This is a genomic window from Micromonospora sp. NPDC005172, from assembly GCF_040608555.1.
Taxonomy (GTDB): Bacteria; Actinomycetota; Actinomycetes; order Mycobacteriales; family Micromonosporaceae; genus Micromonospora.
Map to the genome: position 1 here is coordinate 1 of NZ_JBEXIL010000014.1, position 55,217 is coordinate 55,217.

Genomic DNA, 55,217 nt, shown 5'->3' on the forward strand with positions numbered 1-55,217 from the left:
TTCGGATCTCCGGTACGGTGTAGCCGATCATCATGTCGTCGTCGGTGCTGGTTCCCCTTTTGCGGTAAGGGATCGGGCGACGGACAGCCAGGCGTGGGCGGCCATGGACAGGGTGATGTGGGCGTACCAGGCTCGCCAGTCTCGGACCTGGTATTCGTCGAGGCCGGCTTCGTTCTTGGCCTGCTGGAAGCACTCCTCGATCGCCCACCGTGCCCCCGCGATACGGGCCAGGTCGAGCAGGCGGGTGCGGCGGGGTCCGTAGCAGACGTAGTACGCGATCTCCCCGGTGCTCATGCTGCGCCGGGCCAGCAGCCAGTGCCCGCGACCGGGTTGCCAGCAGATCCGCACCGGCACCCGCGCCCACCAGTACTCACGCGGCCCGTGCGCACCGGCGCCGGCGGACAGCCGACACCACGCCCGAGCAGGCAGATTCGCGATGAGCTGGTCGGCGCGGGCAGTTCCCATCGTCGTGGTGATCATGTCGTCGTTGCGGCGAGTCGCGACCACATAACCCACATCCCGCTGCTCCAACCAGACCCGCAAGGCTTTCGACTGCCCGTAGGCCTCGTCCATCGTTACCCAACCCACCGGCACCCCAGCGTCCAACGCGCGGCCCAGCATCTCCCGGGCCATCTGCACCTTCGTGGCGAACTGCACCTCGTCCGGGATCCCCGCCGCCCGGCACCGGTCCCGGTCATCGGTCCACGACGTCGGGAGGTAGAGCTGCCGGTCGATCAGCGCGTGGCCCTTCGCAGACCGATAGGCCAGGAAGGTCCCGACCTGGCAATTCTCTGTCCGCCCGGCGGTGCCGGAGTACTGGCGCTGCACCCCCGCCGACCGGCTGCCCTTTTTCAGGAACCCGGTGTCGTCGACGATCAACACACCGCTCGGATCTCCGAGGTGCTCAACGACGTAGTCCCGCACGTCGTCGCGGACCGCGTCGACGTCCCAGTCCGCCCACCGCAACAACCTCTGCATGCCGTCCGGCGACACGTCCCCGGCCTGCTCAGCAAGGGTCCAGCCATTCTTGCGCCCCAAGCCCGAGACCAGCCCGCACAGGTACTGACGCACCCGCAGCCGTGGTTCCGACCGGCGAAACCGAGGCCCGATCCGGGCATGCAACCGGTCCAACTCGCCGTGCCACTGATCGACATCAACGTCCGTCACAGCCAGACCAACGAACGCGAGTCGAACTCGATTCGCCTACTGCCGTTGCAGTACTAAGGCCTCGTTATCGTGCCCCTCCGCGGCGAGCTCCCCGATCGAAGCGAGCTCGGATGAGGCCAGACGACTTCCTCGGCTTTTTCTGCATACCCGTGCAGCACGGACTGCTGGTCCTTGGGGACATCAACTCGGTGGACACCCACGACGGCTGGGACGCTACGCAGCGGAGACCTCTTCGGCGAGACCGAAGGGGTCGACGTTGGCTCCGCAGCGGAGGCGGTAGGACTTCCAGACAGGGCGAGCATTGTCGTCACCGTCAGGTGGATTCGGTTCGTATGGTGTGATCGCCTCCGTGATGACGTGGAACGCGGCAGCGTACGAGATCCTTGGCGGGTTCGAGGGGGACGCGGCGGCAGGTACCGAACTGGCCGCGCTCGAGAGATGGGTTAGAGGGCGGCTGCCGGAAGCAGTCCGTGAGTGGTATCTGTTCGGCGGTGACCGGCGCTTGGCCTCGATTAGTTCCAACCTGGTCACGCGGACGCAGGATTTCACCAACCAGACGGTTATCCGGTTCCTCGCGTCTGGATACCTGCTGTTGGAGACCGACAGCCAGCACTGTTGCAGGTGGGTCGTGGAGGCCTCTTCCGCTGACGACGACCCGCAGGTGTACCTCGTCGATCCGGACGACGACGCTTGTACATCGGGAAGCCGCTACGTCGGCACGTTCTCCGACTACGCCTTCACCGCTGCGTGGGATGCGGTGCTCTGGAAGGGCGAGGTGTGGGCCGATTTCGACCATCCACTGCCCGTCGGCGCGCTTGACGCGCTGAAGACCCGGCTTACCCCGCTTCCGACAACGAGCGGGTGGGCTATGAACCAGAGGTGCGACGCGGTTTACCGATTTGAAGGAGTGGCGAAAGTCGCCGTGGCCGTAGCGGGAGGTAGTGCGCTGTGGAGCGCGATTGCTGCTCCGTCCATCGCCACGCGGAGAGCGTTCGCAACGCTCGTCGGTGCCACTCCGGAAGGCGCCGATGATCGTTAAGGCTGTCGTGCGCACCATCGGCTTGCCTGTGTTGGTCACCCGACGCGCACCCTCCTCTGAGGAGCCTCGGAGTACCCCCACTCGGTTATTCAGATGGCGTCGCCGAGCCCGCCGCACAGGCTGAAGGGGGCAGTCTGGCCGATCGCCGCCAGGGTGGACACCGCCACGTAGTTTGCGGACCAGGAGGTTCGGCTGGGCGAGGGGTGGGCGTCACGAGTCAACGGTCCGTCGTTGTGTCGCCGGGCCAAGTCGATGTACGCGGCGCGTAGTTTGCGCCCGAGTGGCGCTTCCACCTCTCGCAGCTGGGAGCCGCGTCACCGATCGCCGGCCCGGCCGATGTACTGGGCCTACCTGCCGGGACCTGGAGCCTGCCTGAAACCATCAGAGCCGTGACGACGTTCCGCCTCCTGCGGCAGACGAATCGCTTTTCGCGATTCGCTCAGGTCACCGTCGAGGTCGCACCGTCGGGCCAGCCTGACGTGGAGGTGACCGCCGTCGTGGTCGACGAACACCGGCGGGAAGCGGCGCTCGGCGCTCGATGGGCTCTGCATGGACTCCCCGCCGCAGCGAGGGTAACCGTGACCGACATCGTCACCACAGAAGCCGACACCAGCGTGGGCGACGTTCACGAGGCCACCTCCCGAGCAGTGTGGCAGGCGCTGCGCGTAGAGCGCCCGATGCCGCACGTAGGCTTCGGCGATCCCGAGATGGTCGCGTCGTGGCTGAAGAGCATGGTGGGCCGACGGCTCGACGCCGTGACGGAGGCCCGGTACTGGTGTGAGGGACGGCGTGGTCCGGATGCCGAGAGCCTGCTGCACGCGTGGCTGTTTTTCGCAGACGCGATGCCGGTCGGTCTGCACGGTCGTGGGGACGAACTCCTGCTCGCGAAGGAATATCCGTACCGCTCCTACGACATGGACGAGTACGCAGAGACCAGGGTCGGCCCGGCGCGACACCCGGACCTGCTGTCCGGGTTCATCGGCGCCCGGCTCACCGACGGCGCTGTGATCGTCGGCCACGACGTTGACGCGGTCTGCGCGGGTCTGGTGCTGCGGTTCGAGGAGGGCGATCTCGTTATCGGCACCCTTGGGGACGAGTGGGTTCTCGCCGTCGACCCGGTGCCGACGGCGGCCGCTCATTACTGGGCTGTGCAGCCCTTCGTGCACGGCGGCTGCCGGTAGCGGCGACTTCGTCAACTCCTAGCGGATCAGGCTGCGCAGATCATGACCGTGTCATCGCAGGCGCCATCCGAGTGTGACAGCCGTTGGAGGTTGCGCTCGTGCCAGTCGGCTCACGCGGGGGAGTCGAAATAGCCGATTTTCGTGGTGCCCGACGCGACGCGGACGCGATACCCCCAGTGCCGTAGGACCTGGGTGATCTTTGCGGCACCGGCCGGGTTGGCGGAATGGACGTTGATGACGCCGACGTCAAAGGGGCGGTTGTCGAAGGCGGCCCGTTCGAGGATCTGCACGACAGGCCAGATCGTGTCGTCCCCGCCGAGGTCGTGGTCCAGCCACAGCTCGTCGAGGCGCCGGTACCGGTACCGACAGAGGAGGTCCACTCCCGCGGCACTGGTGCGGGCCACCTCGGCGCGTCGGCCGTCCGCGAACGAACGGAGGTCATCGATTAAAACGATCGTTCGGCGGGCATCCACGCGACGATGATGCCTGGCAACGTCAGGATCCGAAATCCGGATTCACCACCGACCGCGCGCGTCGGCACCAAGGTCATCCCTCGTGACTACCGGTGGACAGTAGGCGATCGTGGCGATGTCGCTGTCATGGATGTCGACGGGCAGGGCCCGGCTTGTCGGCCGGCCCGTGCGCTCATGCCAAGTTGAGTGCGCCCCCGTGGGAGCGGGCTGCACATTGTCGCTATGGTCGGTGTCGTGGAGACACTGGGCCGACTTGCCGGAGTCACGGTCGACTGCCGGGATCCGCAGCGACTGGCTGACTTCTGGTCTGTGGTGCTTGGAGGACGCGCAACGGAGTCTCTTCCCGGCTGGCGGCGCGTCACTGTTGCCGGGGGCGGTCCGGTGCTGACATTCCAGCCGGTCCCGGAGCCCAAGGCCGGCAAGACGCGACTACACCTCGACATCGCCGTTACCGACGTTGACGATGCGGTCGATCGGATCGAGATGTTGGGCGGGCGGTGGACAGGTGAACGGCATGACTACCAGGAGGGCGCAGTCCTCGTCATGACCGACCCGGAGGACAACGAGTTCTGCGTCGTGCAGTACTACCGGGAGTGATCTGGTCGGGCTTTCGACCGAGCATCCGAGACCTGCTGATGGCGTCGTACGCGCACCGTCGTCGTTGCACACTGATCACAGGCGGCCGCGAAAGCGTGCAGGCGTCGACACACTCCTCTGCAGCGACGCGCGCGATCGGCCAGGCTCTCGGACGTCCGACTCTGTCGAGTTGGGGGAGGCGTTCGTATGGTGAGTCACCGCAGTGCTGCCGCGAGTTCGGCGGCGTTGTCGAACGCGGATGCCGCTCTTTCGGATTCGTCTTCCGTGAGCGCGACGGACTGGGCGCGGGCCAGCATCTCGGCCGCAGTCTTCGGATCGTGCAGCACCATCGCGAGTTCGGCGCGATAGACCAGGACCTCTACCTGCTCGACCGGGTCATCGTCGGCTTGCGTGCGGGCCAACGCGCTGTCGAGGATCCGAACGGCCTGTTCGACGCTCCCCCTGGAATCGGCCTGCACGACGGCATTCGCCAGGGCCTTGGCCAGCCGCCCGGCAGGCGTGGCGGCCGGCATGGGCGCGGTGGCGGCGTCCCGAAAGACGCGGATCCAGTTGCCGCCCGGGTCGATGACGCTGAACCCGCCCAACCCGTCTGCGTTCTTTCGCGCCCTGGGCCGGGTCATCCGCGGCGTTCCGGACACCAGTACCTTGCCGTACGCGACGCGCATGCCGGCCGCGAATGCCCGGTGTAGTCCCTCGATGTCCGCGGTGAGTACGAGACAGGAGCCATAGGACTGCTCCGGGTCAAATTCGGCGATCTCGAAGAACTGCAGATGCAGGTCTTCCCGCTGAACCCCCACACACGCGTTGGGCTTGCGTTGCTTGTACGTGGTGCGGAAACCGAGAACTCCGTAGAAGGTTCCGATGTCGTCGATGGATGCGCACGGCAGGAGGGGAACGGTCCGCTCGTTGGTCATGCCTCCTTCCTAAGCGTCGCAGGGTGTCCGTCGCACATGGAAATAGCCGATCGTCGCCTTCGGTCATCCGATCGGCTGATGACCCAGAACGCAAAGCTTTCCAGCCGAACCATGAGCGGTGCGATCCTGCCTGCCATACGTCTCGCCAAGATCAGGCACCCGGATCTGCCGCGCCCCGCGCGACTGCGCTTGAACTGTCGTCCGACGTACCCGACGTTTGCCGGCACTGCAACCGCTGCCGGGCCTCGGGTATCGCCGCATGGGTCTTGCACGACCGCCCCTGACGGGTGCCCGGCGGCTTTCGGCATGATGGCGGTCATGGACGTCGAGGAACTGATCGCGCAGCATCCGCAGGTCTTCCACACGATGTCGGCGACCGCGTGGCCATCCGTACGACGACACGGCCTCCTATCCACACAGCGACTGATCCAACTATTCGACCTTGATCCGGCCGAGCGCGACCGACTCCTGAACGCCCCTCGCAAGCAGTCCACCGTTCTGCGCGCGCCCGGCCTGGCGCCTGCCGTAATTCGTGATCAGAAGCCCATGAAGTTCGTTACGGAGAAGATCGATCCAGACTCGTCGCTGGCCGAGTACCTCGCGGCCATCAACTCTCGGGTCTTCTTCTGGGCCAGCGGTGAGCGGCTGGATCGGCTGCGTCAAGCAAAGGAGTACCGCACCGAGGACCAGGTGGTCCTGCACGTCGACACCCGTGCCCTCGTCGAGCGACATGGCCCACGAATCGAACTCTGCCGGCTCAACTCCGGTGCCGTGATGCAGAAGAACCACCCCCTGCGGGGGCATCGATCCTGGCTGCCGATCGCCGACTACCCGTATGCCGAGTACCGCCGCCGCTACGGCCGCCATGGCGCCCTGGTCGAGGTCACCGTGTTGGACGCGGTCCCCGACATCCTCGAACTGACTGACAAGATCGAGGGCACCATCAACTGATACCCCACCGGGATGGTGAGAGGACTGCTCTGCGCTCGGGAGTGCGGCACTCGAGCACCTTTGCGCCAATCTGACCACGCCCGGCGTGTCAGGCTAGACCGGTAGCGCCGTTAGGTGTTGCTGCTCCCGGGATGACTGGCGCCGGCCAACGTCTCGGTGTGCCTGAGGAGACGTCTGTCGGATTGCTGCAGATCCTTGTGGAGCTCTGCAGGCGAACTTGCTGGAATCCGTTGGGTTTCTTAGTTCGAAACACCGATCCCACGGGCGGGCGTGACCAGGCCCTTCAGTCTGGAGAACTCTTCGGCCGATCCAAGGGCGTCAGCGTCGGCACCCCCGCGGAGCGGTAAGGCGGCGTTTGCACATGCGGATGCGGGTGTTCGGAGTCGATGTGGTTGCGTCACAATTCCCGGAGGGCGGGTATTTTCGGCGGTGTTCGTCTGCTGCGCAGGCACCCGTCAGTCGACGTCGGCAAGGCCTAGGAGGTCCCGCAGCGCTGCTTTTCCGTTCGGAGTGAGCCGCACCGCCCGACCGGATCCAATTCGGGCCACCCAATCGTTGGCGAGGAACGTCTCACACAGCTTCGCCCCGGCCAACCCGGCTAGGTGCTGCCGCCGTTCCGTCCAGTCGAGGCATCCGCGTGCGAGGGGTCGGTTGCCGGGCCGTAGGTCTTCGGGGCTCAGCCTGAGGGTGTCGGTGAGCCAGGCCAGGCCGGCCGCGGTCAGGGCGAAGCCGCCGGCCTGGTCCAGCAGTCCCGCGCGGGTCATCGCGTCGGTCACCGCCACGCCGAGCCGTCCGGCGAGGTGGTCGTAGCAGGTGCGGCCACGTCGCAGGGCCGAGTTCGCCGTCACCTCCCGCAGCCCTCGCGGCGAAGCCGGGCGGTGCTCGATCCGGGCCGACAGGTCCTCGAGAAGCTGCGCGACGGACGCGCCGGCGAGTTGTACGTATCGGTGACGACCCTGGCGTCGCTCGACGAGCAGCCCGCCGTCGATGAGGCGGTGCAGGTGCTGGGTCGCAGTGGAGGGTGCGATGCCCGCGTGCGCCGCCAACTCGCCCGCGGTCCACGCGCGCCCGTCGAGCAGCGCGAGGCACATTGCGGCCCGGCTCTCGTCAGCCAGCAGAGTCGCGAGCGACGCCAGGTCGGAGGCTGAGGTCACGCACCCAGCGTAGGTCGCTTCTTTTCGGCCGCCGCCGAACGATCCCGACCGTACCGTCGCCTCATGCAGCAGATCAACGGCCGCGACGCGGCCTTTGCCGTCCTGAACAACCCGGCCTTCGTGGTGCCCCCGGTCCCGTCCGGGCCCGCCGGAGTCGCCTGGCTACGCGCCACGGTCGGCCGCTTCAGTACCGGAGAGGCCCACGAGCACCGTCGCGCGCTCTGCATCGCGATCCTGGACGCGATCCCGCCGGAGTCCCTCCGCGGCTACGGCCCGATGCATCCGGTGGCGGTCCTCGCCGGCAAGATGGGCGTCGACGAGCCCGTCGAAGACCTCGTACGCGATGTCGCGCAGGCCTACCAGCCCGGCACCGGCGACGAATCCAGGGCGGACGCGGCGGTCGGCCGGTTGGTTGCGGCCTTCGGCGGCGTCTTTGACGAGCCGACCGCGGCCCGCATCGGGCTACTCGTGCAGGCTTGCGAGGCCACCGTGGCCATGACCGAACGGGCCCGACACCGCCCCGTTGACGAGGTGCTACGCGACGACCCGCCGGTCCCGGCGACCAAGCGGCAGGCGCTCGTCACAGCCATCGTCGGTGACGTCACGGTCGAAGCCGGCGAGGTGGTGCAGGTGCGGCTGGCAGGCGATCTGGCATTCGGGGCGGGGCCACGTCGCTGCCCCGGACACGCACATGCCCTCGCACTCGTCGAAGGAGCCCTCGTATGAGGGACTTCGCCGCCCTTCACCGCAGCGGCGACCCGCTTGTCCTGCCGAACGTGTGGGACGTCGCGTCAGCCCGGTGTCTGGTCGAGGCCGGCTTTCCCGCACTCGGCACCACCAGCCTTGGCGTCGCGGCCGCAGCGGGCCTCCCCGACGGCGCGGGCGCCGCCGACGCCGAGACGCTGCGCCTGACGCGCGCCCTGGCGAAACTGCCGGTACACCTCACCGTCGACATCGAGACCGGGTCGGTCGGCACCGCGGTCGCCGTGGCTGCGGCCGGCGCGGTCGGCGTCAACATGGAAGACAACATGGGACCCGCCGAAGCGCACGCGGCGTTGATCCGAGTGGTGAAGCGGGAGGTCCCCCAACTGTTCGTCAACGCCCGGACCGACACTCATTGGCAGCGCCCCGGCGACCTCGACGAGACCCTACGCCGGGTACGGCTCTACGCGGACGCCGGCGCCGACGGGGTATTCGTGCCCGGTCTGGCGGAGCCGGCCGATGTCGGCGCCGTCGTGGCGGCGGTCGACGTACCGGTCAACATCCTGTTCCTACCTGGCCGGCACACCGTCGCGGCCCTGGCAGAACTGGGCGTCCGACGCATCAGCACCGGCTCCCTGCTCTTCCGCGCCGCCCTGGCGGCGTCCCTGGACACCGCGGAAGCCGTCCGCGACGGCCTCGCCGTACGACCGAACCTGCCGCCCTACGCCCAGGTCAATATCTGGTCGACGGCACAGTGACGCCAACGAAACCATGGCTTGCACAGGCAAGATCAACCATTCGCTCCTGCACTTGTCACGCCGTCAAGGAGGACTCCAGGTCGCGACGGGTGAGAGCGGCGCGTAGCCGCAGCGCCTCGGCCGCGAGATTCTGTCGTCCACCCTGCTCGCGATCGATGGCGCAGATGACCGAGTCGACAACGGCGCCACTGGCCCTCAGTTGCCGGCACGACGCCAGCAACGCCCCGCCGGTGGTGACCACGTCCTCGATCACCACGACCCGCCGGCCGTCCACGGGGCCGCCCTCGGCTGCCCTGCCCGTGCCGTACTCCTTGGCCTGCTTCCGGACGAAGACGGTCGGCAGCCCGGTCAGCTGCGACATCACCGTAGCGATCGGTATGCCGCCCATCTCCATCCCAGCCAGCACATCGCACTCCGGCAGCAGGACGACCATCGCCTCGGCCACCTCACGCAACAGGCCGGGCTGCGCCTCGAACAGGTACTTGTCGAAGTATTCGTCGCTTACCTGCCCCGAGCGGAGGCGGAACGACCCGGTCAGATGGCACGCGTCGTAGACGCGACGCGCGAGCGGGGAAGTCACGCAATCAGCCTCGCATGACCCTGCCCGGTGTGGCCGCCCGAGCTTCCTCTCATGCCGCGATCCGCGCGTAGAGGGCGACCGCATCGCCGCAGCCACCGATTCGATCAAGGCGTCCTACCGCCGCATTGACGCGGGTCTCAGCTCGATCGACCTACTGGTGCGGAGCATCCGGTGACGGGTGCGTCATGGGATGACGCGCACCAGCCGTCGTAGCGCGTCCCGGTCGCCGGTTATCTCGAAAGCATCCAGTGTGGACGGGTCGGCGAGCAGGTCATTGAAGGCGCGCGGGCTGGTGCTGATCCCCGCGTCGGCGTGGGGCGGCCCGCCCGCCTCGACGTGAATGCGGCCGTCCCGGGTCCGCACGGTCCAGATCTCGACGCTTTCGTTTCTGCCGCCCGGTTTACCGTCGACGCTGCGCTCGCGGAACTCGATACGGTAGGTCGCAGGCGGGGCTCCGGCGTCAGGGTGCCCGGCAGTGCGTAGGTACAGCAGGACGGACGTGGCACTGAGCGCGAACGGCTCTGGCGGCCGCGGTACGTCGGCACCCCACTCGCCCAGCGCGAGGAGGACGGGTTCGAGTCGCCGCCCCCGCTGCGTCAGCTCGTAGACCCAGGAGCCCGCCGGCGGCGGTAGCTTGCGGCGGCGGATCACGTCGCGGCCCTCCAGCTCGCGCAGCCGGTCGGCGATCAGGTTGGAGCTGGCCCCGGGCAGGCCGCGCCGCACGTCGGAGAAGCGCCGCGGGCCGAGCAGCAACTCGCGCACGACCAGCAACGCCCACCGCTCCCCAACGACGTCCAGGCTGCGTCCGATCGGGCACGCGTCGCCGTAGCTGCGGGTGGTCGGCATGGTAGAAACTTACAACCTCGTGGTTGTTCTTCACAACTAGCAGACCTATGGTGAGGGCTGACGAGCGAGAGGAGTCGGCCATGGCACAGCCAGTGGTGCACTTCGAGATCATCGGTACGGATCCGACCAAGCTGCGCGGCTACTACGGACAGCTGTTCGGCTGGCGGTTTGACACGGGAGGCTCGGTGGCGCCGTCGATCTCCGCAGCCGGCGACTACGGGTTCGCCGAGCTCGACGGGGTTCCCGGCGGAATTGGCGGGGGCACGGGCTTCGACCCGCATGTCGTGTTCTACGTCGGGGTGCCCGACGTGGAGGCCGCGCTACAGCAGGCCGAGCGCCTCGGCGGGATCCGCCGGATGGGCCCGGATCGGGCGCCCGGCCGAGACCTCGTCGTCGGCCATTTCACCGACCCGGAAGGTAACCTGGTCGGCCTCGCCGGTCCGGCCTGGGCCGTGTGATCGCTGAGGGACTGGCCCGGTCTGAGCCCGATCCGAGCTATTGGTACTCCGTCCACGGCCTGCCCTACGGGTACGACATCCAAGCGGCGGGCGTCCATGTCAAGCGAGTACCACCCGCCGTCCCGCCTGAATCCACGGCAAGGCCGATGGGCCGGCCAAGCATGAGTACGCCTGCCCGTCCCTCGCCGGGCCTTCAGCGTCAGTAGGGGAGCTTGACCGGGTCCGATACCGGCTGGCCGGTCGCCTCGTCGAAGAAGTCGTCGACGCCGGTGGCCCCTTGCCGCGTCAGCAGGTCCTCGGCTTGGGAGTTCTGAGCGTCGTCCAGCGCATATACCCGGCCGTTCCGAGCGAATTTGGTGTTCGCGTTCGCCGGGATCGTCAGGTCGAATGACGTCGACCGTCCGGTCATCTTCCGCCGGGGGTAGTAGTCGATATTTCCGTCGCCATAGTTCACCTCGACGACGAACCAGTACGTCAGCCCCGACTCCGGCTCCCCGGATGCGGTGGCCGTGACCTTGACCGTGTGCGGGTCGCCGGGCGATGAGCTGAGCTGATAGCGCAGATCCTCGGGTGTCGGGCTCGACGTGGTCGGTACGACGCTCGGAGTTGGTGTGGAGGCGGTCCTCTCGCCATCGGGTTCTTCCGGTGCTGCGGCGACGGCGAGCTGGGCGACAGCGGCAAATCCGAAGAGGACCATCGCCACGAAGGAGATGATCGCCCATTTGTTGCTGTGTTTGCGCAGATAGAAGAACGCGGCCACCAGGATCACGGTGATGAGTCCGCTGATGGCGGCGGTGATGTAGAAAGCAGTGCTGCTCACGCGGCGAGTCTGCCGTATGGGGGCCAAGCCGCGCCCTGTCAGTATTGCGACAGGGCGCGGGAGCAGCGATTTTACTGGTCCGGATTGCGGATCGACGGATTCGGCGTTTCCGTGAATGCGGGGGCGGCCCGCTCACTTCAGGTGCGGACGTGCGAAACGGTCGGCCGATTCTGCCGGAGCGTCCGGCCATTCTCGACCATTGGTGCCGTCCAGTCAGCCGGCCAGTTGCCGGCGGCGAGCCGCCAGGTCCTCCAGCACCTGACCGCGCCGGTCGTGCCAGGCCAGGGAATCGACGATCCCGGTGGACAGGTCGCGCTGTGCCCGCCACCCCAGCACCTCCCAGGCCCGGCGGCTACGGGTGAAGGCGCCGGCCGTGTCTCCGGGGCGCCGTGGTGCCTCGCGGACCAGAACCGGACGGTCCACCACCGCGTTGAACGCCGCGACCAGTTCCAGCACCGTCGTGCCGGTGCCGCTGCCCAGGTTGAGGGCGGTGTGCGGAGCACCGCCGACGGCGAAGATGTCGTCGAACCGGTCCAGTGCCCGAAGGTGGGCGTCGGCCAGGTCCCAGACGTGGACGTAGTCACGCAGCCCCGAACCGTCGCGCGTCGGCCAGTCCAGACCGTTGACCGAGAACGGCACGCCGGTCTGGTGCGCCTGCATCAACCGGCCCAGGGCGTGCGAGGGCGTGGCGACCTGGAGCCCGGTGCGCAGCGCCGGATCCGCGCCGATGGGATTGAAGTAGCGCAGGGACAGCACCCTCAGTGGACTGCTTGCCGCGATGTCGGCGAGCATCCGTTCCACCACCAGCTTGGTCTGCGCGTAGGGGCTGGTGGCGTGCAGCGGCGAGACCTCGTCGACGCCGAGATCCGCGTCCGGCCGGTAGATGGCCGCGGACGAGCTGAAGATCAGCCGATGTACGCCGTGCGTGAGCAGTCGGTCGACGAACTCCAGGGTGGCGGAGACGTTTGCCCGGTAGTAGTCCACCGGCCGGGCGACCGAGTCCGGCACCGCGATCAGGGCCGCGCAGTGGATGACCGCGTCGATGTCCGGATGCCGCGTCAACAGCCGGTCCACCCCGTCCGCGTCCGCGATGTCGCCGACATGGAAGGACCGCCCCCGGCAGAATTCGCGGCGACCGGTGACCAGGCTGTCCAGCACCACTGGTGTGTGGCCCGTGTCGATCAGAGCGGACGCGATGGTACTTCCAATGAAGCCTGCCCCACCCGCGATCAGCACCTTCACGAGCAGACCTCCCCCGGCCGGCACCCGACAACGCGTCGCACTCTGCTGCATTCTTTGCACAGCGCAAGGCCGTTGACCTGGGAAATCGACCGATAGGTGCACCGCCGGGGCGTCGACGAATACCGATGACTGATCCGCGACTGGCCGGGTAGGCGGCGGCTCGGGTCGGACGTGCAGGTCGAATCAGGAGGCGGCATGACGGAGGAGCGCATCGGGGTCGCGGTGGTCGGACTGGGTGGAGCGGTCGCGACCACGGCGATAGCCGGGGTGGAGTTGCTGCGATTGGGCATGACGGACATGTCCGGACTGCCCCTGGCGCACCGCACTGATCTGGTGCCCTACGAGTCGATGGTCTTCGGGGGTTGGGACCTGGCTCCGGACGACCTGGCCAAGGCGGCGCACCTGCACCGAGTGGTGGAGCCAGCCCACCTGGACACCGTCGCGGGGCCACTGGGGCAGATCCAGCCCTGGCCGGCCGTGGCGGACCCGGCGTACTGCCGGAACGCCACCGGGGCGAACGTGGTGCCGATCGGGCCGCTGCGTGAACGGGTGTCACACCTGCGCGCCGACCTGGGCCGGTTCAGGTCGGCGCAGGACGGGCAACGGGTGGTGGTGGTCAACCTGGCCTCCACCGAGGCCCGACCGGATCCGGCGTCACCGGCGCTGCAGAGTGTCGACGGGTTCGAGGCCGGGCTGGACGCCGACGATCCGGTCATCACCCCCGGTCTGCTCTACGCCTACGCGGCGATCCGGGAGGGCTGCCCCTACGTCAACTTCACGCCCAGTCTGGGGGCCGACGTGCCCGCGCTGCTGGAGTTGGCCGAGCGGGAGGGCGTGCCGGTCGCCGGCAAGGACGGGAAGACCGGCCAGACACTTGTCAAGACGGTGCTCGCTCCGGCCTTCCGTTCCCGAGCGCTGACGGTGGAGGGCTGGTACTCGACGAACATCCTGGGCAACCGGGACGGGCAGATCCTCGACGACCCGTCGTCGCTGGCCAGCAAACTGGACACCAAGGGTTCGGTGCTCAACCAGATCCTCGGCTACGACGTGGACGACCACGTGGTCCGGATCGACTACTACCGGCCGCGCGGTGACGCCAAGGAAGCCTGGGACAACATCGACCTGATCGGTTTCCTCGGGCAGCGGATGCAGCTCAAGGTGGACTTCCTCTGCCGGGACTCGATCCTCGCCGCGCCACTGGTGCTGGACCTGGCACGGCTGATGGCGGAGGCCGCCCGCCGGGGTGAGAGCGGCGCGCAGGAGCAACTCGGCTACTTCTTCAAGGCCCCGATGACCCGGGACGGCCGGACACCCGAACACGCGCTGCACGCGCAGGAGCGGACACTGCTGGACTGGCTGGACGCGGCGGCATGACCACTGCGCTGGCGGCCCCGCCGGTCGACCGACTGGCCGCCGTGACACCCACGCTGCGCCAGATCGGCGACCTGAAACGGGTCCGGGTGGCCCACGCCGAGGGCTCGGTGGCCGAACGGGCGTTCTCCCGAGCGTGGGCGGCCATCGTCGCCGGTGCCGACCCGGCGGACGTCGCCGACCGCGAGTGCGCCGCCGCGCTGGCGGGGGCCCGCCTCGGTGGGATGGACGCGGCCACCCTCACCGCCTGCGGACTGGCGGAGGCCGAGGTGGAGAACGTCCTGGCCCGCGCTGTCGACGAGCTTGTCGGCTCGCTGCACCCGGACACCGGACGCCGGGTGCGAGCGGCGCTGCCGCGATTGGTTGCCCAATCCCTGCCCGACGCGCCGGTCCCGTCGTTCGTGACGGCCCTGCGCCGACAGCCGCGCGCCGGTGCCACCGCCGCGGGACGGCCGCGCCTGGTGGTCGAGCCCGCTGAGAACCATGCCGAGCACTGCTGGGCCGTGGCCGTGTACGGGGCGCTGCTCGCTGACGACACCGGCGCGGACCCGGCGCAGGCGTTCCTGCTCGGTCTGGCCCACCACCTGCACAACGCCCGGCTACCCGACGCGGGCTTCGCCGGTGAGATGCTGCTCGGCGACTACCTGGAGCCGATGACCGACCGGCTCACCGGGTGGGAGTTGGCCGAACTGCCGGAGCAGGTGGCCGCCCGGGTCAGCGCGGTGCTGGCGTTCCGGGTGGACGCCGACACGCCACTCGGACGGACCTTCCACAGCGCGGACGTGCTGGACCGGGTGCTCCAGGTGCACCATCACGCCCGCGCCGCCGCGTTCACCGTTGAGCAGGCCCTGGTGGACCTGGCTCTCGTGCACGACGGCCCGGTGGTGGACTACCAACGGGCGGTCCTGCGGGCGGCGGGGCTGTGACCGCCGTCCGCGCGGTGCCCGCCGCCACAGCGACCCGGTGGCGGGGACCCGACGGCACGCCCCTGCACACCGACACGTCGTGCACTCTCACCGACGGGGTGCGCCGCTGGCCGGTGGTGGACTCCATCCCCTGGCTGCGTCCCGACCGCGACGACCTGCGGGAGCAGGCGGTGGCCGCACTGGACGCGGGCGATCCGGACCAGGCCGCGGTGACGTTGCTCGCCGACTCCGACGACTGGTGGGACGGCCCTACGCCACCGGCTGACCAACTGCGTGCGGCGCTACGTGCCAGCACCCTGCGCGACGCGGTGGAGCTGCTCGGGTTCGGCCGGGTCGGGGTCTACTTCCTGCACCGCTGGTCCGACCCGAGCTGGCTGGCTGCCCTGGCGCTCACCGCCGCACACCCGCCGCACGGTCGGCCGGTGGTCGATCTGGCCTGCGGCGCCGGGCACCTGCTGCGACACCTGGTCCTGCACGGCCACCGCGATCTGACCGGCGTCGACGTGGTCTTCGCCAAGCTCTGGCTGGCCCGCCGGTTCGTGCTGCCGCCCGACGTGCCGGTGGCGCTGGTGTGCGCCGACCTGACCGCACCCTGGCCGCTACCACCTCCGGCGGCACCTCGCCACGTGGCCTGCCACGACGCCCTGTACTTCCTTGCGGACAAGGCTGCCGTGGTCACCGCCGCGCTCGCCTGCGCCGGCCCCGACGGTGCGGTGCTCCTCGGTCACCTGCACAACGCACAGCATCCCGCCGGTACGACCGGGTTGCCGCTGTCACCCGACAGCTGGACGGCCCTGCTGCCGGGTGCCATCGCGTACACCGAGGAAGAACTGACCGCAGCGGCGGCGGCCGGGCAGCTGCCCGCCCCGGCTGACCCCGCCGCCCTGATCGGCACCGAGGCTGTCGGCCTGGCCCGCGACGCCGGCGACGCGCCGGCCGACGCCGCCCTGCTGGGGCCCGCGCCGGCGAGCCGGCTGCGACCCAATCCGCTCTACATCGACGGGGCCCGCTGCTGGCCCGACCCGCGGTGGGCCGCCGAGTACGGCGACCGGGCCGCCGCGTACCTGCCGGAGCGTTGGCCGACGGACCCGGGCCCGGACGCGGTGCGACGTCGCCTTCTCCTCGACCTGCCTGAGCGGTGGTGAGCGATGAAGCCGGTCGGGTGGGGGGTGGTCGGCTGCGGCTGGGTGGCCCGTGACCACGTGGCCCCGGCCATCCGCGCGGCCGGGCACCGGCTCGTCGCCGCCTGCGACCCGGATCCGAGCGCCGCCGGTGGGCTCGCCCCGGATCGGGTGGCCACCACCGATCTGCACGAGCTGCTCGATCACCCGGAGGTCGAGGCGGTACACGTCGCGACCCCCAACCACACGCACGCCGACGTGGTGGCGGCGGTGGCCAAGGCAGGGCTGCCGGTGCTGTGCGAGAAGCCTCTGGCGGCGACCGTGCCCGATGCCCGTCGACTGGTCGACGCCGCCGGTGGCGCCCTCGCCGGGGCCGCGTTCGACCAGCGGTTCCATCCCGCCCACCAGCGCATCGCCGCGATGGTCGCCGACGGTGAACTGGGCACGGTGACAGCGATCCGGATCGTGTACGGCTGTTGGCTGCCCGAGCGGTGGAGTCCCGACGGTCGACCGCACGACAACTGGCGGATCGACAGGGCCCGTTCCGGCGGCGGGGCCCTGGTGGACCTGGCCCCGCACGGCGTCGACCTGGTCGGTGTGCTGCTCGGCGAGGACCTGGTCGAGCTGACCGTGCGGACACATCGGCGGGTGCATCCCTACCCGGTGGACGACGGCGCCCTGCTGGCCGGGGCAACTGGCAGCGGGGTGCTGGTCCAGGCCCACGTGTCGTTCAACACCGCCGACCCGCTGCCTCGACGCCGGCTGGAGGTGGTCGGCACCGACGCGCAACTCGTCGCCGTGGACACCCTGGGTCAGACCGCCGGCGGCACACTCACCCGTCTCGACGCCGCGACCGGCACCGCCGCCGAGGTGCCGTTCGATGTCGACACGACCCCGTTCACCGGTCAGGTGCGCGCCTTCTCCACCGCCGTGCGCGAAGGCGGTTGGCCGTGGCCTCTGGACCGGGACCTGCGCCTGCACGAGTTGCTGCAGACCGCCGCGGAGAGGAACTGACGGTGCCCCTCCGCCCGTACGCCTGCGCGAACTGCGGCCACTGGCAACGCTGGTTCGCGTCCCCGCCGTTCTGCCCGGTCTGCACGGACGTGCGCAACGCGCTGCCCGAGGACGGCTGGCAGTTCGCCTCCGCCGACGAGGTGGCGGTCGGACGACAGGCACGTCGGGCCGTCGTCGCTCCCGGCGTGACCGGTTACTGGTGCGAGCCGCAGCTCGGGCTCGGCACCACCGGCTGGGTGATCGAGACCGACGCCGGTCTGGTCGGTTGGGAGGCGGCCGGCTGGTACCCAGCCGACGCCATCACCGACCTGCGCGAGCGCGGTGGTCTGGTCGCGCTCGGGGCGAGCCACGTGCACGGGTACGGCGCTCTGTGGCAGCTTCAGGACGCATTCGCCCCGCCGGTGCTCGCGATCGGTGTCGACGATCTCGTCTGGACGAAGGCGTTCCAGGTGACCTGGCCCACCGACGATCGACATCTGCTCGCACCCGGCCTGGTGATGTACCGCAGTGGCGGTCACTTCCCCGGGCACAGCGTGCTGCACGACGAGCAGCGCGGGATTCTCTTCGTCGGTGACCTGATCAAGGTGGAGCTGGCCGGGGAGAGCCCGGTCGGCCTTTCCTGCCACAAGGCGTTCCATGCCCAGATCCCGCTCTCGCACGCCGAGGTGCGGCAGGCCCGCGACCTGGTCGAGATGCTCGACTTCGACGCGGTGGCCACACCCTTCGAGTACGCGGCGCCGGTCTCTCGCCGGCAGGTGCTCGCCCTGTTCGACCGGCAGCTGCGGGGGCAGCCGACGGCCGGACCCATTCCGATCGAGGAGCTGACGTGACCCGAGCCGCCGAACCGCGTACTCCCACCATCTCGGCGACGTCGGTCGCCGACCGGCTCGCCGATGCGCTGCCCGCCGGCGAGGTCGGTGACTTCGACGTCTCCGGGCTGGACCGGATCGGTCTGCCGGTGGTCTCCGCCGACCACCTCGGCGACGGTTGGCCCCGGGCCGCGGCGATGGGCTACGGCGCCACCCTCGAGCAGGCGCGCACCGGTGCGTACGGGGAGCTGGCCGAGGCCCTGTTGCTGCACGGACAACTACGGGCGATGGTTCCCCGGCGGGCTTCGTACGCGCAGCTTCGTACCGAGCTGGGCGTCGGCGGTGTGGTGGATCCGCGGTCGCTGGTGCTGCCCGCCGGCACGACCGTCGACGACGACCAGCCCCGCTCCTGGCTGCCCACCGTGCGGTGGCGCACCGGCGAGACGGTGCTGGTTCCGGCGGAGTTCTGCGGTTCCGCGAGCGAGGACCTGCCCTGGCAGGACCCGGCCGAACGGCTCATCACGGTGATCACCAACGGGTCGGGCGCGGGCGACACCATCGAACGGGCCGTCGCACACGGCCTCCTGGAACTGCTGCAACGCGACGGCAACACCACCGCCTTCCGGGCCATGGACGCCGGCGTGGTGATCGACCTCGACGAGGTCCGGGACCCGGTGACCCGAGCCACCCTGGACCGGCTGCGGGCCGCACACATCGACGTCGTCCCAAAGCTCGCCTCTACCGACTTCGGGCTGGTCGACGTCCACGTCGTCGGCATCGACAGGGAGCCGGAGACCCCACCGTTGGCGGTCACCGCGTGTGGGGAGGCCGCCCACCCGGACCGCGAGACCGCACTGCGCAAGGCGCTGCTGGAGTACGTCTCCTCCCGTTCCCGCAAGGTCTTCTCCCACGGGCCGTTGGAGGCGCTGCGGCGGTTCACGCCGGAGGCGTACTGGCGGCGGGAGTTCGCGCGACCGGCCGAATCACAGGAGACCCGTGCCCTGGCCGCGATGCGCGAGTGGACGCACCTCGACGGCGGGCAGCTCCGCGCCCTGCTGGAACCCGTGGTGCTGGCCCAGCGGAGCAGAGTGCCCTTCACCGCGTTGCCGACCGTCGCGCCCGGAAGCCTCGACGACCCGAGCGCGCTGCTGGCCGACCTGCTGCACCGGCTCGCCGAGTTCGACGTACTTGTCGTCGTCGCGCCCGGCGACGGGGCGGTGGCGGTCAAGGTGATCGTGCCCGGACTGGAGGCGGAAACCATGTCGTACGGGCGAATCGCGGCGCGGGGGGTCGAGCGCCTGATGGAGAGGGGCTCGCCGCTGGTCGGGCTCGGGGCGCCTCCGCACGACGGTGCCGCATCGGTGGTCCTCGACCCGGTGGGCCGGGAACGGCTGGGCGACGAGGCATGGCTCGACCTGAGCCTGGTCGCCCGGACGATCGGCCCGCTCTATCCGCTCTATCGCGAGCCGAGTCGGCACGTCGTCGCCCGGAGTGAGACATGAGCCTGCGATACGCCTACAACACCAATGGGATGACGTCGCACCGGCTCGACGACGCACTGGCCCTGCTCGCCGACTGCGGCTACGACGGCGTCGCGCTCACCCTCGACGTGGCCCACCACGACCCGTATGCGCCCGACCTCGCCGGGCGCACCCGCCGGTTGGCCGGCCGTCTCGACGCGCTCGGCCTCGCCAGCGTGGTGGAGACCGGCGCGCGGTTCCTGCTCGACCCGCGACGCAAGCACCACCCCACCCTGGTCTCGCCGGCCGAGGACGACCGGACGCGGCGGCGCGAATTCCTCCGTCTCTGCGTGGACGTCGCCGTGGAACTGGGCAGCGAGGCCGTGTCGTTCTGGGCCGGCGTACCCGAGCCCGGCACCGACCGTGACCGCACCTGGCACTGGCTCGTCGACGGCGTCCGCGACGTCGTCGAGTACGCCGGCCGGCACGGCATGACGTGCGCTCTGGAGCCGGAGCCCGGGATGCTGATCGACGACTGCGACGACTGGGCCCGGCTCGCGGCCGAGGTTCCTGGTCTCACGCTGGCCCTGGACACCGGTCACTGCCTCGTGTCCGGCCGGTACGACCCCGCCGCCGCGGTGCGCGCCTTCGCGGCCAGTCTGGGCGCCTGCGCCATCGAGGACATGCCCTGCGGCCGGCACGAGCACCGCGCTCCCGGTGAGGGCGACCTGGACTTCCCCGCAGTGCTCGGCGCACTGACCGAGGCAGGCTATCGCGGGCTGGTCAGCCTCGAACTCTCCCGGGACGCCCATCGGGCCGACACGCTGGTGCCTGCCGCGCTGGCCGCGCTGCGCCACGGCGAGCAGCAATCCCGCACCTCCACCGAGCTGAAGGTCGGTGTCCGATGAGGATCTGCTTCGTGTCGCGACGGTACTGGCCGGCGGTCTCCGGGATGAGCGCGTACGCCGAGAACCTGCTGGCGCACCTGGTCCGTGCCGGTCACGAGCCCACCCTGGTGTCTCAGTACCGAGGCGACGCCGCGGGTCGCGCCGTGTACGGCGGAGGCCCACCTCCGTCGGACCGGGTGCCCGCCGGCGTCGAGGTGCACGCTCTGGAGGCGCGCGGGGAACAGGCGGTGGGTCGGGGCGAGCCGGCGGACTTCGAGGCCGACGTCGCGGAGATGACCGACACCGTGCTGCGGCTGCACGCCCGCCGACCCTTCGACGTGCTGCACGCGCAGTACGCGTACCCCAACGGGCTTGCGGTGCTCCGTGCGGCACGGGCGGCCGGGCTACCCGCCGTGGTCTCCGTGCAGGGCGGCGACGGCCACTGGGTCGGCACCTGCTGTACCACCCACGGTCACCTGGTGCGGGCGGTCTTCGCCCACGCGCCGGCATTGCTGATCGGATCACCGTCGTTCGCCGCCGAGGTCAGCCAGCGGCACGAGCTCGACCCGACCCGTTTCACCGTCGTTCCCGGCGCGACCGACACCGAACGATTCGTGCCGGTCGCGTCTCCCGGTCGGGTCTCCGACCCGGCGGTGCTGCTCTACCACGGTCGGGTCGACGCGCGGAAGGGCGTGCTCGACCTGCTCGACGCGGTCGCCAAGCTTCGCGCGGAGGCGGTTCCGGTGCGTCTGCTGCTCTCGGGTATCGGCCCGGACCTGGGCGCTGTCGAGACCCGGATCACGGAGTTGGGCCTCCTCGACACCGTCGAACTGCTCGGTGCGGTGCCGTACGAGCGGGCCCATGAGGTGTACGCGCGGGGAGAGATCTTCGTCAGCCCCACCTACGCGGAGGGTTTCTCCAACACCATCCTGGAGGCGATGGCCAGCGGCCTGCCGGTCATCTCCACCGACGTGGTCGGCGTGCGCGACTGCGTGCGCCCGGAGGAGAACGGTCTGCTGGTGCCGGCCGGTGATCCGGCGGCACTGGCGGGCGCCGTCCGCCGCCTGCTCGACGACGCGGCGCTGCGCCGTCGGCTCGCCGGGCAGGCCCGAAGTGACGTCGAGCAGCAGTGGAGTTGGCCGGTGATCGCTGGTCGGATCACCGCCGTCTACGACGGGCTGGCCGCGTCCGTACCGGAGATACCCGACCCGCCGGTCGACTCGACCTGTCGCTTCCGCGCGGCACCCCACCTGCTGTGAGCGCGAGGAGGAGGCGGGGTCTGCCAGCTCCGCAGCCCGGAACGGCAGGTCGCCGGTGACGACGGGTTCCGGGGTCGCGGTGGCGGTCAGCCCGCACCTGGACGACGCGGTGTTCTCCGTCGGCGGCACCCTCGCGGCGCTGGCCGCGGCGGGTTGGACGGTGCGGGTGGTCACCTGCTTCACCGCCAGCGTGCCAGACCCGTCACCGTTCGCCCTGGCCTGTCAGCTCGACAAGGGGATCGCGGCCGACGTCGACTACATGGCGCTGCGCCGGGCGGAGGACGAAGCAGCCTGTGCGGTACTCGGGGTGCAGCCGGTACACCTGCCACTGCCCGAGGCGCCACACCGCGGTTATCCCGACCCCGCCGCGCTCTTCGCGGGTGTCCGAGGTGATGACCGGGTGGCGGCTGCCCTCGTACCAGCGCTGCGTCCGCACCTGGCGGAGGCCGACCTGATCTTCGCTCCGCAGGCCCTCGGCGACCACGCCGACCATCGCGTCGTCAGCGAGACGGTCGCCGCGCTCAGGCCGGACGGCCTGTGGTGGCGCGATGTGCCGTACGTCAGCCGGCAACCAGCGGCGTCACCGTGGCGTGGCGTGCCCGACGGCGTCGAGGCGGGCGCCGACATCAGCGATCACCTGGCCAGGAAGGTGACGGCCGCCGCCAGCTATCACAGCCAACTCGGGTTCCAGTTCGGCCAGATCGGGGTGGCTCCGCTGCTGCGCAACCTCGCCGCAGAGGAGGCTGCCAGGTTGGGCCTGCCGGGCGCGGTCGAGGCGTTACGCGGGCGGATGGACCATCTCCGGTTGATCGGCGCGGTGTCACCGGGGGCCCGCGGGATGGACGTGGTCCCGTCGGCGGCCGTGCAGCGGGAGCCACTGAAGGACCGTCACTGCGACTGAGCGCCCGGGAACAGCTGAGCCTGCATGGCCGTCGGCGCTCGTCGTTCGGTATAGCAGAGCGTCTGAGCGGAGGGCATCTGTGTGATGAATGTTTGATTCGTCTACATCACGGCGGTGGCAGCAGGCCGAGAGTAGTTGTATACGACGTAGTCTCTGTAGACGGCGATCTTGTCGTACAACGCGCGGGCGTCTGCGTCGACCTCGGTATTCCAGTACAGGCGCGGGGAGCCATGTTCATCGCCGTCCTTCGCCACCCACTCGATCATCGCCGTGGCGATACCTTGGCGTCGTGCCTGCGGGTCTACGAACAATTCCGCCAGGTAGCACCTACCGGCTGACGACGGTGAGGTTAGCCGGCCGGGGTAGGGCTTGCCGGGACAGGAAGCAGGTTGCGCTCCGCGAAGACCTTCTTGGCGACGAGCGTGGCGTTGACGGCCCTCGGCACGCCGCAGTAGACCACCGCCTGCAGCAGCGCCTCGACTATCTCCGACGGCGTCAAACCCGCGTTAAGTGCCCCGTTGACGTGTACCTCCAGCTGGGACCCGGCATCACCGAGACCGGTCAGAATGCCGAGGGTGAGTAGCTCCCGGTCCCGGCGCGCGAGCTGGGGCCGGACGTAGAGATCCCCGTAGGACCAGGCCACGGAGCGACGGCTGAGTTCGGGTGAGACGTCGGCGAGGGCTTCCAGAAGTCTCTGCGCGGCGCCGCCGTCGGCCTGTCGCAGCGCCTCAAGACCCCGCTCGTACTGCTCGTCTCCCGCCATGGTCACGCCCTACCTCTGTCCATCGTCCTGTCGGCTGGACCGACGGGTACCCATTGCCGTGCCGGACAAACGGGTCGCGTCCGGCACGGCAGTCGACAGGGGCCCGGCCCGACGAGATCAAGGAGGGCGTCCTCCAAGTTGCTTTTGCCGCACCAGGACGCCGTCCGAGGCGAGGCCGTCCGTGCTCGCTGATGGCTGCCGACGTGTCGTGCCGATATTAGGGGAGCAGGCTGGGGAGCCGTTGAGTCGGCGGGGACAAGGCTGCGGTCATTCGAACAGTGCTCTGTTGCAGGCGAACGAGAGGTTGAACGATGCTGTAGATATTTCAAGGGCCTTGAGAGACATTTCGTCGGCATTCCTTGCCGTCTCAGCCTCCTCGACCTTTCTGAGCAGCACAGATCCGCGTTGGGTCACAAGGTTGACCCCCGAATGAACTGCCGCCTCGGCGATGGGCCGCATCACTGCCGGGTTGTCGTGGGTGACCGCCTTGTAGGCGGCGATCAAGGCGCTCACCGTGCCATCCAGGTGCCGGTAGCCCGTACCTCCGGCAGTCAACAGCGGGCACGAACGGTCCCGCCTCCTGGGGTTGGCCTGCCCGCCAATTCGTCGTCGGCCTTCGATCTCGTAGCGGATCTCTTGTGCGTCAGGGCAGGGGGTCGAGGTGGCTCGCGTGGTCGGGTGGGCTTGCCGGGCGTCGCGGCTCAAAGGGCGCTTCATCCGTCGGCGATCGGGTACCGGCTGTCAATGCGCTTACACCCCGGCGAGCCCGAGGCCGTTGATCGGCGGGTAATGACCGCGCTCGACGTCGTACGACAGTTGCGCGATGCCTCGCCCGACGTGACCGGCCGTCCGTTGGTGATTGCGATCGACGGCCGGGGTGGCGCAGGGAAAACGACCCTGGCCGACTGGCTACGCAGGTTGGTGCCCAACTCCGCCGTCGTGCACACCGACGACATCGCCTGGAACCATGCCTACTTCGATTGGGGCGCCCCACTCGCCGAGAACGTGCTGCAACCGCTGCACCGCGGCGAGGCGGTGAACTTTCGCCCTGACGCCTGGATCGCTCACGGTCGAACCGGATCGGTGACGGTGCCTGCCGACGTGGACGTGGTGTGGGTCGAGGGCACCGGCATCATCCGTGACGAACTCGCTGCGTGGCTGGACGCCTCGGTGTGGATACAGGGTGACCTCGATGAGCAGGAGCGCTGGACGATCATCCGTGACGGCAACTCCCCAGAGCAGCAGGAACATGTGGCGAGTTGGCTAGCGGAGGAACTGCCGTTCCTGTTACGGGAGCAACCGTGGGCGCGCGCCACCTTGATTGTCGCGAGACCAACGAATATCGATCACGACCCGGGCACGGAGTTGGTCGTAGCCCCACCGATCAGCCCGTAGCACGTCATCGCTGTCAGACGCCGTCAAGTCGACGCGGCGACGGGCGCAGGTACACGAACCAGGTGATCACGAAGCAGAGTGCGTAGAAGGCGATGAAGGCGATGTAGGCCGCATCCGCCGTCTTGTAGGTCAGGAACGACTGCCGGAAGGCGAGATTGACGAGGACTCCGCCGAACGCGCCGATGGCACCCGCGACGCCGATGAGTGCGCCGGAGAGGCGCCGTGCCTCGTGCTCCGCCGCCCGCTCGTGCGGGTCGGCCGCGCCGGCGGCGGTCAACTGCACACCGCACCTGGCTCGGAAGATCGCCGGGATCATCTTGTACGTCGAGCCGTTGCCGACGCCGCTGAACACGAAGAGTGCGATGAAGCCGACCAGGTACAACGGCAGCGAGCGTTGCTGGGAGGCGAGCAGGACGATCGACGCGCCGACCGCCATCGCCACGAAGTTCACGAAGGTGACCCGGGCCCCGCCGAGCCGGTCGGCCAGGACACCGCCCACGGGACGGATGAGCGAGCCGAGCAGCGGTCCGAGGAACGTCAGGTACGCGGCCTTCACCGGGGTGTCGAAGGTATCGGCGAACTGCACCTGGAGCACCTGGCCGAAGGCGAACCCGAAGCCGATGAACGACCCGAACGTGCCGGTGTAGAGCAGAGACATGATCCAGGTGTGCGGTTCCCGGGCGACGTCGCGCATGGCCCGTTTCTCGTTGCGGGCATGGCTGAGGTTGTCCATGAACACCGCGGATCCGAGTGCGGCCAGCACGATCGCCGGTAGGTAGATGCCGGCGACGATGCCGGGACTGCCCGCCCCCAGGACTGCCAGCACGAACAGGCCGACGAGCTGGACCGCGGCGACGCCGAGGTTGCCTCCGCCGGCGTTGATGCCGAGCGCCCAGCCCTTGAGCCGGTCCGGGTAGTAGGCGTTGATGTTCGCCATCGAGGAGGCGAAGTTCCCGCCGCCGACGCCGGCCAGCGCGGCGATGAGCAGCAGCGTCGAGTACGAGACGCCGGGCTGGATCAGGAGAGCGCCGAGCAGGCTCGGGATCAGCAGCAGCGACGCGCTGATGATCGTCCAGTTGCGGCCGCCGAACCGGGCCACGGCAAGGGTGTACGGGATACGCAGTACCGAACCGACCAGTGCGGGCACGGCGGTGAGCAGGAATTTCCCGGCCGGGTCGATGCCGTACTGCGGCCCGAGGAACAGCACCAGTACCGACCACATCGTCCAGATGGAGAAGCCGATGTGTTCGGAGAAGATGGAGAAGATCAGGTTGCGTCGGGCGATGCGGGATCCTCGGCGTTCCCAGAAGAGGGGGTCCTCGGGCCGCCAGTCGTCGATCCAGTGTCCGCGAAGGGTCAGGCTGCGCCGGTCCTGCTCGATGCTGCCGGGCACGGCCGTGGTCATGGTTCCTCCCAGTGAAAGTCGTCGGTCGGCTCGATTCGATCCTCAGGTGGGCGGCAGGCCCACCACCAGGCGTCCGTCGGCGTCGGCACGGACCGGGTACACAGTGAGTGGGGACTGTCCGGTGGTCGAACAGCCGGTCGCCAACTCGAAGGTGTTCTGGTGCAGAGGGCAGACGACGACCGTCATGTCCACCAGGCCGTCCGCGAGCGGCCCGCCGGCGTGCGGGCAGACCGCCGACACCGCGCGCAGGCTGCCGTCACGCAGCCGGAAGACGGCGATCATGTCGGCCCCCACGACATAGGCACGCCCCTCCCCGTGGGGGATCTCGTCGACCGGCCCGAGCCGGTGTTCCACGGCGACGAGCTTGGCCATCACGCCCGCCTCGCGGATGCCGGGCCGGCGCCGTTGCCCTGGTGGCCGTTGCCCTTTTGGCCGTTGCCGGCCGAGCCGTCCGTCACCGAGCCCGGCCCCGGCACGGCGGAGCCGACCGACGGCACCACCGGCCCCGGGACAGAAACCGGTACGGCTTCGCGGACCGGCACCTGGGGCAGGACCGCCAACGGCAGGGAGGTACGGAACTGCCCTGGAGTGACCGGGTCGCGCCGTTCCAGCCACGGGTCGCGGTATGCGGCCACGGAGGCGTCCATTGTCGCGTCGAGCCGCGCCGCGATGCCGTCGCTGTCGTCGACGACCACGGCCCGGATGTGGTCGATGCCGAGCCGGGGCACCCACGCGTACGTGCGTTCCAACCAGTTCGCGCTCTCCCGGTAGTACTGCAGGAACCGGCCGGTCAGGGTGATGACCTCGTCGGGCGAGTCGACGACGGCGAGCAGGTCCCCCTTGCGTACGTGGGCGCCGGCGGCCCCGCCGACGTAGATCTCCCACTTGCCGCCGTCGATGGCGACAACACCAAGATCCTTGACGTACGCCTCGGCGCAGTTACGGGGGCAGCCGGTGACGGCGAGCTTCATCTTGCCGGGGCCCTCGATGCCCTTGAACCGGTCCTCGATCGCGATGCCGAGAGCGGTGGAGTCGCCGACGCCGAAGCGGCAGAAGTCGGAGCCGACGCAGGTCTTCACCGTACGGAAGCTCTTGCCGTAGGCGTACCCGGACGGCATGTCGAGGTCCGCCCACACCCCCGGCAGGTCTTCCTTGCGGATGCCGAGCAGGTCGAGGCGCTGGCCGCCGGTGATCTTGACCAGTGGTACGGAGTACTTCTCGGCCACCTCGGCGATCCGCTTGAGCTGCGCCGGTGTGGTCACGCCGCCCTTGATCTGGGGGACGACCGAGAAGGTGCCGTCCCGCTGGATGTTGGCGTGCACCCGGTCATTGATGAAGCGGGCGTCGCGTTCGTCGACGTACTCGTCGCCCCACATCATCTTCAACAGCGAGGCCAGGCCCATCTTGCTCTTCGCGTCCTCCGCGCCCCCGGGCACGAGGGTGGCGAACACCGCGGAGACGGACTTCAGGCCGTGTTCGCGGATCACCGCCATCAGCTCCGTCTTGGGCATCGGCACACCGGGGACGTACCAGCTCGCGGCCGGGTCGTCCTCGACCTTGCCGTCAGCGGCCCACTCGACGATCTGGGCGACCAGGCCCTTGCACGATCCGCAGCCCTTGCCGGCACGGGTGGCGTCCATGACACCGGTGAGCGTCTTCACGCCACCCTGCACGGTGCCGACCAGCGCCCGCTTGGTGACGCCGTTGCAGTTGCACACCTGGACGTCGTCGCCGAGCTCCGCGGCACTCACGTCGGCCGACGGCGCGCCGAGGTCGAACAACATCTCGACCCGCTCCTTCGGCAGGGCGAGCCCACGGTCGAAGGCCTGCATGAGGAACGCGACCTTCCGCACGTCGCCGAGGAGAGTCGCGCCGACAAGCCGGTCGTCGCGGATGATGATGCTCTTGTAGACGCCCTTGCGCGGCTCGGCGAAGACGACCGTCTCGTCGTCGTCGCGTTCCGCCTCCTTCAGGCCCATCGACGCGACGTCCACGCCCGCCACCTTGAGCTTCGTGGCCAGTCGAGAGCCGTGGTACGCCGCGTTCGGGTTCGTTCCGGTGATGTGGTCGGCGAGCACCCGAGCCTGCTCCCACAGCGGAGCCACCAGGCCGTACGTCGCGCCGCGGTGCTGGGCGCACTCGCCGACCGAGTAGATGTCGACCTCGTCCTGCACGCGCATCTGGTCGTCCACGACGATGCCCCGCTCCACCGGCAGCCCGCTGGTCGCGGCGATCTCGGCGTTCGCCCGGATGCCGGCGGCCACGACGACGACGTCGCAGGCGATGGTGCGGCCGTCCTTGAGTTTGACTCCGGTCACGGCGTGCTTGCCGAGCACCTCGGTGGTGTGCGCGCCGAGGACGACCTCGATGCCCAGTCGCTCGATGCTGCGCCGCAGGATGGCGCCCGCCTGGGCGTCCAACTGGGCGTTCATCAGATGGCCGGCGGCGTGCACCAGGGTCACGTGGGGCAGGTGATTTTGCAGGCCACGCGCCGCCTCCAGACCGAGCAGGCCGCCGCCGATCACCACCGCGCGCTCGTGCTCGCGGGCGTACCGGACCATGTTGCGGGTGTCGTCGATGGTGCGGAACGCGAACACGCCCTGGTGGTAGCCGCGTCCAGGGCGGTGGATGCCGGGAATCGGCGGGACGAACGCCCGGCTGCCGGTGGCGATGATCAGCTTGTCGTACGGCGTCTCGGTGCCGTCGTCCGCGTAGATCCGTCGGGCGAAGCGGTCGATGCGGGTGACCCGGGTGCCGGCGTGCAGGGTGATGCCGTTCTCGGCGTACCAGGACATGTCGTTGAGGAAGATGCCCGCCTCGTCGTCGGCCCCGGCGAGCACGTTGGAGAGCAGGATGCGGTTGTAGTTGCCGTACGGCTCCTCGCCGAACATCGTGATCGCGAACTGGTCGCCCCCGCCGCGTTCGAGGATCTCCTCGACCGTGCGGGCGCCGGCGATCCCGTTGCCCACCACGACGAGGCGGCGGCGCTGGTCGACGATGTCCATCAGACCTCGACCAGACCCAGGTCGACGATCACGGTGCCGGAAACCCCGGCGGGCGCCGCCACGTGCACCTCGATGCCGGTGCCGGAGTCGAGGTCCTCGACCACTCGCAGCGGCACGTGGACGTCGGACCTGGCGCCGATCGGGAAGTACCGCATCGGCTGGCCGTCGCGCATGAGCACAACACAGATCAGCTCGGCACTGGCATTGCCGCCGCGGAAGTAGACCGGCTGGGCCACGACGCCGTCCGGCACCACGTAGCTGAGCGTGCCGTCGACGAGGCCGGGCCGGTCGAGGCCCTTGCCCTCGAAGCTGTAGACGCCTTGCAAGAAACGGGGAGTGGTGTGCACAGCGACGCTCCCTTGCTCAAAGAGATGCTGGATTGGGCGGCGGGTTGATCAACAGGTCGGTGTCGTCCGGGCCGCCTGCGCGCGCGATCGACGCCGCGCAGGCCTTGAAGGCCGGCATCCGCGAATGGCGGTCCAGCGCCGGGTCGGTCAGCGCGTTCACGGCCGAGCTGCCGCCCCAGTGGAACGGGGCAAAGATGGTGTCGCGGCGGATGCCGTTGGTGAGGCGCGCCCGAAAGAAGGCCCGCCCGCGTCGGCTGCGCAGTTCCACCACGTCGTTGTCCGCGATGCCGTGCCGGCGGGCGAGGTCCGGGTGCAGTTCCGCCCGGGCGTCGGGCAGCGCCATGGTCAGGGCACCGACCCGGCGGGTCTGGTTGCCGCTCTGGTACTGCTGCATGTTGCGGCCGGTGGTCAGCACGTACGGGTAGTCGGCGTCGGGCAGTTCCGCCGGATCGCGGTGCTCCACCCGGAAGAACCTCGCCCGCCCGTCGGCGGTCGGGAACCGGTCGGTGAACAGCCGCGGCGTACCCGGATGGTCCTCGCTCGGGCATGGCCAGAAGACCCCCTGCTCAGCCTCGATACGTTCGTACGTGATTCCGGCGTAGTCGGCTGTCCCGCCGGCGCTGGCTCGGCGCAACTCGTCGAAGACGCGGCGCGGGTCGTCGTCGAAGTAGCGGCCGCGTCCGAGCCGGCCGGCGAGGTCGGCGAGCATCCGCAGGTCGGTGCGGACCTGCGGCGGCGGTGGCAGGGCCCGCTTGCGGCGGATGACGCGTCCCTCCAGGTTCGTCATCGTGCCGTCCTCCTCCGCCCACTGAGCCGTGGGCAGCACCACGTCGGCCATGGCTGCGGTCTCGGAGAGGAAGATGTCGGAGACGACGAGCAGGTCCAGCGCCTGCAGGCGGTCCATCACCCGGTTGGCGTGCGGTGCCGACACGGCGATGTTGCTGGCGAGCACGAGCAGCACGCGTACTCCGTCGTCGGTACCGAGCCGGTCGAGCATCTCCCACGCCGACCGGCCCGGCCGGGGCAGCTCGTCCGGGTCGATGCCCCAGACGGCCGCTACGTGTGCGCGCGCCGCAGGGTCGTCCAGACGCCGGTAGCCGGGCAGTTGGTCGGCCTTCTGCCCATGCTCGCGGCCACCCTGCCCGTTGCCCTGCCCGGTGATCGTGCCGTAGCCGGAGAAGGGCCGCCCGGGCAGGCCCAGGGCGAGGGCCAGATTGAGGTACGCCTGCGCCGTGTCGGTGCCGTTGCTGTGCTGCTCGGCACCGCGAGCGGTGAGCACCATCGCCGACGTGGCGTCGGCCAGTAGCCGTACCGTCTCCCGCAGGTCCCGTTCCGGTACGCCGGTCATCCGCTCCACCCGGTCCGGCCAGTACGCCGCGACGGTGGCGCGGACCGCGTCGAAGCCGCTCGTGCGGTCGCGCACGTACGTCTCGTCGACCAGGCCCTCGCGGATCGCGACGTGCAGCAACCCGTTCGCCAGTGCGAGGTCCGTGCCCGGCAGTGGCTGCAGGTGGAGGTGAGCTCCCCCCGCGGTGGTCGTACGGCGGGGGTCGACGACGACGTGCCGCGCGCCGGCGGCCCGTCCGGCGTCGAAGTACTGCATGGACGGCGGCAGCGCATCGGCCGGATTCGCGCCGACCAGCAGCACGGCCTGCGCCTGGGCGATGTCGGCCAGGGGGAACGGCAGGCCACGGTCGATCCCGAGGGAGCGGTTCGAAGCGGTCGCCGCGGACGACATGCAGAACCGGCCGTTGTAGTCGATCGACGCCGACCGCAGCGCCACCCGGACGAACTTGCCCAGCGCGTACGCCTTCTCGTTGGTCAGCCCGCCGCCACCGAAGGCCCCGACGCTGTCGGGGCCGTACCGGTTCTGGCTGGTACGGATGGCGTCGACGATACGGTCGAGGGCCTCGTCCCAGTCTGCCGCTCGCAACGGGCTGGTGCGATCGCCGGGGTCCTTACGGACGAGAGAGCTCAGCAGCCGGTCACCGTGGTCGAGAAGGTCGGCAGCCGTCCATCCCTTGGCGCACAGACCACCCCTGTTGACCGGGAACTCGGTGGGCGCCAGTAGAGGCGGCCCGTCGCCGATCGTCAGGAATACGCCACACTGCATGGCGCAGTAGGGGCAGTGCGTATCGATCATGGACGATGCGCTCACCCGTCCGATGCTTGCCCGGCACTGTTTCCGATCCATGCCGGGGCCGTAACGCTCTGCGTGGCATCCGCTGCGCCATCCCGGTCAAGGTCGACCAGGCCGCGCGTCGTGGCAACCCGCTATGACAAGCGCTGCGATACGAGGCCACCTCTCGCTATGAGCAGTCGCAGAACGCGGTCGCCTGGACGATGCCCGCGACTTTCACGGTGAGCGTCGGAGTCTCCGCGACGAGACCGACGTCCTTTGCCATGTCGTCGGACCAGACGACGAGGTCATCGCCTCCGGGCGTCGGCCGGACGGCGGAAGTCGTGAGAATCGCCTTGATCTGGAACGTCGCGTTGACGGGCGGCTTCTGGACGTAGGCCAGAGCGACCCAGTCTCCACCGGGGACCTCTTGCGTGGAATCCCACTGGACGTAGTACCGGGGCGCGTCTCCGGGGCAGCATTCGCGCGCGATCAGCACATACGAATGCAGCCCCGTCGCCGCGAGCGTCCTGCCGCGCACCTCGACGGCGCAGGCGTCCTTCACACACTTCACGGTCGTGTCATCTGTCGACGTAGGCGTGAGGATCATGACAGGCGGTGGGGTGCTGGGCGCTGGCGCCGGCGGCGACGCCGGGGGCGCGGACGCCGGGAGGCGGTCGGACTCGGCAGACCTGTCCGCCAGAAGAGTCGGTAAGCCGACGGCGAGCGCCACGATCACCCCGGCAGCGGTGGAGATTGCGACCACGGCTTCCCACAGCCGCGACGGAGAGTGGGGTTGCCGCTCTTCGCTACCTCCTGTGGCCGGGGGCGACGCGTCTTTGTCGGAGACACCATCTGTGCTGCCAGGTGGAGGGCTTTCCTGGGCCTCTTCCTCGTTCACCCCGGATCCCCCCAACCATCTCAGCGGTCGTCGCCAGAATATCGTGAATTCCACTATCGGCGATGGGGTCAATTGTCAGCTTGTCGAAGTGGAGGGTTCGTGGTTGAAGCCAATCAAAGGGTGAAGGACGATTTTCGTTGAGGCGCGCGTCGCGGCCGCCGCGAGTCGCCTGGCGAGGGTGAGGCCGTCCGGCTCGCGGGCCCGACGAGCGGCAGTGCGGAGGACGACGGATACTCGCCTGATGACTGAACCGGATCTCGACCCCGAACAGTATCCGCCCATCGACCCACGTGAACCGGTGCCCGACGACGCGAGCGTCCTTCTGCCTGGCGCGTCGGACGAATTGCCCGAAGCCCCGGCCGAACCGATGCCCGACGACGGTGGCAACGCCGGCGGCGTGCGCGAGCCGGCATAGAGCCATCCTCGGTCGAGCGCGACACCGGCTCGACCGAGGATGCCGGCGCTGACGGCGGTCAAGACGTCGGCGTGCCGCCCACCGGAGATCCGTCGACGCCGCCGGCTACGGCTCGTGGGCTTCGACCGATTAGGTTTCCGCGCCGTGCCCGTCTGTACGTGTGAGATCAACCCACGGAAGGCTGGCAGAATGCGGAAACTGATCTTCGGGATGAATGTGACCCTGGACGGCTACATCGCCGCGCCGGGCGATGACCTCGGCTGGAGTGCGGGTGAGGGGCCGGACTCGTCGTCGAGCGGCGAGTTGTTCCAGTGGTGGTCCGCCCGGGTTGGGGCGACTGACCTGGCGTTGTACGGGCGCAAGCTGTGGCAGACGATGAGTTCTCACTGGCCGACCGCTGACCAGCAGCCCGGTGCCACACCGACAGAGATCGAGTTCGCCCGCCGCTGGCGGGACATGCCGAAGGTGGTGTTCTCCTCGACGATCAAGACGGTCGACTGGAACACCCGCCTGGTCACCGGCGACGCGGTCACCGAGATCACCCGGCTCAAGGCCGAGGACGGCGGCCCGATGGACATCGTCGGCGCGACGCTTGCCGGGGCGGCCATGCGGGCCGGGCTGATCGACGAATACGCCCTGGTCACCTACCCGGTCCTGGTGGGCGGAGGCACGCCGTTCTTTACCGCGATGGACACCTGGGTGAACCTGAAGCTCATCGAGACGCGGACCTTTCCCGGCGGCATAGTGCTGGCCCGATACGAGACAAGACGATGAACACGAGCCCGTTGCTGCGAGTCGTGCTCACAGCGTCGGGGGCAGGTTCAGCCATGGTTTGTCGGCGGCGCCGAATCCGGTGAGCTCGGCGATCCTCCCGTCGACGATGCGCAGGACCGCGATGTTGAACAGCCGGTACGTCGGGTTGTCGGGGGTGCGGAGGTACAGCGCGGCGGTCGGCATCCGGTTGACCGTCGTGGTGGTACAGCGCCAGTCGTCGTAGCCGCGCTGGAAGAGCCCGTTGGAGACCCAGCCGTCCACCGCGTTCCTCGCCGTGACGATCAAGGTGCCCGGCGTCGGAAGCATCGTGAACCGCAGATCGTCGCGGAGCAGGGCCATCAGGCCGTCGAGGTCGTTGCGCTCGTGGGCATCGATGTACGCCTTCACCACGGCGCGCTCGTCGTTCGACAGCTCGTGCGTTGCGGCGCTCCGCCAGTCGAGACGGCGGTCGGGTAGCTGCTCGCGCATCGTCACGCGCGCCCGCTGCAGTGCGCTGGTCACCGATGCGACGGTCAGCTCGAGGGCCTCCGCGGCCCTCGACGCTGGCCAGCCGACCACGTCGCGCAGGATGAACACCGCCCGTTGCCGCGGCGGCAGGTGCTGGACGGCGACGATGAAGGCCAGCTCTATCGTCTCCCGCGCCACCACCGAATCCTGCGGGTCCATCGGGAGCATCTGGTCCGGGTAGGGCTGCAGGTAACGCACTTCCGAGCCCGGGCCCGGCAGTTCGGCAGTCACGGGTGTGCGGTCGTTGCGCTTCTCCAGGAAGTCGAGGCAGGCATTCGTCGCGATCCGGTACAGCCAGGTCCGCAGGGACGCATTGCCCCTGAACGACTCTCGTTTGTTCCACGCCCGCAGGAACGTCTCCTGCGTCATGTCCTGGGCGTCCTCGTAGTTCGCGAGCATCCGGTAGCAGTGCACCTGCAACTCCCGGCGGTGACGCTCCGTCAACTGTGCGAGCCGTTCCGCGTCGTCGGAGCGGGCCGCTTCGATGAACGTGGCCTCGTCGGCACGCCGCGGTCTGGCGTCGGTCATGGTCATGGATCCTTTCATCGGTGCGAGGGGGCCACCAGAACCGACGACGGGGCGGCGGGTTTCTGATCGGTGCACCGGGCGACGCGCCTTTCGCGGTGGCCGGTCTACCAGGCGCTCAGGACCCACTGCTGAGCGGCGGTGTTGTTGCAGGTCCACTGCCACACGGCGTTGCCCGCGACAGGGTCGCCCCAGGGCACATCGACGCACTGCTTGGTCTGGAGGTTGCGCAGCGCGTATCCATTCACACCGGGTATCTGTGTGACCGACCAGAGTTGCCGGGCGACCCCCAGGCAGTCCCACAGTTGCAGCGTCTGACCGGCTGCCGGGTTGCCCCAGGGCAGGTCGAGGCACTTGGGGCCGTCCGCCGACCAGAGCGAGCTGACAAGCTGGTAGTAGACGACGCCTTCCCACCTGCCCTCGTACACCATGGTCCATTTCTGGGCCGGGCCGTCGTAGCAGGGCCACTGCTTGATGGCCGTGCCGTTGGCGGTGCTGGCGTACGACACGTCGATACACAGGCTGCCGAAGGGCTGCTCAGCGGTGGCGGAACTCTGGGATCGGAATGAGTATTCGGTGGCGGCACTGGCAGGCGAGGCGACCCCCAGGCTGGCGGCTACGAGTCCGACGCACGCCGCGAGCACCATGGACGTCCGGCTGAGGATATTCATGATCGTTCCTTCCACGTTGTCGAGAAGGGGGTGGCCGCTCGCTCACAGGCGGCCGCTGGTGTAGAGGTAGTCGAGCAACCGGCCGTCCACCCGGTCCTGGAAGGTGTCGGCCAGCGTCAGATCCGGTTGTTCGTACTCGTAACCGCAGCGCACCCAGCGTTCCGGGACACTGGTGACGTCCAGGTAACCCTCGTCGACGCTGCCCACCTCGAAGCCGGGCTTTCCGGCCGACTGCCAGCAGCTGAAGAGGTGACCGTCGGCGTTGACCACGGCGCCGTACCGACCACCCGGCTCCGAGCAGATGTGGCAGATGGTTCTCATGCTGGGTCGGACCATCCGGAAGCCCGCTTCCAGTGCCGCGATGCTCCAACTCGCGAACGCGTCGCTCACATCGTCGATGTGCCGCATGGTGTTGCGGTAGCCGAAGCCCGCGTCCCCCACCCAGGCGAACGTGATCGTGCACCGCTCGGGGCTCAGGTCGGCGGCCAGCTCCCCGACGAGGTTGGCGATCCGGTCGACATTGTGGTGCGACACGTTCACCCGCAGGTTCCAGTTCAGCCCGGTCACCTCAGTCGCGCGGGCCACGTTGCGCAGGATGGCATCGAAGGTGGGCGCCCCGGACCGCTTGACCCGGATCTGGTCATGGTCAGCCCGGCTGCCGTCGAACGTCACCTGCACGCCGTTCAGACCTGCCTCGTACAGCTCGCGGGCCAGTCGCGGGCTCAGCAGAACACCGTTCGTGGTCATGGCGGACTGGTCGAGCCCGATCGCACGGGCCCTGTCCAGCAGGCTGAGGCAGCCGCGCGGGTTGAGCAGCGGCTCACCGCCGAACAGCAGCAGGTAGAGGCGATCCAGCTCAGCTCGACGCATCCGGTCGCGGGCAAATGTGATGATGCGCTCGACGGTGTCGGTGTCGGTGTCCAGCCAGGCCCGCCGTATCCGTGGTGGCCGTGCGCCGCCGGTGTCGTCCAGCCCCGTGTTCTGGAAACAGTAACCACAACCGAGGTTGCAGGTGGTCGTGGTGAGCACGGTCAGCGAGAACGAGGCCGGCAGACGCGGCCGGAACGCCCCCGTACGGTGAAGGAAGCCAGTGGTGGTGGCATCCATCGTGCCGTCGGGCCCCACACACTCGGGCCGCAGCAGGGTCCAGGTCTGGTTCCCGATGAACCACCAGCCGTGTTCGCTACGGATCAGACGCGGCGCGTCGATGTCGTCCAGGCGGGTGCCGATCATGATTCACCTCCATCGGTGCTGCCGGATGTCGGGTGAGCGGGACCCGTAGGCAGTCGTAGCCGCCGACGGGCCCCGCGGTGATGTGCCCGGCTAGGCGTTCGGGTTGGCGTTGCCCTCCAGCGTGGCGTTCTCCGGCGCGCCGATCTGGATCCCGCAGGCGGCGTCCGTGAGCTGTGCGGAACTGCGATTGGCGAGAACCCGGCTCACCTCCGGTGCCCCGATCTGGACGCCGCAGGCGGCGGCCTCCTCAACGGAGACGTCCGGCCCTCGGTTGACGAGGATGTTCTCCAGCTCTTCGGCGCCGATCTGGATACCGCACATCTGTCCTGCTCCCCTCTCCGGCGGAACGACTTTCCGCCGGTCTTGTCAATACGTGGCGGCAGGGCCGGTGCAGATACCGATCCGTCGGGTTCTATCCACCGCCCGGGCACAACCCGGTGCCACGGATCGGCAGAGCGCTGTCCAGGTATGCCGCCGCGATCCAGCCGGTCTCTCCGAGGACTGTCGTCCGGGCCCATACGTCGTCGTCCTTGACGGCTTGCCCGGTGCGGTAGCAGGTCACCCGGCCCAACGTGCCGTCGGGCACCTTCCGCAACACCCGGTCGCCCGTGGAAGGGCCGGCGCGGAGCGATACGTCGGGTCGGGCCTTGACCGCGACGAGCCGGCCATCGCCGGGAACCAGGCCGTCCTGGAGTCCCCGGCAGGTGAGCGCCGACGAGCCGATCCACATGATGGTGTAGTCCTCGCCATCGCGTTTCTGGTGGCTGGTGTCGAAGCAGTACGCCGGGTTGTCCTGGTCCGGTCCGATGCCCTGGGTGGCCAGATCCAGGAGCGGGATCTGCTTGATCAGGAAGCAGGCGGCGGTGTCGGCGACCGCGCCGAGGCGGCCACGGAGGACCGCTACGACGCCGATCGCCCACGAGTCGCGCCGGCTCTGGTAGATCCGCACCGCCAACCGGTCCGTCTGGTAGGCGCACTGGACGGCGTCGTCGACCTGCCCGAGCCGGTCGGCAAAACGGCCGAGGTTGTTGAGGAACTGGCCGACCCGGGGCCGTTGCCCGGGCACGATCCGTTGGGTCACCTCGCTCACCAGGTCGACGTACGGCAGGCAGGGGTTTTCGACCGAGGTGTAGCTACCCTCGTCCAGCTTCGGGAGCAGTCCGCCGCTCCGGGTGCCGGCCGCCGGACAGCCGCCTCCGGCGATCTTCGCGAGGCCGTCGGCGGTGCCCGGGCGGTTCTGGGCGCCGCCGCTGGTGGCGCCGCCGTTCGTGCGGCACCCGACCAGGAGACTGGCCGCCACGGCGAGCACGGTGATGCCGGCGGCGAGAGCCGCCCGGCGTCGGAGCTTCCTCACATTGTGGTCAGTCATGCCTGGATGGGGGACCGGGCGGCATCCTGGATACCTGCTGTCGGCAGGATTCTGAGGCTGTCGGCTCAGCCGGCACCGAAACAGACGAAGCTCGGTTGCTGGTTGCCGCGTACGGCCTCCGCCAGTGCTGCTGCCGGCGGCCGACCGGCGACGACCGCCCGATGGTAGGCGGCCATGATCTCCATGGCCGCCTCGTCGGCGACCCGGCTGACGCTCGCGACGACAGTGGCGGTGCCCGCGGCGAGCAGGGCCGTCGGCATCCCGAGCGCCTCGTCGCCATGCCGCACATCGGTCAGGCCCAGGTCACAGCTGGACAGGACGACGGTACGCGGGGCGGTCCGCAGTTCCTGCACGTCATATCCCATCAGCGGACCGCCGGCCAGCTCCAGCGTGGAGAACAGAGGGTTCTCCATCTGGTGCTGCCCATGCGCGGCGATATGGGCGAGGCCGACGCCCGCCATCGCCGCGAGTGCCGCCGCCGGGGTCGCCTCCGGCCCGGTGAGCAACGCGGCACCTCGGTGCAGCGACGCCACGGCCCGGGCCTCCGCCTCACCCCGGGGGATTCCCGGTCCCGCCACCACCGTCACCGCCGACGACTCAACGGTGGGCCTGGCATCGTTCAGGCGGCGCCGGGCGGCCAGCCAGACCGCGACCGACGGCGCCACCGTGACCGACCGGGACGCGCACGCTGGCAGGGCGTGCCAGGGCGTGGTCAGCAACAGCCCGGTCGGAACCACCACCAGCTCCCGGTCGCCGACCAGCGGAAGCACCGGGTCGAGCACCATCGAGCCCAATCGGTCGGCGTCCCGACGCGTCGCGTCGCGGACCACGGCCGCCAGCCGGGCGGGCATCGCCCGGCCCGCCTGCGCGTCCAGGTCGGCGCGTAACCGTCGTACCGCCTCCTCCGCCGCGCCGCGATCACCGAGCACCACCACCGAGGTCGCCCGGTCGGTGACCACCAGCGCACGCAGGACGTCCCCGGCGGCCACGTACACGACGAGCGCCGCGCCGGCCAACTCCGCCGTCACGGCGCTCAGCGGCGCCGGCGTCGGCGGCGCCGCGTCCCGGGGGCCCGGCGTCGCCCAGGCGCGCTCCCGGATCATCCGCCGGAGCCCTTCCATTCGCCCGTGGAAGGGCACGGTCGGGCGGCCCGCGAGTTCGGCCTGCCGGACGCGGTGCTGTAGCTGGCGCAGCTCCTCCAGTGCCTCGGCCGCCACCGGGTCGTCGGGTGGCCGTACCGGCGGCAGCAGCAGCGCCTGGGCCCGGACCCGCTCGGACCACCGGTAGACGGCGTTGGCGGAACCCTCCGCCAGCGCCGCGGTGAGCCCCGCTCGGGCCAGGTCGCGGCCATGCACCGCGGCCCCGGTCTGCAGGTCGGCGCAGCCGAACCGGGCGCGGTGCCGGTGCAGAGCGGTCATTCCGGCCAGCAGACTCCGCCGGGCCTCGGCCGACCGGCCGACCGAGGCCGCCACCTCCGCGCGGGCCAGGTGCCAGAGCAGACGCGTGTCAAGGCGATCGGTCCGCCGCGGTCCGGTCTGTCGCCCGATCAGCTCCGCCGCCCGGCGGGGTCGTTCGGCGGACACCAGCGCCCGGGCCTTGACCATATCGGCGACCCGGGCGTCCTCGGGCAACCCGAGCCGGGCCAACCGGCCGGCCAGCACCCCGGCGCGCCGGGCCACCGTCGCCTGGTCGACCTCGCCGACTGCCTGGTCGGCGCGAAGCTCGAGCAGGGCAGCCAGGGCGGCACGGCGGACGTTCGTACGGCCGAGGAACGCGGCACGGGCGTGTCGGGCCCACCGCGCGGCAGCGACCGGCTCGCCGGCAAGCAGAGCCGCCTCCGCGCGAACCTGGAGAGCATCCGCGTACGTGTGTCCGAGCTGCTGCTGCGTCGCCCGCTCCACCGCGCTCGCGAGTTGACGCTCGGCCTCGCGGTACAGCCCTGCGGCGACCAGCGCGCGAGCCCGTTCCACGGCCAGGTTGGCGAGCCGGCCCGGCGCGAGCGCCCGGTAGTCGACGTCGGAGCGGGCGAACGCCCGCAGCGCGGCGGGCAGGTCACCCGCGATCACGTCGAGACAACCCAGATTCGTCCGCGCCATGGCCACATGCAGGCCGAGCCCGTGCCGGGCGGCGACCTCGGCGCAGCGCAGCAGGTCGGCCCGGGCGAGCCGTACGTTGCCCGCCTCCAGGTGCACGAGGCTGCGATTGTTGAGCGCCTTGACCAGATCGGACGGGTGCGTGAGGTCACTCAACAGGTCGACGGACTCGTCGTACTGGCGCAGCGCCTCCTCGTTGCGGCCGCTGCGTTTGAGCAGCAGGGCCCGCTGGCCGAGCAGGATCGGCCGCTGTGGGGGAGCCACAAGTGTCTCGGCCTCGTCCAGCAGCCGGAAGCCCAGCTCCACCCGGCCTCGCTCGGACTCGGCCCAGGCGAGACTGATCAGCAGGCGGGCGTGGATGTCGCGCAGGGCCGGGTGGCTCTTCGCCAGCCGCAGGCCCGCCCGCAGTTCCCGGGTGGCCCGCCCTGGCTGGCCGGCGTCGCTGGACGCCAGACCGGCCGCGTGCCAGCGGGTGGCCCGGCGAGCCAGCGCGGTCGGGTCCATGTCACAGGGCGAGGGCCGGCGTGACCACCTGGGGCGCGTGCTCGCCGCGTGCCGGGTGCACCACCACCTGCGCCAGGCCGTGTGGCACGCCGTCCAGCACGAACCGACCGGACGCGTCGGACTCCACCGTCTGGGGCGGGTCGGGCGCGGGGTACCGCAGTTCGACCCGTACGGCGGCGCCGGGCGCGAGCCAGCCGTCGATCCGGACCAGGCCGTCGGGCCGGTCCACGATCGTGATCATCACGGTTCGACTCTCCGCGTCGAACGTCAGGGTGCGGGTCCGTTCCGTGCCCCGCACCGCGCCGACGAGCTGCTCTTCGCGCAGCCGAGCGACCTCCCGGTCGACGTCGTCGAGTGCCAGCACAAGGCGTACCCGGTCGTCGAGGTCGGGAGGCGGCGGGTCGAGCTGGGCGAGCACCGAGGCCAGCTGGTCCAGAATCACCTGGTCCAGGTCATCGAGCGGCTGGTCGGAGGAGTGCGGGGTGGTCATGTCGGGCTCCACGTCGAGTCGGCGGCCAGCATCTCCCGCAGCTTCGCCAGGCACCGGCCGCGGGTCGGCCCGATGCTGCCGCGCGGCATGCCCAACGCCTCGGCCACCGCCGTGTAGTCGGGGCGGTCGACGTGCGCGACGATTCGCAGCAGCGCCCGGCACCGCTGCGGCAGCCGCGCCACGTGCCGCCACAGCGCCCGGTCACGTTCCTCGGACAGCAGCAGGTCGGCCGGGCCGGGCTCCGGGTCGGGCGAGGACTCCAGCCTCGCCGCGTCATGCGGCGTCTGCCGCTGTGCGAGCCCCCGTACCCGCCAGGACTCCCGGCGGGTGGTGGTCACCAGCCACGCGGTGAGCGCGCTCGGGGATCGGATGGTGTGCAGTCCGCGTACCAGCTCCAGCCAGGTCGTCTGGACGACGTCGGCCGCCTCCTCGGCGTCGAGGCCCTGTGCCCGGGCGACGTGCCACAGCAGCGGGTTGAGGTCCCGGACCACCTCGTCGAGGGCATCCCGGTCGCCAGCCCTGGCCCGCTCGAGGCGTTCGGCGAGGCGGGCCGCGCGGTCGAGTGACGCGCCTGCCCGGTCCACCGGCACGTTGGGCATGTCGTCAGTCCAACAGTCGCACGGGTGCCGGCACCAGCCTCTGGGCGAGCCGGCCCGCGTACCGGGCCGCCGCGAACGAGGTGCCGGTCCAGTAGGCGTACGCGCCCAGCTCGACGAGCGGTGCCGTGGACAACGGCATGATGCTCACCGCGTTGGTGCCCTCGTGCCACTGGCGCACCCACACCCCGTGGTTGCTGTACGGCGCCCGGGCGGTCGGCGTCGCGCAGGCTCCGACGCTGACGACCGTGAGCGTCGGGTCGACCGCGAAGGCAGCCGGATAGACGGGGTTGTCAGTACCGTCGTTCCCGGCCGAGGCGACCACCGGAACCCGATGGTCCGCCAGGCGTTTGAGCGCCTTGCGGACCGGCTCCATCTCTTCGTCCTGGCCGACCAGTGGGCGGCCGAACGCGGTCAGCACGACGTCGACGCGGTGACCGTCGCCGACCCGGTCCGCCAGCCAGTTCAGCGCGTGTGCCGCGTTGAGGTCGCTGACCCGGCCCGCGTCGCTCATCACCCGCAACGAGAGGATCCGCGCGTCGGGCGCCTCGAGGCGGACCAGTCCGGCGAGGAAGGTGCCGTGCCCCCAATGACTACCGAAGTCCGGATCGTCATCCTCGCCGCGGCTCTCCTGGCCGGCGACCTCCGCAAGAGTGCGCCGCGGCGTCCATCCCTGCGCTTCCTCCCAGTACGGCTCGCCGTCGGTCTCCGCCAGCCAGTCGTGCTCCCGTACCCCGGTGTCGAGCAGCGCCACCACGGGCCGTCCGCCCGGTAACTGGCTGGCCGGGCGCCGTAGGGGCTTCGGCAGCATCACGTAGTCGGGTGCCGGAAGCCACGCAACGGTGCCATGCCCGCTCTTGCAGCCGCTGGCCCGGAAGTACGGGTAGAGAGTGCTCTCCGGTCGGGCGTCGTCCTCCACCGTGGCGGCAACGCACTCGTAGTCGGGGAGGCACTCCGGCACGTCGACGTCGACGTCGGATCGGCTGGCCAGCCGGCGGATGGCCCGAGCCACGGCCACCGGGTCGCCCGCAACGGGCAGCTCCACCAGTTCGACGGCGGGCGGTGCGGGGGCAACCGGCGGGGACAACGGCTGGCCGAGACCAGCCTCGGCCAGCAGCTCGTTGAGGCGCTCGACCGTTTCCGGACGCTCCGCCACCCACGCGGGCACGAGTACGACGTCAGGACGGTACGGGGAACGGGACACCTGACCTCCCGGTAGTACGACCGATGCACTGAGGTCCGTCCTGCGCCCGGCGCGGGGCGGCGGGCCACCAGCACAGTTGAGCACGTTCCGCTGCCGCCGCCAATGGCCCGGTCGTCGCATCGACGACAGCCATTCGATGTGTATTTCACGAGCCCGTCCGCTCTCCTGCTGTGGATGGGTCGCACGCCCCGTCTCGACGGAACCCGGGTCGAGACGTTGCCGCACGCGCCGCGGCTACGCCCTCGAATCGGGCAGCGCTGGCGCGTTCGCGGCGCTGGGCGGGCAGGACGCCGGAGGATTCGCCAGCAGCGGTGTGTCGAGGGCGACTGCGGCTGCCGGCATCATCGGGCACGATCGTCGCATGGTCGGCATCAGCCAGGAGTCCCCTGACGAGACCGTGCTGCGGCTGCGGCAGGTCATCGCGGCTGCGGAGCTGGTCATCTTCGATGGTGAGTGGTCGTTTCACGAGGCGCCGCTCACTCAGCCACCGGCCCTGACGGTCGACCTGCTTGCCGTCGTGCGCGACGAGGACCGGTGGTCCTGGCTCGCGCCAAGCGGCGGCGCGACCGACGGCGAGTGCTTCACGGTCTTCTCGTTCCACTTCCCGCCGGGCGTGGACAACAGCGGGTTCGTCGGATGGCTGGCCACCGAGTTCAAACACCGGCTGGGTACGGGGGTGTTTGTCATCTGCGGCCACAACAGCGACCGCGGTGGCATCTACGACTACTGGGGCTGCCCGGCGCAGGTCGGCGCCGAGGCTGTGCAGGTCCTTGGTGACCTGCGCGCCGGTCGGTAGACATTTGCGGCACGACTGACGGGGGCACGCACCTTCGTCGAGAGCGAGGCCCCCTGTCCAGCGGCGAGGCCCACAGTGTGCCTCCGACACCGCAGCCACCGAGCGCGCCGAATTCGTTCCACCTTGCGCCCATCCGTCTCCGGCTCGGCCTCGAATGCCTCATGACAACAGCAGTGACGTACAAGCATTTGAGGAGTTCGGATGAAGCGACGCCTTTTTGCCTCGGTTGGCGTGATCGCAGTGCTGGCCCTGTCCGCCTGCGGCGGCACCGACAGCGACGACGGTGCCAGCGGCGCGCCGAGCACGTCGGCCAGCGCGCCGATGGCATCGGCATCGCCGTCGACGATGATGTCGGGTCAGTTCGGCTCGGGATGCGCCGCCGTGCCGACCGATCCCTCCAACCCGGGTAGTTTCGACGCGATGGCGAAGGTGCCGGTGGCAACGGCCGCGTCCGGCAACCCGCTGCTGTCGACCCTCGTGACTGCCGTGAAGAAGGCCAACCTGGTCGACTCGCTCAACGGCGCGCAGGGCGTCACGGTATTCGCGCCGACCAATGACGCGTTCGCCAAGATCCCGAAGGCGGACCTGGACAAGGTCCTGGCCGACGACGCCATGCTGAAGAAGGTGCTGACCTACCACGTGGTGCCTACCCAGTTGTCGCCGGACACCCTGGCGGGCACCCACAAGACGTTGCAGGGCGGCGACCTGGAAGTGACCGGCAGTGGCTCGTCGTTCACCGTCAACGGCACCTCGATGGTCGTCTGCGGGAACGTCTCGACGGCCAACGCCACCGTGTACATCGTCGACACCGTTCTGATGCCCAAGAGCTGATGGCGTCGACCGACATCGAGCCCCGGCCGGCGGCCCGCCGGTCGGGGCCGTCCCTCAGCATGACCGCCCTCCGCGGCCCCGTCGTCGGCGTGCTGACCGCCGGAGTGACCCTCGCCGTGGCGCATCTCCTCGCGGCGCTGCTCGCCCCCGTCGCCGATCCGGTGCTGGCAGTCGGCGGTGTCGCCATCGACCAAGCACCGCAGCCCGTCAAGGCGTTCGCCATCCGCACCTTTGGCGCCCACGACAAGATCGCACTCCTCGTCGGCGTCTACGCGCTGCTGGCCCTGGCCGCGGTTCTGCTCGGCGCGGCGGCGGTTCGACGAAGACGCTACGGTCTGGCCGGCCTCGCCGTGTTCGCTGCCGTCGGCGCGGCCGCCGTTCTGTCCCGTCCGGGGGCGACGCCCTCGGACGTCCTGCCGGTGCTGGCAGGTGCGGGTGTCGGGTCGGCCGCGATGCTGGTGGTGGTGCGCGCCGCCCGAACGGTCCGGGTGGGCGCGTCGAGCCGGCCGAGGCTGCTCAACCGCCGTCAGTTCCTGGCCACGGCGGCAGGGGCAACGCTGAGCGCCGGTTCCACGGCCGCGATCGGCGAGGCTGTCGGTCGCGGCAGCGCGCTCGGTGACCGTTCCCGTGCCGCCGTTCGTATCCCGCCGCCCGTGCGCCCCGCGCCGCCGCTACCCGCGGCTGTCTCCGCCGGCGTCGACGGAGTCTCGGTGTTCCTCACCCGCAACCGGGACTTCTACCGGGTCGACACGGCTCTCACCGTCCCGCAGGTCGACGTGAAGACCTGGCGACTGACCCTCGACGGGGCGGTCGACCGTCCTCGTACCTGGAAATTCGAGGATCTTCTCGCCCGTGGCCTCGTCGAGCGTGACATCACCCTCAACTGTGTCTCGAACGAGGTCGGTGGCCCCTACATCGGCACCGCCCGCTGGATCGGCGTCCCCCTCGCCCCGCTGCTGCGCGAGGCGGGCATCCACGCCGGGCAGAACCAGCTGGTCAGCCGCTCGGTGGAGGGTATGACCATCGGCACTCCGCTCCAGGCGATCCTCGACGGGCGCGACGCGATGCTGGCCGTGGCCATGAACGGCGAACCCCTGCCCCTGGAACACGGCTTCCCCGTCCGCATGCTCGTGCCCGGCCTCTACGGCTATGTGGGCGCCTGCAAATGGCTCACCTCGATGAAGCTGACCACGTTCGACGCGTTCGACCCTTACTGGGTGCAGCGCGGCTGGGCCGCGGACGCGCCCGTCAAGACCGCATCACGCATCGACACCCCGCAACCCTTCGCCCAACGCCGCGCCGGACCTCTCATGATCGCCGGGGTCGCCTGGGCGCAACGGCGGGGGATCACCGCCGTCGAGGTGCAGGTCGACGACGGGCCGTGGCAGCGGGCACTGCTCGCCGACGGTCCGTCGCCGGACCTGTGGCGGCAGTGGACCTACCGCTGGGACGCCACCCCCGGCAGCCACACGTTGCGTGTACGGGCCACCGATGCCACCGGTGCGACCCAGACCGACGAACGGGTCGCGCCCTTCCCCGACGGCGCGACCGGCTGGCACAGCACCACCGTCACGATCACCTGATCGGGTGCCTGCCGTCCGGCGGACCGTCAGCGACATAGTCGAAAAAACCTCGTCCGGCACCAGTCCAGCGACCGCCACGGCACGAATCCCTCACGACCGCACCCGAGTAGCAACGCCGTATGCACGCGGAACGGAGACGTGGAGTGCACTGCCGCGACAATGTCATCGTCTACCCGCGCCTCGCTCACGCGCACGTCGCCAAGCATTCGAGCATGCGGCGGCAGGCTGAACGGCCGCCAGCACAGGAGAGGACATGCCGAGGATGAGCGGTGACCCGGAACACGTGCGGCGATTGCGGTCGGTGCCGCCGGACACCGTCACGCCGCCGAGCCCCGACGAGCTGTTGTCTCGGGTGGCGCGGGGTGACGAGGCGGCGTTCGCGGCGCTGTACGACGCCGTGGCCGGCCGGGTCCTCGGGCTGGCCCGCCGGGTCCTGCGTGACCCGGCGCAGGCCGAGGAGGTGACGCAGGAGGTGATGGTCGAGGTGTGGCGTACCGCTGGCCGCTTCGAGGCCGGTCGTGGCTCGGCCTCGGCCTGGATCCTGACGATGGCGCATCGCCGGGCTGTGGATCGGGTGCGCTCCGAGCAGGCTCACACCGACCGCAGCCGGCGCGTCGCCGCGACCGAGACGCACGTTCCCTACGACGAGGTCGTCGAGGACGTCACGGCCCGGTTGGAGAGGGAAGAGGTCCGTCGCTGTCTGGGCCGCCTGACACCGGTGCAGCGGGAGGCGGTGACCCTGGCCTACTACGGCGGCCACACCTACCGTGAGGTCGCCGAGAAGCTGAACACGCCGCTGCCGACGGTGAAGACGCGGATGCGCGATGGACTGATCCGGATGCGCGACTGCCTGGGCATCGACATGGAGGGACGGGCATGAGCGCCGACATCCACACCCTCGCCGGCGCGTACGCCCTGAACGCGGTCGACGAGCTTGAGAGGGCGACGTTCGAGCGGCACCTGGCGGACTGCGAGTCGTGCCGTCTGGAGGTGGCCGAGTTGCGGGAGACCGTCGCACGGCTCGCCGACGACACCCTCGTCGAGGGCATGCCGCCGGCTCTACGGGAGCGCACCCTCACGCAGGTGGCGCGCACCCCGCAGGTGCGTACCGCTGCCGCAGGAGACAGCGCCAGAGGGCAGGCAGGCAGGTGGCGACGCCTGACCGCGGCCGCTGCGGCGGTCGTGCTCGTGGCCGGCGGCGCGAGCGCGGCCACCTGGGCCGTGACCAATGATCGGGTCAGCGACGAGCGGGCCAGCAGTGACCAGGCGCGGCAGATCGCCGCGGTCCTGGATGCCCCGGACGCCCGGGTGTTCGAGCGGTCGCTGCAACCCGGCGGCGCCGCGACCGTGGTGGTCTCGCGCGACCGGGACCGTGGGGTGGTGCTGCTGCGGGACCTGCCCGAGGCCGGCCCCGGGCGGATCTACGAGCTGTGGCTCATCCGGGGCAGCGAGCCCCGCAAGGTGGGACGACTGGCAGAGGGCGTCCGGGAGTCGACCATGGTCGTCGGTCCGGTTGCCGAGGCGGGCAGCTTCGGCGTCTCCAACGAACCCGTGAGCGGTTCCGTCGTCCCCACACGAATCCTGGGTACGGTCGAGCTGAGCTGAGCACGGTGAGCACCCGTGCCTCTGTGGCAACGTCAAGTACCGGCCGGCAGGCAGGCAGGAGGGCGGCTACCACGAGACTGCCCTCAACCGTCGATGAGCATGTATACGTGGAGCGCGCCAGGTCCGTGCCGGACTGCGATGATCGACGCGTGACGTACATCCCTGACCTGGCGCCCTATGACTACCACCCGGGCGCCCCGGACGGCCTCGCCATTGGTTGGCTGGATTCGAGCATGCCCTTCACCACCGGAGCCTGCCCCCGCGACGTGCGAGATCGCTTGGTAAGCCTCGGCACCACACCGGTACGGCTCATGCGTGGCTACCACTACTGCCAGTTCTGCCCGGCTGCGGTTGAGCCGCACGTGACCGGGGTCGACACTCGGCTCCCCGAAACGTCCGATGTCGCACGCGGGAACGGCGAGATCTGGCTCACCGGAGTGGGCGGAACGAACTTCGCCGCACCGGCGCTGATCGGCCACTATGTCGAAGAGCATCGCTACCTGCCACCCGATAGCTTTATCGAGGCGGTTCGGACCGGTGTCCCCACCCCCGGTGTCGCATAGCAGCGTCCGGCTCCTACCGCACTCGGCTGGCCCCGAAGTATGCGCTGACCGCCGTCGAACACGGCTCTGGTCATCCTGAACCGCGACGGTTGCGCAAACTTCCCACCGGCATGATCCTGCCGTCGACCGGCCCACCCCAAAATGACGCCTCTACCCCTGTCAAGGCGCCATGATGACGCAGCGCTCCGTCCGGCCGCGCTACTGCAGCAACTCGGCGTGTGGATGCTCCGGCGACACCGGACAGACGTAGAGCTGCAGGTTGAACCCGGCGATGGACACCAGGCTCGGCCGCGCCGGGTCCGGGTGGGCGTTCCGCATGGCGGCGTCTCTGTCCTCGTAGGGGATCCAGCTGTGGTTGCTGTCGTCCCACTCGCTCGAGGCGATCGTCAGCAGTGGTTCGAGCGGTGTTCCGCAGCTCTGGCAGGGCAGCGCCTGAGGGTCGATGAAGCTCCAGGGCGCCCAGCCGCCGACCTTCCAGCCCGGTGCGACGGACAATTCGTACTGGTAGAACGCCGACTCTGCCTGGTCGTACGCGCTTCCCGGGGCAGCGTCGGCTTTCTGCCGAGCACTCCACTGCTCCACCTGCTCGCGCAGACCCTGCTTCAGCTCCAGCGGCGCGGGATACTCCGTCACCTGCTCGGGATGGACGAGGCACGGTTGCGGCACGTAACCCTCATGTTGGACCGCGACGGGTTGCGGGGGAGTGACGACCACGTCCGTGAGTTGGGTCGAGGAGCGCCAGAACAGCGCCGTCCTGGGTATCTGCTGCTCGGGGTGGTCGAACGGGCACCACAGCACCTGCACCATGTCCGCCTGCTCGGGCACACGGAGATGGGGCACGTCGCGACGATAGAGCTGGGCGACGGGCAGCAACGCCACCGGCTCGTCGGGCCAGGGGCGGCCACGATCAATACGATCCACGACCTCCTGCTCCTGCGGTGTGAACAGCATGTCACCGGCAGGACGGTTGTTCGCAGCCGTGATGAGCTGCCGCAGCAGTCTCACGTCCTGCACCGTCGTCGCAGGTCGGCCGTCCGGTTGGTGCGGACCATGGCAGATCGGCCATGCCTCGGTGACCGGCCACAGCAGCGGCCCGCCGACCGAACTTTCGCGAACAGACGGTGAGCCGGGACGTGGGTGCAGGCGTGTCGTCGTGCGTGCCAGCGGCGCCAGTTGCGGGAACACCGCCGCGATGTCCGCCGGACGTGGCGGGGTGCTGCGGGGGGCGCCGGCTGTCGATGACCCGGGACCGTCAGTTTCCAAGGTTGACCACCGCTCCGTTGACCGTCCGATTGTTGGGCACCATACTGCCGCTGAACAGGGGCTGCGTCGTGCCGTCGGCCTTCTGGACGGTAGCGCTCATGGTGACCGACGTCGGGATGGTGCTGGTGGCGTCGCGGTACTGCGCCGTCACCTCGTAGTACACCGCCTCGCCGGCGTTCAACCGCCCCACCGCTGTCTGGGCGGTCTGCTCGTACGTGCGCATGCTGGGCGTGCCGGTGTTCATGCCCACCTGCCAGCAGGGGACCAGGTTGGCCGCGATGCCCTTGCCTCCGAGGACGTTGGCGACGAGGTGGCACCGGGCGAGACTGCCGCCGCCGTTTCTGGCGGCGAACGATTGCGCGTCCTGCCAGCCGGTGATGTCTCCCTGAGCGGCGGTTCCCTTCGCGGCGGGCCTGGTGATGCAGGCGGTCGCCTGGCTTGCCCGAGCACCGGGACCGCCTGGGGGAGTGGTGGTCTTGTTGCGGTTGGCCACCGGTTGGGTGGTGTTCACGATCCACCCGCCGCCGCTGCCCTGCGCGCCCGGCGGACGGGAACTCACGCATGTGCTTCTGCTGGGCGAAGGGGAGACGGTGGCGGGTGCGGGCGATGCGCTGGCGCTCGGCGCGGCCGTGGGCGTCGGCTGCAGGCGGGTGCGGGCGTCGTCGAGCCACTCCTGCAGCTCGTCGAGGATCCGCTGGACCTGCACGCGTGTCACCGCCCGCGCCAGCACCTGGGCCTGCGCCGCGTAGACGTGCGCGCCGCGCTGAGTACGGGCCCGCAGGTACCAACTGGTCCAGGTGGGGGACACGTTGGTGCAGCTGAGTTGGCCAGTGGCGTTGACCGGCAGGGTGCCTGTGGTGGCGCAGCCGCCGACTGGTCTGCCATCACCGGTCATCGTGACGGTCATGGTGGCGCTGGCGGACTTGGGCGTCTGCAGGTCCTTGCCCACGAAGCGGCTGCTGATGGTGACGGTTATCCGGCAGGCGCCGGGACCGCATCCGGTGAAGCGGGCGTTGCCCTTGGCCGTGAACTGGTAGGACAGGTCGAACGAACTCTCCAGCTCCTTGGCTTTTCCGGTCAGGTCGCGGAACAGGGCATCCACCTCGGCTTGCCCCATGTCGGCCACGCGGATCCGTCCGGGCAACGTCGGTGCGGCAGGGGCCATCCGCCGCCAGCTGACCTGTCGCGAACCACCACTGCCGGCCCCAACAATGGAGGTGTGCGCGGCGCCCTGCAGCGTCGGCATGCCGGGCAGTGTCGGCAGGCTCGGCGGCGACGGCAGACTCGGCAGATCAGGCGCTGAGGGGTCAGCGCCCCTGGTCGGCAAGGCCGGCAGGCTCGGCAGGGACGGAAGTGACGCACCTCCCTCCTTCGACACGATCTGCACCAGCCGATACGGACGCTGTGTGCTCACGAAGATTTCGGCCTGAGGGGTGGTGGCCTTCCAGGTCGTCACCCCCTCCGCCGGCGTTGTCTCAGTTGAACGCGGAAAAGTGGTGCCCTCGGCGCGGAGGCGTTCGTCGACGGCGTCAGCGAGGGTGCGGGGCGTGAGAGGCTGCTGGGCGGCGGGACCGGTTGCGGCCCCTCCGGTGAGCCACTTACCGGTCAACGAACTCGACTGCGTGCCGGTGGTGCCAGGGACCGCGAAGCCGTCCGGGAAGCGGACATAGACCTTGCCGCCGATGCTCAAACTCTGCACATCGATGCTACCGAGTGCCATCGTGCTCAGAGACTGGCCGGCACTGGTGGCGCGCGTGGTGACCGCCGCGCCCCCCAGATCCGACGTGTACTGCAGCGCGGGTGCCTGCCGCATCGCTTCTATGGCCGCTGTGAAAGCGTCCTTGGTGCCGACCTCGACCTTCTTGCCTCCGCCGGTACAACCGGTGAGCGCTAACAAGGCCACCGAGACGCCGCACAGAAGGGCCTGCCGCCGCCCGCTCATAATGTCCTCCCCGTTGGACCGACTGAGCCGCGAAACGTCAACGGTAGAGCGAGACACTCGTGATCGCTGTCTGGTACCTGACGACCTTTCACGAAAAAGGCGGTGCGGTTGATGCGTTGTCAGGCTGGCAAGGTCACCTGCCGTCCAACACCCGCTGATGGGAGGTGTCGAGTGCGGCCTGGACAACGGGCTTCCACTGGGCAGCGAAGGCATCCGCGAATCGCTCATGGTCCGACCGCCGCTGGATGTTGCCCACCTTCCGAGCGCGGTGTTGGAGCAGATGATGGCCAAGCTCGTGCAGCAGTACGTCGAAACGCATGAAGTCCCGCAGCCGAGCCGCTTCGCGTGCCGGTTGTTCGTAGAGAAGGATCTCGCCCGGTGCTCTGGTCCTGCCAAGGACAACCGATCCGAGGTCGAAGTCCTCGGTCTGCCGCAACTCGATGACGCGTAGCCCGTACCAAGCGAAAGCCCCGACGACCTCCAGCACCTCACGAACGTCACGCCCGCTTGCCGGATGCGCGAATCCCGGTCGCGCTGCATGAACGTGGATCCGTACCCGTTCCACCCCGTAAGCGCGACGGTGCGCCTGGCGCGACCGGGGATCTGTACGCAGGCTTCGGCTCACCTCGCCCATGCTCGGCGACCCCACGATGTGCGACAACCGATTTCACCGCGGAACGTACGTCTCCTCCACAGGGTCAGTACGGCTGGCCGCACACCTTCCAGGCGCCGTCCTCCTTCACCAACGCGAACATGTGCCGGTCGGTGAAGCCGCTGTCCAGCGTCAGGGCCATGTTCACCGTCGCGGACGTGCGGCCGTTGACACTCGACACCTTGACGCCGTTGACCTTGTGGCCGCGGATCTTCGGCTGCTTGGCGACGCCCTGGACGAACGCCTCTCTCGTGTAGCTGACGCGCGTGGCGCTGCACAACAGGCCGTACGCCGCGTCGGCATCGTTCTCCTCCAGGTCGCTGACGAACGACTCAACGGCCTGCAGCGCGGGATCCGTTGCCCCCTTGACTCCCTTGTACAGGAAGAAGCCGCCGACGCCGGCTCCACCGCAGCACAGCACGACGACCACGCCGACGACGATCAACACGGTTCGCAACGTCCGCCGCTTCGGCGGTGGGGGCACCTGGTACGGGTGGGTCATAGGTGGGGACGGTAAAGGATGCGAGAAGCTCTCGACAGCCGCGGTGGGCATTCCGGCCGTGGCCGATGTTAGGTTCGCAAACGTGACGGTGCAGATCACCGCTGGTGGTTTCCACGCGGCTGACGGTGTCGAAGACTGGCGTTGTCTCTACCACCTGGTCTCGGCCTACCTCCGGACCGGCTCGCTGTCGGCGGGGATCGCGTTCGTCGATGAGATCGGCCGGCTGGTTGGTCGCGACGAGCAGGAGCACCTCAACCTGGACCTGCGCCACGCTGGCGTCACCGTCTCGCTGTCCCGGCGTGACATCTCTCTGGCGCGACGGATATCGGCCGCGGCCCGGGCGCTCGGCATCCCCGCCGACCCCGGTGCGGTGCAGCTCGTCAACATCACCCTCGATGCCCTGGTCAACTCGGACGTGCTGCCGTTCTGGCAGGCACTGCTTGGATACCGGCAGATCGGTGACGACTACCTGGCCGATCCGGCGCGACGAGGCCCCGGATTCGGGCTGCAACCCATGGAGACAGAGCGACCGCACCGCAATCGGATGCATGTGGACATCGCCGTCCCGCACGATCAAGCGGAGGATCGCATCGCTGCCGCTCTGGCCGCCGGCGGACGCGTCGTTTCCGACGCACATGCGCCGATGTGGTGGGTGCTGGCCGACCCAGAGGGTAACGAGGCGTGCGTCGCGACCTGGGTCGGACGCGAATAGCGGAGTTTGACACCATTGCCTTGTGCGGCGACATCCGAGCGAGTCACCAACCTCAGTGCTGGCGGGGGCCGACGTGGCGCTCGTGGGCCTCTTCTCGGCAAAGGACAAGGAGTTCGGCTCAGAGCTGGACGCGTTGGCGGCCTCCGTGGAGGGCCATGGCGGACGGGTGGTGTGCCGGCACGTACAGCGGCGGGGGGTGTCGCTAGGCGGTGCGGCCAAGATGGACGTGCCGTTCTCGCGGCGGACACTGCTCAGCCCGGGCAAGGCGCGCGAGATCGCGCAGGCGTGCCGGGCCGCAGAGGTCGATGTTGCGGTGTTCGTAAACCCGCTCACGGAACACCAGCGGGTCGTCCTCGGCGACATGTTCGGGTGCCTGGTGACCAGCGCTGAAGACCTCTTCGCCAGGTCACTGCACAGCGGTGGCCGGGGGATGATCGGCTGAATCGGGGCAGCGAAAGATGTACAGCGAGTAGCCACGGCCGATCTGCACACCAACGATGTCTGGGGACGCGCTCGGGTTCTCCTCGGACGGGCGCCAGCTGCAATGCATGCCGTTCCAGTCGCCCGAATCCACAGTGAAGATCAGGGTCATCGTGGTGCCGCAGGCAGCACACTCCATCGGGTACGGATCGGTCAGTGACCAGTTCGCGAACCCGCCGACCTTCCACCCGGGCGCCAGCGACAGGTCGCTCTGATAGTGCGGGCGGCTCTCATCGTCGTCATCCCACTCGTCGAGCCGCTCGCGCAGGTCATTGGGAAGTAGGTCGGCGTACTGGTATTCGCGGACCTGCTCGGGGTGCACCACGCACGGGATTGGCAGGTACATGTCGCTGATCACCGGCGGCTCGGGAGGCGCTTCGAGTAGCGGGCCGACGGCGGAACTGTTGCGCCAGTAGAGGAAGACGCGAGGGCTGTAGTGCCGGTCCGAGTGGTCCACCGGGCACCACAGCACCTGGAACAGGTCGGTGCCGTCCGGACCGGCGTAGTCCGGGATGTCTCGTCGATACAGCTGGGCGACCGGAACCAACGGGATGGGATCCTCGATCAGGTCGTCCAGGTCGAGAGCATCGGCCGAATCGAGCTCGGCCCGCTCATCCGCCGTCAAGAAGTCCCCACCCGGTAGTGGCTCCCGGGCTTCTGCGGTCGCGAGGATCTCCCTCCTGCGGTGCAGGGCGGCCAGGGTCGTCAGGTTCCATGGCTCGTGCGCTCCGGCGTCGTCGCAGGCGGGCCACACCTCATCTGCCGGCCACAGAAGGGGTCCACCGACCGAGCTGTCCCTGACGCTCGGAGCGCCCGGTCGGGGATGCAGACGGGTGGTCGTCACGGAATGGTCCCGCAGTTCGGGAAAGACCGCAGTGATGTCCAAGGGGCGCGGAGGCGTGGTGCGGAGCATGTCGGCGGATCTTATGGCTCTCGTACCTGTCCTGACGTCCCGGCCGACGAACTGCCCCTCGCGGGCAGGCGCACCCATGACGACAGGTGCCCGCAGGGCATAGCGTGCATTAGATGATCCGATCTGCCTTCCTCGACATGGCCGGCACCGCCGCGGCTCTGTTGCGTGAACCGGTACTGGCCGAGCGGTGGTCCCGGCCCAGCGCGTTGCCTGACTTCTCGATGGGGGGCCTGGCTCGTCATCTCGCCTACCAGGTGACTCACACGGTGATCTTCCTGGGCGCTGCTCCAGGCAGGTCGGCGATCTCGGTGCTGGAGCATTTCACTGGCAACACCTGGGTGACCTCAGGCGTCGGCAGCGTGGACAACATCGGTATCCGGCGTCGCAGCGAGCAGGCAGCCGCGTCGATCACCGCCGAGGGCCTGGCGG

59 protein-coding genes and 1 pseudogene (1 of these 60 running past the window's edge) are annotated in these 55,217 nt (G+C 69.6%); 28 read left to right on the plus strand and 32 right to left on the minus strand.

Translation table 11 applies throughout. The features are described 5' to 3' along the window. Positions 1-30: 30 nt before the first annotated feature. The gene (locus tag ABZV06_RS12150) at positions 31-1,131 is read right to left on the minus strand and encodes an IS701 family transposase (protein WP_355620831.1); all 1,101 of its coding nucleotides are present in this window, start codon (positions 1,129-1,131) and stop codon (positions 31-33) included. 385 nt (positions 1,132-1,516) lie between these two features. On the opposite strand from ABZV06_RS12150, the gene ABZV06_RS12155 reads away from it, so the two are divergent. Further along, positions 1,517-2,206 (plus strand): hypothetical protein, encoded by a 690-nt coding sequence (locus ABZV06_RS12155; RefSeq protein ID WP_355247727.1) that lies wholly within the window; start codon positions 1,517-1,519, stop codon positions 2,204-2,206. Positions 2,207-2,316: 110 nt separating this feature from the next. Here the strand turns inward: ABZV06_RS12155 and ABZV06_RS12160 are convergent. After that, positions 2,317-2,508: pseudogene (locus ABZV06_RS12160) on the minus strand (SMI1/KNR4 family protein); the annotation flags it as partial. Positions 2,509-2,595: 87 nt separating this feature from the next. On the opposite strand from ABZV06_RS12160, the gene ABZV06_RS12165 reads away from it, so the two are divergent. Beyond that, positions 2,596-3,387, plus strand: coding sequence for a hypothetical protein (locus ABZV06_RS12165; RefSeq protein ID WP_355247730.1), 792 nt, complete (start codon positions 2,596-2,598; stop codon positions 3,385-3,387). Positions 3,388-3,497: 110 nt separating this feature from the next. On the opposite strand, the gene ABZV06_RS12170 is transcribed toward ABZV06_RS12165, so the two are convergent. Continuing rightward, positions 3,498-3,860 (minus strand): cyclic-phosphate processing receiver domain-containing protein, encoded by a 363-nt coding sequence (locus tag ABZV06_RS12170; RefSeq protein WP_355247733.1) that lies wholly within the window; start codon positions 3,858-3,860, stop codon positions 3,498-3,500. A gap of 234 nt (positions 3,861-4,094) precedes the next feature. On the opposite strand from ABZV06_RS12170, the gene ABZV06_RS12175 reads away from it, so the two are divergent. Further along, positions 4,095-4,457 carry a VOC family protein gene (locus ABZV06_RS12175; protein ID WP_355247736.1) on the plus strand — a complete coding sequence of 121 codons (363 nt, stop codon included), beginning with the start codon at positions 4,095-4,097 and terminating at the stop codon, positions 4,455-4,457. 194 nt (positions 4,458-4,651) lie between these two features. Here ABZV06_RS12175 and ABZV06_RS12180 read toward each other — a convergent pair whose 3' ends face one another. After that, on the minus strand, positions 4,652-5,371 hold the full coding sequence (locus tag ABZV06_RS12180) for a VOC family protein (RefSeq protein ID WP_355247738.1): 720 nt from the start codon (positions 5,369-5,371) through the stop codon (positions 4,652-4,654). A gap of 78 nt (positions 5,372-5,449) precedes the next feature. Here ABZV06_RS12180 and ABZV06_RS12185 point away from each other — a divergent pair, with 78 nt between their 5' ends. Further along, the gene (locus ABZV06_RS12185; RefSeq protein ID WP_355247741.1) at positions 5,450-6,322 is read left to right on the plus strand and encodes a hypothetical protein; all 873 of its coding nucleotides are present in this window, start codon (positions 5,450-5,452) and stop codon (positions 6,320-6,322) included. A gap of 455 nt (positions 6,323-6,777) precedes the next feature. On the opposite strand, the gene ABZV06_RS12190 is transcribed toward ABZV06_RS12185, so the two are convergent. Continuing rightward, entirely contained in the window at positions 6,778-7,476 is a 699-nt protein-coding gene (locus tag ABZV06_RS12190) for a winged helix-turn-helix domain-containing protein (RefSeq protein WP_355247744.1), read from the minus strand. Positions 7,477-7,539: 63 nt separating this feature from the next. Here ABZV06_RS12190 and ABZV06_RS12195 point away from each other — a divergent pair, with 63 nt between their 5' ends. Together ABZV06_RS12195 and ABZV06_RS12200 are read left to right on the plus strand one after the other, a co-directional pair. Continuing rightward, positions 7,540-8,202 carry a hypothetical protein gene (locus ABZV06_RS12195; protein WP_355247746.1) on the plus strand — a complete coding sequence of 221 codons (663 nt, stop codon included), beginning with the start codon at positions 7,540-7,542 and terminating at the stop codon, positions 8,200-8,202. Further along, a complete protein-coding gene (locus ABZV06_RS12200; RefSeq protein ID WP_355247749.1) occupies positions 8,199-8,936 on the plus strand; it encodes an isocitrate lyase/phosphoenolpyruvate mutase family protein in 738 nt (245 codons plus the stop codon). The genes ABZV06_RS12195 and ABZV06_RS12200 overlap by 4 nt, the downstream gene beginning before the upstream one ends. 55 nt (positions 8,937-8,991) lie before the next feature. Here ABZV06_RS12200 and pyrE read toward each other — a convergent pair whose 3' ends face one another. Further along, the gene (pyrE, locus tag ABZV06_RS12205) at positions 8,992-9,516 is read right to left on the minus strand and encodes an orotate phosphoribosyltransferase (RefSeq protein ID WP_355620834.1); all 525 of its coding nucleotides are present in this window, start codon (positions 9,514-9,516) and stop codon (positions 8,992-8,994) included. A 183-nt stretch (positions 9,517-9,699) separates the two neighbouring features. Then, positions 9,700-10,362, minus strand: coding sequence for a winged helix-turn-helix transcriptional regulator (locus ABZV06_RS12210; protein ID WP_355247754.1), 663 nt, complete (start codon positions 10,360-10,362; stop codon positions 9,700-9,702). Between the two features lie 80 nt (positions 10,363-10,442). Between ABZV06_RS12210 and ABZV06_RS12215 the strand changes: the two genes are divergently transcribed. Next, a complete protein-coding gene (locus ABZV06_RS12215; protein ID WP_355620837.1) occupies positions 10,443-10,820 on the plus strand; it encodes a VOC family protein in 378 nt (125 codons plus the stop codon). Between the two features lie 199 nt (positions 10,821-11,019). Here ABZV06_RS12215 and ABZV06_RS12220 read toward each other — a convergent pair whose 3' ends face one another. Continuing rightward, positions 11,020-11,640 carry a hypothetical protein gene (locus ABZV06_RS12220; protein ID WP_355620840.1) on the minus strand — a complete coding sequence of 207 codons (621 nt, stop codon included), beginning with the start codon at positions 11,638-11,640 and terminating at the stop codon, positions 11,020-11,022. 213 nt (positions 11,641-11,853) lie between these two features. Next, positions 11,854-12,882, minus strand: coding sequence for a UDP-glucose 4-epimerase GalE (galE, locus tag ABZV06_RS12225; RefSeq protein ID WP_355620843.1), 1,029 nt, complete (start codon positions 12,880-12,882; stop codon positions 11,854-11,856). A gap of 195 nt (positions 12,883-13,077) precedes the next feature. On the opposite strand from galE, the gene ABZV06_RS12230 reads away from it, so the two are divergent. The 9 genes from ABZV06_RS12230 to ABZV06_RS12270 are packed head-to-tail and all read left to right on the plus strand — an operon-like array spanning position 13,078 to position 22,630. Further along, positions 13,078-14,256, plus strand: a complete 1,179-nt coding sequence (locus tag ABZV06_RS12230) for an inositol-3-phosphate synthase (protein WP_355620846.1) — start codon at positions 13,078-13,080, stop codon at positions 14,254-14,256. After that, entirely contained in the window at positions 14,253-15,179 is a 927-nt protein-coding gene (locus ABZV06_RS12235; protein ID WP_355247769.1) for an HD domain-containing protein, read from the plus strand. Before ABZV06_RS12230 ends, ABZV06_RS12235 begins: the two co-directional genes overlap by 4 nt. Further along, positions 15,176-16,324 (plus strand): class I SAM-dependent methyltransferase, encoded by a 1,149-nt coding sequence (locus ABZV06_RS12240; RefSeq protein WP_355620849.1) that lies wholly within the window; start codon positions 15,176-15,178, stop codon positions 16,322-16,324. Before ABZV06_RS12235 ends, ABZV06_RS12240 begins: the two co-directional genes overlap by 4 nt. A gap of 3 nt (positions 16,325-16,327) precedes the next feature. Then, positions 16,328-17,314, plus strand: a complete 987-nt coding sequence (locus ABZV06_RS12245; protein WP_355247775.1) for a Gfo/Idh/MocA family oxidoreductase — start codon at positions 16,328-16,330, stop codon at positions 17,312-17,314. Positions 17,315-17,316: 2 nt separating this feature from the next. Further along, positions 17,317-18,144: an MBL fold metallo-hydrolase gene (locus ABZV06_RS12250; protein ID WP_355620852.1), complete on the plus strand. Its 828-nt coding sequence runs from the start codon at positions 17,317-17,319 to the stop codon at positions 18,142-18,144. Continuing rightward, a complete protein-coding gene (locus tag ABZV06_RS12255; RefSeq protein ID WP_355620855.1) occupies positions 18,141-19,625 on the plus strand; it encodes a YcaO-like family protein in 1,485 nt (494 codons plus the stop codon). Before ABZV06_RS12250 ends, ABZV06_RS12255 begins: the two co-directional genes overlap by 4 nt. After that, a complete protein-coding gene (locus ABZV06_RS12260) occupies positions 19,622-20,491 on the plus strand; it encodes a sugar phosphate isomerase/epimerase family protein (RefSeq protein WP_355620858.1) in 870 nt (289 codons plus the stop codon). Before ABZV06_RS12255 ends, ABZV06_RS12260 begins: the two co-directional genes overlap by 4 nt. An 11-nt stretch (positions 20,492-20,502) precedes the next feature. After that, positions 20,503-21,729: a glycosyltransferase family 4 protein gene (locus ABZV06_RS12265; protein WP_355620861.1), complete on the plus strand. Its 1,227-nt coding sequence runs from the start codon at positions 20,503-20,505 to the stop codon at positions 21,727-21,729. Positions 21,730-21,784: 55 nt separating this feature from the next. After that, positions 21,785-22,630 (plus strand): PIG-L family deacetylase, encoded by an 846-nt coding sequence (locus ABZV06_RS12270; RefSeq protein ID WP_355620864.1) that lies wholly within the window; start codon positions 21,785-21,787, stop codon positions 22,628-22,630. Between the two features lie 101 nt (positions 22,631-22,731). Here the strand turns inward: ABZV06_RS12270 and ABZV06_RS12275 are convergent, their stop codons facing one another. From ABZV06_RS12275 to ABZV06_RS12285, 3 genes are all read right to left on the minus strand, one after another. Beyond that, complete coding sequence (locus ABZV06_RS12275) at positions 22,732-23,082, minus strand: GNAT family N-acetyltransferase (protein ID WP_355621077.1); 351 nt, start codon at positions 23,080-23,082, stop codon at positions 22,732-22,734. After that, entirely contained in the window at positions 22,980-23,393 is a 414-nt protein-coding gene (locus tag ABZV06_RS12280; RefSeq protein ID WP_355621080.1) for a carboxymuconolactone decarboxylase family protein, read from the minus strand. Before ABZV06_RS12280 ends, ABZV06_RS12275 begins: the two co-directional genes overlap by 103 nt. A gap of 267 nt (positions 23,394-23,660) precedes the next feature. Then, positions 23,661-23,906 carry a hypothetical protein gene (locus ABZV06_RS12285; RefSeq protein ID WP_355620867.1) on the minus strand — a complete coding sequence of 82 codons (246 nt, stop codon included), beginning with the start codon at positions 23,904-23,906 and terminating at the stop codon, positions 23,661-23,663. A gap of 276 nt (positions 23,907-24,182) precedes the next feature. Between ABZV06_RS12285 and ABZV06_RS12290 the strand changes: the two genes are divergently transcribed. Continuing rightward, positions 24,183-24,788, plus strand: coding sequence for a hypothetical protein (locus ABZV06_RS12290; RefSeq protein ID WP_355620870.1), 606 nt, complete (start codon positions 24,183-24,185; stop codon positions 24,786-24,788). Positions 24,789-24,801: 13 nt separating this feature from the next. Here ABZV06_RS12290 and ABZV06_RS12295 read toward each other — a convergent pair whose 3' ends face one another. The 6 genes from ABZV06_RS12295 to ABZV06_RS12320 all read right to left on the minus strand — a co-directional run bounded on the left by ABZV06_RS12295 (position 24,802) and on the right by ABZV06_RS12320 (position 32,229). Continuing rightward, positions 24,802-26,193, minus strand: a complete 1,392-nt coding sequence (locus ABZV06_RS12295) for a nitrate/nitrite transporter (RefSeq protein WP_355620873.1) — start codon at positions 26,191-26,193, stop codon at positions 24,802-24,804. A gap of 42 nt (positions 26,194-26,235) precedes the next feature. After that, complete coding sequence (locus ABZV06_RS12300; RefSeq protein WP_355620876.1) at positions 26,236-26,565, minus strand: Rieske (2Fe-2S) protein; 330 nt, start codon at positions 26,563-26,565, stop codon at positions 26,236-26,238. Beyond that, the gene (gene nirB, locus ABZV06_RS12305; RefSeq protein WP_355620879.1) at positions 26,565-29,198 is read right to left on the minus strand and encodes a nitrite reductase large subunit NirB; all 2,634 of its coding nucleotides are present in this window, start codon (positions 29,196-29,198) and stop codon (positions 26,565-26,567) included. The genes ABZV06_RS12300 and nirB overlap by 1 nt, the downstream gene beginning before the upstream one ends. After that, entirely contained in the window at positions 29,198-29,545 is a 348-nt protein-coding gene (locus ABZV06_RS12310; protein WP_355620881.1) for a molybdopterin oxidoreductase, read from the minus strand. The genes nirB and ABZV06_RS12310 overlap by 1 nt, the downstream gene beginning before the upstream one ends. A 16-nt stretch (positions 29,546-29,561) precedes the next feature. Then, the gene (locus ABZV06_RS12315) at positions 29,562-31,688 is read right to left on the minus strand and encodes a molybdopterin oxidoreductase family protein (protein WP_355621083.1); all 2,127 of its coding nucleotides are present in this window, start codon (positions 31,686-31,688) and stop codon (positions 29,562-29,564) included. Between the two features lie 166 nt (positions 31,689-31,854). After that, entirely contained in the window at positions 31,855-32,229 is a 375-nt protein-coding gene (locus tag ABZV06_RS12320) for a hypothetical protein (RefSeq protein WP_355620884.1), read from the minus strand. A gap of 577 nt (positions 32,230-32,806) precedes the next feature. Between ABZV06_RS12320 and ABZV06_RS12325 the strand changes: the two genes are divergently transcribed. Both ABZV06_RS12325 and ABZV06_RS12330 read left to right on the plus strand, forming a co-directional pair. Further along, positions 32,807-32,980, plus strand: coding sequence for a hypothetical protein (locus tag ABZV06_RS12325; protein WP_355247807.1), 174 nt, complete (start codon positions 32,807-32,809; stop codon positions 32,978-32,980). Between the two features lie 189 nt (positions 32,981-33,169). Beyond that, positions 33,170-33,754, plus strand: coding sequence for a dihydrofolate reductase family protein (locus tag ABZV06_RS12330; protein ID WP_355247810.1), 585 nt, complete (start codon positions 33,170-33,172; stop codon positions 33,752-33,754). A 27-nt stretch (positions 33,755-33,781) separates the two neighbouring features. On the opposite strand, the gene ABZV06_RS12335 is transcribed toward ABZV06_RS12330, so the two are convergent. The 9 genes from ABZV06_RS12335 to ABZV06_RS12375 all read right to left on the minus strand — a co-directional run bounded on the left by ABZV06_RS12335 (position 33,782) and on the right by ABZV06_RS12375 (position 42,946). Further along, positions 33,782-34,789, minus strand: coding sequence for an RNA polymerase subunit sigma-70 (locus tag ABZV06_RS12335; RefSeq protein ID WP_355620887.1), 1,008 nt, complete (start codon positions 34,787-34,789; stop codon positions 33,782-33,784). A gap of 104 nt (positions 34,790-34,893) precedes the next feature. Then, on the minus strand, positions 34,894-35,457 hold the full coding sequence (locus tag ABZV06_RS12340) for an RICIN domain-containing protein (RefSeq protein WP_355620890.1): 564 nt from the start codon (positions 35,455-35,457) through the stop codon (positions 34,894-34,896). 42 nt (positions 35,458-35,499) lie between these two features. Further along, positions 35,500-36,690: a radical SAM protein gene (locus ABZV06_RS12345; RefSeq protein ID WP_355620893.1), complete on the minus strand. Its 1,191-nt coding sequence runs from the start codon at positions 36,688-36,690 to the stop codon at positions 35,500-35,502. 90 nt (positions 36,691-36,780) lie between these two features. Next, positions 36,781-37,011 (minus strand): hypothetical protein, encoded by a 231-nt coding sequence (locus ABZV06_RS12350; RefSeq protein WP_355620896.1) that lies wholly within the window; start codon positions 37,009-37,011, stop codon positions 36,781-36,783. A gap of 91 nt (positions 37,012-37,102) precedes the next feature. Beyond that, positions 37,103-38,059, minus strand: a complete 957-nt coding sequence (locus tag ABZV06_RS12355) for a hypothetical protein (protein ID WP_355620899.1) — start codon at positions 38,057-38,059, stop codon at positions 37,103-37,105. Between the two features lie 65 nt (positions 38,060-38,124). After that, a complete protein-coding gene (locus ABZV06_RS12360; RefSeq protein ID WP_355620902.1) occupies positions 38,125-40,656 on the minus strand; it encodes a CHAT domain-containing protein in 2,532 nt (843 codons plus the stop codon). 1 nt (position 40,657) lies between these two features. After that, on the minus strand, positions 40,658-41,146 hold the full coding sequence (locus ABZV06_RS12365; protein ID WP_355247829.1) for a hypothetical protein: 489 nt from the start codon (positions 41,144-41,146) through the stop codon (positions 40,658-40,660). Then, positions 41,143-41,745 (minus strand): sigma-70 family RNA polymerase sigma factor, encoded by a 603-nt coding sequence (locus ABZV06_RS12370; RefSeq protein ID WP_355620905.1) that lies wholly within the window; start codon positions 41,743-41,745, stop codon positions 41,143-41,145. The genes ABZV06_RS12365 and ABZV06_RS12370 overlap by 4 nt, the downstream gene beginning before the upstream one ends. 4 nt (positions 41,746-41,749) lie before the next feature. After that, complete coding sequence (locus ABZV06_RS12375; RefSeq protein ID WP_355620908.1) at positions 41,750-42,946, minus strand: S8/S53 family peptidase; 1,197 nt, start codon at positions 42,944-42,946, stop codon at positions 41,750-41,752. A gap of 361 nt (positions 42,947-43,307) precedes the next feature. Here ABZV06_RS12375 and ABZV06_RS12380 point away from each other — a divergent pair, with 361 nt between their 5' ends. The 6 genes from ABZV06_RS12380 to ABZV06_RS12405 all read left to right on the plus strand — a co-directional run bounded on the left by ABZV06_RS12380 (position 43,308) and on the right by ABZV06_RS12405 (position 48,324). Further along, the gene (locus ABZV06_RS12380) at positions 43,308-43,742 is read left to right on the plus strand and encodes a DUF6196 family protein (RefSeq protein WP_355247838.1); all 435 of its coding nucleotides are present in this window, start codon (positions 43,308-43,310) and stop codon (positions 43,740-43,742) included. A gap of 201 nt (positions 43,743-43,943) precedes the next feature. Next, entirely contained in the window at positions 43,944-44,573 is a 630-nt protein-coding gene (locus ABZV06_RS12385) for a fasciclin domain-containing protein (protein ID WP_355247841.1), read from the plus strand. Between the two features lie 59 nt (positions 44,574-44,632). Beyond that, positions 44,633-46,156: a molybdopterin-dependent oxidoreductase gene (locus ABZV06_RS12390; RefSeq protein WP_355620911.1), complete on the plus strand. Its 1,524-nt coding sequence runs from the start codon at positions 44,633-44,635 to the stop codon at positions 46,154-46,156. Between the two features lie 262 nt (positions 46,157-46,418). Further along, a complete protein-coding gene (locus tag ABZV06_RS12395; RefSeq protein WP_355621086.1) occupies positions 46,419-47,036 on the plus strand; it encodes a sigma-70 family RNA polymerase sigma factor in 618 nt (205 codons plus the stop codon). Further along, on the plus strand, positions 47,033-47,761 hold the full coding sequence (locus ABZV06_RS12400; RefSeq protein WP_355620914.1) for an anti-sigma factor: 729 nt from the start codon (positions 47,033-47,035) through the stop codon (positions 47,759-47,761). The genes ABZV06_RS12395 and ABZV06_RS12400 overlap by 4 nt, the downstream gene beginning before the upstream one ends. 149 nt (positions 47,762-47,910) lie before the next feature. After that, positions 47,911-48,324: a hypothetical protein gene (locus ABZV06_RS12405; protein ID WP_355620916.1), complete on the plus strand. Its 414-nt coding sequence runs from the start codon at positions 47,911-47,913 to the stop codon at positions 48,322-48,324. Positions 48,325-48,522: 198 nt separating this feature from the next. Here the strand turns inward: ABZV06_RS12405 and ABZV06_RS12410 are convergent, their stop codons facing one another. The 4 genes from ABZV06_RS12410 to ABZV06_RS12425 form a co-directional block, all read right to left on the minus strand. Continuing rightward, a complete protein-coding gene (locus tag ABZV06_RS12410; protein ID WP_355620918.1) occupies positions 48,523-49,509 on the minus strand; it encodes a hypothetical protein in 987 nt (328 codons plus the stop codon). 67 nt (positions 49,510-49,576) lie between these two features. Further along, positions 49,577-51,529 (minus strand): DNA/RNA non-specific endonuclease, encoded by a 1,953-nt coding sequence (locus ABZV06_RS12415; RefSeq protein WP_355620921.1) that lies wholly within the window; start codon positions 51,527-51,529, stop codon positions 49,577-49,579. A 133-nt stretch (positions 51,530-51,662) separates the two neighbouring features. Next, positions 51,663-52,016 (minus strand): hypothetical protein, encoded by a 354-nt coding sequence (locus tag ABZV06_RS12420; RefSeq protein ID WP_355620924.1) that lies wholly within the window; start codon positions 52,014-52,016, stop codon positions 51,663-51,665. Positions 52,017-52,227: 211 nt separating this feature from the next. Beyond that, complete coding sequence (locus ABZV06_RS12425) at positions 52,228-52,629, minus strand: DUF4878 domain-containing protein (RefSeq protein WP_355620927.1); 402 nt, start codon at positions 52,627-52,629, stop codon at positions 52,228-52,230. A gap of 136 nt (positions 52,630-52,765) precedes the next feature. Here ABZV06_RS12425 and ABZV06_RS12430 point away from each other — a divergent pair, with 136 nt between their 5' ends. Together ABZV06_RS12430 and ABZV06_RS12435 are read left to right on the plus strand one after the other, a co-directional pair. Beyond that, positions 52,766-53,395, plus strand: coding sequence for a VOC family protein (locus ABZV06_RS12430; RefSeq protein WP_355620930.1), 630 nt, complete (start codon positions 52,766-52,768; stop codon positions 53,393-53,395). Positions 53,396-53,468: 73 nt separating this feature from the next. After that, positions 53,469-53,837, plus strand: a complete 369-nt coding sequence (locus tag ABZV06_RS12435; RefSeq protein WP_355247867.1) for a hypothetical protein — start codon at positions 53,469-53,471, stop codon at positions 53,835-53,837. Here the strand turns inward: ABZV06_RS12435 and ABZV06_RS12440 are convergent. Then, entirely contained in the window at positions 53,802-54,788 is a 987-nt protein-coding gene (locus ABZV06_RS12440; protein WP_355620933.1) for a hypothetical protein, read from the minus strand. The two genes, ABZV06_RS12435 and ABZV06_RS12440, sit on opposite strands and share 36 nt — an antisense overlap. A 113-nt stretch (positions 54,789-54,901) precedes the next feature. Here ABZV06_RS12440 and ABZV06_RS12445 point away from each other — a divergent pair, with 113 nt between their 5' ends. Then, positions 54,902-55,217: the 5' portion of a maleylpyruvate isomerase N-terminal domain-containing protein gene (locus ABZV06_RS12445; protein WP_355620936.1), read on the plus strand. The gene runs 311 nt beyond the window's last position; only the first 316 of its 627 coding nucleotides appear in the window; the start codon lies at positions 54,902-54,904; the stop codon falls past the right edge of the window.

What these genes read in the sequence shown, in the direction of transcription:
- ABZV06_RS12180 (WP_355247738.1), bottom strand. Translation starts at nt 5,371, where the DNA reads ATGACCAACGAGCGGACCGTTCCCCTCCTGCCGTGCGCATCCATCGAC.
- ABZV06_RS12185 (WP_355247741.1), top strand. Translation starts at nt 5,450, where the DNA reads ATGACCCAGAACGCAAAGCTTTCCAGCCGAACCATGAGCGGTGCGATC.
- ABZV06_RS12195 (WP_355247746.1), top strand. Translation starts at nt 7,540, where the DNA reads ATGCAGCAGATCAACGGCCGCGACGCGGCCTTTGCCGTCCTGAACAAC.
- ABZV06_RS12200 (WP_355247749.1), top strand. Translation starts at nt 8,199, where the DNA reads ATGAGGGACTTCGCCGCCCTTCACCGCAGCGGCGACCCGCTTGTCCTG.
- ABZV06_RS12210 (WP_355247754.1), bottom strand. Translation starts at nt 10,362, where the DNA reads ATGCCGACCACCCGCAGCTACGGCGACGCGTGCCCGATCGGACGCAGC.
- ABZV06_RS12215 (WP_355620837.1), top strand. Translation starts at nt 10,443, where the DNA reads ATGGCACAGCCAGTGGTGCACTTCGAGATCATCGGTACGGATCCGACC.
- ABZV06_RS12230 (WP_355620846.1), top strand. Translation starts at nt 13,078, where the DNA reads ATGACGGAGGAGCGCATCGGGGTCGCGGTGGTCGGACTGGGTGGAGCG.
- ABZV06_RS12235 (WP_355247769.1), top strand. Translation starts at nt 14,253, where the DNA reads ATGACCACTGCGCTGGCGGCCCCGCCGGTCGACCGACTGGCCGCCGTG.
- ABZV06_RS12245 (WP_355247775.1), top strand. Translation starts at nt 16,328, where the DNA reads ATGAAGCCGGTCGGGTGGGGGGTGGTCGGCTGCGGCTGGGTGGCCCGT.
- ABZV06_RS12260 (WP_355620858.1), top strand. Translation starts at nt 19,622, where the DNA reads ATGAGCCTGCGATACGCCTACAACACCAATGGGATGACGTCGCACCGG.
- ABZV06_RS12280 (WP_355621080.1), bottom strand. Translation starts at nt 23,393, where the DNA reads ATGGCGGGAGACGAGCAGTACGAGCGGGGTCTTGAGGCGCTGCGACAG.
- ABZV06_RS12290 (WP_355620870.1), top strand. Translation starts at nt 24,183, where the DNA reads ATGACCGCGCTCGACGTCGTACGACAGTTGCGCGATGCCTCGCCCGAC.
- ABZV06_RS12295 (WP_355620873.1), bottom strand. Translation starts at nt 26,193, where the DNA reads ATGACCACGGCCGTGCCCGGCAGCATCGAGCAGGACCGGCGCAGCCTG.
- ABZV06_RS12300 (WP_355620876.1), bottom strand. Translation starts at nt 26,565, where the DNA reads ATGGCCAAGCTCGTCGCCGTGGAACACCGGCTCGGGCCGGTCGACGAG.
- nirB (WP_355620879.1), bottom strand. Translation starts at nt 29,198, where the DNA reads ATGGACATCGTCGACCAGCGCCGCCGCCTCGTCGTGGTGGGCAACGGG.
- ABZV06_RS12315 (WP_355621083.1), bottom strand. Translation starts at nt 31,688, where the DNA reads ATGATCGATACGCACTGCCCCTACTGCGCCATGCAGTGTGGCGTATTC.
- ABZV06_RS12325 (WP_355247807.1), top strand. Translation starts at nt 32,807, where the DNA reads ATGACTGAACCGGATCTCGACCCCGAACAGTATCCGCCCATCGACCCA.
- ABZV06_RS12330 (WP_355247810.1), top strand. Translation starts at nt 33,170, where the DNA reads ATGCGGAAACTGATCTTCGGGATGAATGTGACCCTGGACGGCTACATC.
- ABZV06_RS12335 (WP_355620887.1), bottom strand. Translation starts at nt 34,789, where the DNA reads ATGACCGACGCCAGACCGCGGCGTGCCGACGAGGCCACGTTCATCGAA.
- ABZV06_RS12340 (WP_355620890.1), bottom strand. Translation starts at nt 35,457, where the DNA reads ATGAATATCCTCAGCCGGACGTCCATGGTGCTCGCGGCGTGCGTCGGA.
- ABZV06_RS12345 (WP_355620893.1), bottom strand. Translation starts at nt 36,690, where the DNA reads ATGATCGGCACCCGCCTGGACGACATCGACGCGCCGCGTCTGATCCGT.
- ABZV06_RS12350 (WP_355620896.1), bottom strand. Translation starts at nt 37,011, where the DNA reads ATGTGCGGTATCCAGATCGGCGCCGAAGAGCTGGAGAACATCCTCGTC.
- ABZV06_RS12355 (WP_355620899.1), bottom strand. Translation starts at nt 38,059, where the DNA reads ATGACTGACCACAATGTGAGGAAGCTCCGACGCCGGGCGGCTCTCGCC.
- ABZV06_RS12360 (WP_355620902.1), bottom strand. Translation starts at nt 40,656, where the DNA reads ATGGACCCGACCGCGCTGGCTCGCCGGGCCACCCGCTGGCACGCGGCC.
- ABZV06_RS12365 (WP_355247829.1), bottom strand. Translation starts at nt 41,146, where the DNA reads ATGACCACCCCGCACTCCTCCGACCAGCCGCTCGATGACCTGGACCAG.
- ABZV06_RS12370 (WP_355620905.1), bottom strand. Translation starts at nt 41,745, where the DNA reads ATGCCCAACGTGCCGGTGGACCGGGCAGGCGCGTCACTCGACCGCGCG.
- ABZV06_RS12380 (WP_355247838.1), top strand. Translation starts at nt 43,308, where the DNA reads ATGGTCGGCATCAGCCAGGAGTCCCCTGACGAGACCGTGCTGCGGCTG.
- ABZV06_RS12385 (WP_355247841.1), top strand. Translation starts at nt 43,944, where the DNA reads ATGAAGCGACGCCTTTTTGCCTCGGTTGGCGTGATCGCAGTGCTGGCC.
- ABZV06_RS12390 (WP_355620911.1), top strand. Translation starts at nt 44,633, where the DNA reads ATGACCGCCCTCCGCGGCCCCGTCGTCGGCGTGCTGACCGCCGGAGTG.
- ABZV06_RS12395 (WP_355621086.1), top strand. Translation starts at nt 46,419, where the DNA reads ATGAGCGGTGACCCGGAACACGTGCGGCGATTGCGGTCGGTGCCGCCG.
- ABZV06_RS12400 (WP_355620914.1), top strand. Translation starts at nt 47,033, where the DNA reads ATGAGCGCCGACATCCACACCCTCGCCGGCGCGTACGCCCTGAACGCG.
- ABZV06_RS12415 (WP_355620921.1), bottom strand. Translation starts at nt 51,529, where the DNA reads ATGAGCGGGCGGCGGCAGGCCCTTCTGTGCGGCGTCTCGGTGGCCTTG.
- ABZV06_RS12440 (WP_355620933.1), bottom strand. Translation starts at nt 54,788, where the DNA reads ATGCTCCGCACCACGCCTCCGCGCCCCTTGGACATCACTGCGGTCTTT.